This is a genomic window from Haloparvum alkalitolerans (assembly GCF_050122995.1).
GTDB lineage: Archaea > Halobacteriota > Halobacteria > Halobacteriales > Haloferacaceae > Haloparvum > Haloparvum alkalitolerans.
In genome coordinates this window covers 222,451-274,599 of record NZ_JBNLIA010000001.1, presented here as the reverse complement: position 1 = coordinate 274,599, position 52,149 = coordinate 222,451, and the positions used below count along the sequence as shown (strand labels likewise).

Here is a 52,149-nt window from a genome sequence, read left to right as displayed (position 1 = left end):
GCAGGCACTCGGCGCTGTCGACGTAGGCCCGCGCCACGTCCTTGACGTGGACGAAGTTGCGCGCCTGCGAGCCCGGCTCGTAGACGGTGAGCGGCTCGCCCGCGAGCGCGCGGTCCGCGAAGAAGTTGATGACGGTGGGCTTGCCGACCTCCGTGCCGTCCACGACGTGCTCGCCGTAGAGGTTCGACTTCAGGAACAGGTGCGCGGGGAACGCGCCGTCCGCGAACGTCTCGATCGACCGCTCGCCCAGCAGTTTCGTGCGGCCGTACCAGTTGAGGGGGTCGCGGGGCTGGTCGGCGGTGATGGGGAACGACTCGGGGTCCCCGAGCACGGCCATGCTGAACGGGAAGACGAGCGCCGCGCCGGTCTTGCGGCAGAACCACGCGACGTTGTTCGTCCCGGTGACGTTCACCTCGTAGGCCAGGTCGGGGTGCTCCTCGCAGTCGTCGACGCCGCTTATCGCCGCGAGGTGACAGACGACGTCCGCGCCCGCGAGCGCGTCCTCCAGTCGGTCGCGGTTCCTGATGTCGACGTGTGCGACCTCGACGTCGCCGACCGCGTCGACCTGTCCGCGGTACTGGTTGTCGAGCGCGGTGACGGTCCAGTCGGGGTGCCGCTCCCGCATCGCGGCCACCACGCGGCTGCCGATGTAGCCGGCCGCGCCCGTGACCGCTATCGTCGGTTCGGCTCCCGGTGCCTCGTCGTCCGTTCCGTCGTCGTTGCTCATGAGTGGTCACCTGCTTCCGCGGGCGTCCCGGCGGCCGGGTCGGTCCCCCGCAACTCCACGGCCATGTCCCGGATCCCCTCCCGGAGGGTCCACTCGGGTTCGAAGCCGGTCTCCGCGAGCCGGTCGAAGTTCACGTGGTAGGAGGGGCCGGGGTGTTCGTCCTCCAGGTACGTCACGTCGAGGTCGCGGTCCAGCTCCTCGCGGACGACCTCGGCGATCTCCGCGATCCGGTAGTTCCCCTCGTTGGAGCCGACGTTGTACACCCGCTCGGGCCACGACTCCGGCTCCAGCGCCGCGTGGGCGTACGCGCGGGCCGCGTCGCGGACGTGGATGAAGGGACGCCAGTTGCTCCCGTCGCCGTAGACGGTGAGCGGGCGGCCGGTGAGCCCGCGGAAGACGAAGTGGTTCACGACGAGGTTGAACCGGACGCCCGGCGACCAGCCGTAGTTGGTGCTCATCCGGAGCGCGGTGCCGTCGAAGCCGTGGGTCGCCATCGCGTCCGCGAGCAGTCCCTCCGCGGCGACCTTCGACTCCGCGTAGGGGTTCAGCGGGTTCTGGTCGGTCTCCTCGTCGATGTCGGTACTGGCCGCGCGGCCGTAGTTGTTACACGAGGAGGCGAGCACGACGTTGTCCACGCCGAACTTGCCGGCGGCCGTGAGGACGTTCTCGGTGCCGTCGCGGTTGACCGCGAACGTCTCCGCCTCGCGGTCGTGGGTCGAGGCCGCCCCCGTGATGGCCGCGAGGTGGACCACCGCGTCCGCGCCGCGGACCGCGCCCTCCACGTCGCCGTACTCGCGCACGTCGCCGCGCCGGAACCGGAGGTCGTCCCGGACGCTCCCCGCGAGGTTGGCCGGGGAGCCGGACGACAGCGAGTCGAGGACGACGACCTCGCCCACGCGCTCGTCGTCGAGCAACTGGGGGACGAGGACGCTTCCGATGTAGCCGCAGCCGCCCGTGACGAGGACGCGCCGGTCGGCGTCGCCGTCGGCCGCGCGATCCCCTCCGGCGTCACTCATCGGTCAGCACGCCGGGCAGGAACCGGTCCTCGTGGGCTGCGATCCGGTCCTGTTCCTCGACGAGCGTCGCCAGCACGTCGCGGATCCCCTCCTCCAGCGTCTGTCGCTGGCCGCCGACGAGCTCGAGGAACCGCTCGTTCTCCATCTCCATCTTGTGCTCCTCGTCCTCGTCGCGCGGGTTCTCGTAGTGTTCGACCGCCGCGTCGAGGCCGAACTCGTCGCCGACCTCGGCGATGGTCTCCGCGAGCTCCACGATGGCGACCGGCCGCGTCACCTGGTTGTAGATGGTGATCTCGTCGTCGGCCTCGGGGCCCTCCTCGACCAGTCGGACGAGGCTCTCGACGGCGTCCTCCAGGCTCACCATCGGCTTGCGCTGTTCGCCCTTGCCGTAGACGGTCAGGGGGTAGCCGGCCACCGCCTGCGCGCAGAAGCGGTTGACGACGGTGCCGAAGTAGTAGTCGAAGTCGAACCGCGTCGGGCTGTCGTGCGCCCGCGTCTCGGCCGTCTCCGTGCCGTAGACGATGGCGGTCCGGACCTCGCTCATCGGGAAGTCGAACTGCGACTCGGCGAGCCGCATGTTCGCGGCGTCGAACGACTTCGTCTGGTGGTACCAGCTGCCGCCCATCGCCGGGAACGGCACCTCGTCGCTGCCGCCCTTCCGCTCGACCTCCAGCCCGCCCTCCGGGATGGGGAAGTGGGGCGCGCCGTAGATGCCGGTCGTCGTCGTCTCGATGAAGTGCGTGTCCGAGAGTCCGCACTCCGCGAGCCCGTGGAGGAGGTTGAGGTTCATCGAGACGTTGTTGCGCTGCGTGTAGAGCGCGCGCTCGCCGTTGATCGAGGAGTAGGGCGCGCTCGGCTGCGCGGCCGCGTGGAGGACGGTGTCCGGCTCGTGAGTCTCCAGCAGCTGGAGCACGAAGTCGCGGTCCGCGAGGTCCCCCTCGACGAGGCTCAGGTTCTCGACGCTCTCGAACCGCTCCGCAGGGTCCTCGACGCGCGTCGCGGAGACGCTGCCCGACTCCGCGACCCACTCGCGGCGCGCGAAGTTGTCGACGCAGACGATGCGTTCGTCGAGTCGGTCCGCCAGACGGAGCGCGGTCGGCCACCCGAGGTAGCCGTCCGCACCGGTGAGCAGCACGGTCATCGTTACTCGAAACGTGAGTAACCCGGTGTTAAGTCCTTTCCCCTTCGCCAGCGCGGTCGAACCGGGGCGTCCACCTCCGCGCGACCCGGAACACCCCCGCGCGACCCGGAACACCCTGCGCGGCCCGGAACACCCTGCGCGGCCCGGAACTTTTTGAGACCGCGGGAGAAATGTAGACGTACGCCTACGTCTATGCCCACGAAGAGTCTGACCATCACGGAGGAAGCGTACGAGAGCCTCAAGAAACACAAGCGCCCGGGTGAGAGCTTCACAGACACGATCCTGCGGCTGACTGACGGGGAGCGCGACGTGCTTGACGGGTTCGGAGCGATGTCCGACGTCGAGGGGTTCCGCGAGGCCGTGGAGGGAACTCGGCGCGACCTCGACGCTGACGTGCGCGAGCGAGCGAGACGATGATCGCGCTGGACACCTCCTTTCTCGTCGACTACCTCGACGGCGAAGAGGCGACGAAACGGTTCCTCGCGGAACGAACCGGCGAGCCGATGCACTCTCCCGCGCTCTCGCTGTTCGAGGTCTATCGTGGGGCCGCTCGGACGACGAGCGGCGATCGGATCGACGACGTGGCCGACGCGCTGGACTGGGTGGACCCGCTCCCGCTCGACGGGTCAGCGGCCGACGAGGCGGCCCGCATCGAGAGCGAGCTCCTCGCCGCGGGGGAACGGATAAACCTCGGAGACGTGCTGATCGCGGGCGTCTGCCGGGATCGAGGTGCAACGATCGTCTCTCGGGACGACCACTTCGACCGTGTCGACGGACTCGACACGGTGACGTACTGACGAAGGATCCGAGGCTCCCCGTTTCTCCCGGTCGTCGTTTTTCTCCCGTCACGCCTCCGCGGCCGGGCGGCTCTCGTGGCGCCACAGCAGGTCGAAGTACTGCCAGAGCCCGGCGACGAAGGAGGGGTTCTCGGTGACGGCCGCCTGCCGGCGGTGGTTCGGCACGTCCTCCTGTTCGACCATGAACAGCCCGTGGCCCGCCTCGTAGTCGGTGTCGGGGTCGACGAACGTCCCGCGCCACGGGAGCACGCGCTCGCTGATGCGGACGGTGACCGAGGGGAAGTCGGCCGCCAGCTCCTCGCGGATCGCGGCCTGCCGCTCCGCGTTCTCCTCGGAGAGGTGTTCGGGCGCGAGCATCAGCACCTTCACGTCGACGCCGCGGTCGACCGCCTCGCGGAGCGCGGGTCTCACGGCGTCGATGTAGCCGAGGCTCTTGGTGAGCACGTACGCCTCGGCCTCCGCCTCGCGGAACAGGCGCCGCGTCTCGCGCTCGCTCGGCTCGCCCACGTCCACGACGTGGAACAGGTCCTCGGCCGGGCCGAGCTCGTCCACGTCGCGGTCACGAACTGGCGCGTACCGCTCCACGAACGCCTCGCGGGTCTCCTCGACCTCGTCCGCGAAGCGCTCGTACTCGTCCCGCCGGTTGCGGACCGCCCGGTCGACGATCTCCTCGGGGTCGTGCGGGCGGTACTCCTTCGGTCGGCCGGGGATGACGGTCACGTAGCCGGCCTCGGCCAGCTCGTCGAGCACGCCGTAGATCCGCGCCTTGGGGATCCCGGTCGCCTCCGCCAGCTCCGGCGCGGTCGACCGGCCGAGCAGCAGGAGCTCCGCCAGCGCCTGCTCCTCGTACTCGGTGAGGTCGAGCCGCGAGAGGAACTCGTCGCCGCGTTCGGACATGCCCGCCCCTCCTCGCGTCGGAGATAAGTACGTGCTGGTCGTCCCCCGAAACGTTTATGTCCCGATACCGAGTTGGCTTACTCAGAAAATGAGTAACTCCTCATCCTCCGCCGCGGACGACGACGCGCACCTCGACGAGGTCCCCGACGGCGCCGGCTGCACCGAGATCTGGGAGCACCTCTCGGACGGCCGCGACGACGACTGACGCCGGGGTCGCCGGAGCCGGCGCGCCGATCGATCTCCCGACGCCAGGAACCGTCTTGTGACACGATACCGATAGCCCCGATCGACATGACGGCTTTTTCGACGCGACGACTCTCGCTCGACGCTGCACCGGGGAGAAAAATCGGACCGGACGGCGGCCGTCAGTGCTCCTCGAACGGCTGGACGACGACGAACCCGTCGGGTCCGTCGAACCGCATCTGGTAGCGCTCGCCGGACTCCTGCCCGACCATGTCCGAGAGGCTGCGGTTCACCTCGACGTCGGGCGACGTGCCGCTCCACGCGACCGTCGCGCTGGGGTCCGTGGAGACTGGCGGCTCGACGACGACGGGGTCGCCGTGGGTCGTGATGGCGACGTAGCCGGGGCCGCTCAGGAAGACGTTGGTGAACCCGCCCGCGAGCGAGCCCGCGAGGCTGTCGATCGTGCTGATCTCGTAGGAGATCCGGTCCTCGAACGCGAGCACGTCCTCGCCGTTGACGGTGATCGCGTCGTCCGCGCCGAGCTCCAGCACCTGCACCTTCTTGCCTCCGTCCGCGAGGTAGGCGTGACCCTGCCCCTCGATGGCCATCACGGGCGTCCCCTCGCCGGAGGCCGCCTCCTTGAGGAAGCCGGTGATCCCGCCCTCGGCCGAGGCCTTCCCCTTGAACGAGAGGTCGCCGGTGTACGCCACCATCGATCCGGCCTTCGCCATCGCGGTCCCGTCGACCGCGACGTCGAGGGTGTAGCTGTTCTCGAGCTGGAAGCGCTCGTCGGACTCCACGGGGACGTGTTCGGCTTTGAATTGGTCGATGTCCATCGTGATCACGAGTTGGAGGGCAACTCGACCGAGGGATGGCCCCGCAGCGAAAAGAAGCTACTGGCTGGATCGCGGCGGTAGTCCGAGACGGTCGAAGGACCTCTCGAGGCCCCGGTATTTTGTGTTTCCGTGCGGACGTGGACCCGTGTCCGAGAGGGAGTTCGACGTGGGCGACGCCGTGCTCGTCGAGTTCGCGGACGGCGAGCGGGTCAAAGGGACGATACGCGAACGGACGAGGACGCACGCGACGATCGACGTGGAGAAACGGTTCGACAGCGAGCGCCGCCCGGCATTTCCGGCCGACGAAACGCGTGTGATCACGCTCGACCGGGTCCTGCGGGCGCTCTGAAGTGTCCCCGCTTTGGAGTTCCGGTAAGTCAGAGCGGGTGGCTTCGCTGCCGGCCGCACGCGCGAACGACCGACGACGGGACTGCTCGGACGAGGTCAGGGGAGATACGTAGCGAGGAAGTCGACGAGCCGGTCCAGACGGCGGTTGATCCGGCCGTCCGCGTCCTCGTCGGCTGCTTCGCCGTTCGCGTTCCCGGAGCGCTCCCGCTCGCCGGCTTCGGGGATCGAGTCGTCGGCCATGCCGGAATTTCGGGACGGACCTCGAAAACGGTTGTGCGGCCGACGGCGCATTCCTACCTCGATTCCGGTCCCGGGCGGCTCCCGTCACCTCGGCGCCGGCCGCTCGCCGAGCGCGAACGAGACCGTCTCCTCGCTCCCGTCCCGCAGCACGCGCGCCTCGAGGTCGTCGCCAGGCGAGGTCTCCAGCGCGAGGTGTCTGGACAGGTCCGCCCGCGTGGCGATCCCGACGCCGTCGAGTCCGACGATGGTGTCGCCGCCGGTGGGCACCGGCATCCCCTCGACCGTGGTCTCGCCGGTGCTGCCCCGAAGGGTCCCGTCAGCCGGACCGCCGTCCACGACGCTCACGACGTAGACGCCGCGCGCCTCGGGGAGGTCGTTCGCGGCCGCGATCGCCGGGTCCACGCCAGCGACGCCCACTCCCATGTACGCATGGTCGTAGCTCCCCGCCTCGACGAGTCGGGGAACGACCCGACGGGCGAGCCGCGAGGAGACGCCGAAGCCGAGGTTGTCCGCGCCGGGGACGCGCGCGGTCGCGACCGCGACGGCGCTCCCGTCGAGGTCGACGATCGGACCGCCGCTGTTGCCGGGGTTCAGCGGCGCGTCCACCTGCACCACGTCCGGGACCGAAAAGTCGTTGGGCGCCGGGATCGTTCTGTTCCGGCCGCTGACGATGCCCGCGGTCGCGCTGCCGTCGAGGCCGAACGGCGCGCCGACCACCAGCACCTCCGCGCCGACGTTCGGCAGGTCCTCGCGCAACGGGAGTTCCGGGCCGGGCGGCGGGGACTCGGCGCGGAGCACCGCCAGGTCGCTGTAGGGGTCCGCGCCGACGACCTCGGCGTCGCGCCACGCACCGTCGGCGTACTGCACGCTCACGCGGTCCGCGCCGGCGACCACGTGCTCGTTCGTGACGAGGTGGCCGCCGTCGACGCGGAACGCCGAGCCCTGCCCGCCGCCCGCGTCGGTGTACGTCCGCACGCGGGCGACCGCGCCCGAGACGGACTCGTAGGCGCGCTCGAACCGCTGGGTCCCGCCGGGGTCGCTGGCGGGGGCCATACAGCCGGCCGTCGCGGCCGCGGCGGCGCCGACGGCACCGAGGAAGCCGCGTCGGGTCTGCTCCATGCGCCCGGTTACGGCGGCCGCCGCATAAACGCCCGGACCGCGGCGGGCCGAACGCGTCGACGCCCGGGCGATGGGCCCCGACGATGGGCCTCGTCGATGGGCCTCGGCGATGGGCCCCGACCGCCCCTCCTCGGCCGACGCGTCCCGGCCGCGACGCCGCGGGCTTTTTGCCCGCCGGAGCGAAGGGCGCCCATGACCCTGCACGTCGACCCGCCGGACCCGCCGACGCTCGTCGCGGTCGACCCCAACCAGTACGAGGACACCACCGTCGGCGGCACCGGCAACGAGGACGCCGCCGACGACGTGACCGAGGACGAGTACCGCCGCGACGACCTCGAGCGGTTCCTGAACGAGGGCGCGTGGGCCGAGGCGTTCGAGGAGTGGGCCGCCACGAGCGACCTCGACGCCGAGGAGTGGCGCATCGTCGAGGAGATGGGACTCGTCGACCGCTTCGACTTCTTCTGGGACGACTTCGCCGACCGCGTGGGCTACCACGCGCCCGGCATCCCGGAGGACTGGAAGGAGCGCGACCTCCACCCCGACCTGGACTCGTGGTCGACCGTCTCCGGGATCAACGCCGGGCTGACAGAACTCGGCCAGATCGTCTGCGAGACGCTGAAGCAGGAGTACATCGACTGGGAGGCCGACTACGAGGCGCCCGACGACCTCCCCGACTTCGAGGCCTGACGTGGCGAAGGAACGCTCCGCTCCGCCGGCCGACGACTGCGCCGCGTTCGACGCGCCGACGATCCCCGCGTTCGACGACGCGGCCGCGGACGCCGCTCGTGCGCGCCAGCAGGAGTTGACGAAGCCGCCGGGGAGCCTCGGTCGACTGGAGGACCTGGCGGTCGCCCTCGCGGGCCTGACGGGCGACGCTAGGCCCGCGCTCTCGGAGCCCGCGGTCCTCGTCGCGGCCGCGGACCACGGCGTCGTCGCGGAGGGCGTCTCCGCGTACCCCGGCGACGTGACGCGGGCGATGCTGGCGAATTTCGCTGACGGCGGCGCGGCGGTCAACGCCCTCGCGGACGTGGTCGGCGCGGCGACCGTCCTCGTGGACGCGGGCGTGGACGGCGCTCCCGTCTCCGGAGTCAGAAACGAGAAGGTCGCCCGCGGGACGGCGAACCTCGTCGACGGGCCGGCGATGACGCGCGCGCAAGCCGTCGCGTCGCTAGAGGCGGGCGTCCGGGTCGCGAAGACGGACCTGGCGACCGCGGACCTCGTCGCACTCGGCGAGATGGGCATCGGGAACACCACCGTCGCGAGCGCGCTCACGGCCGCCCTCGCGGACGCGGACCCCGAGGCGGTCACGGGCCCCGGAACGGGCGTGGACGAGGAGACGCGCGCCCACAAGGTCGCGGTCGTGGAGCGCGGCCTGCGGGAGAACGACCTCCGCGATGAGGACGGTCGGCCGACCGAGACCGCGACCGACCCCGTCGAGGTGCTCCGGCGCGTCGGCGGCTTCGAGGTCGGCCTGCTCGCGGGCGCGGCGCTCGGCTGTGCGGCCGACAGGACGCCGGTGGTCGTGGACGGCGTCGTCTCCGGCGCCGCGGCGCTCGTGGCGGCCGCCGTCGACGGCGCGGTCCGCCCCTACCTGCTCCCCTCCCACGGCGGCGCGGAGCCGGGTCACGCGGTCCAACTGGACGCACTCGGGCTGGACCCCCTGTTCGACCACGACCTCAGACTCGGCGAGGGGAGCGGCGCGTGTCTGGCGCTCGCGACCTACCGCGCCGCCTGCGCGACCCACGACGGGATGGCGACGTTCGCGGAGGCGGGGATCGGGGAACGGTAGCGGCGGAAACGGCGTGACGCGACTCGCGAGCCGCCTCGGCGGGGACGGACGGAATCGCGTTCAGGCGGGCGGCGCCCGGCCGGGCGCGTGCTCGTCGTAGTACCTCACCAGCACGTGGAGGTACGCGAGCTTGCAGGCGAGGGCGACGCCCCCGCCGAGCGCCGTCACGCGGGGATCGCGTCTGTAGGCGCCGTAGAGACCGTACCCGTACGCGAGCGCGTTCGCGACGTTGAGCGCGCCCGGCACGCTGGGCTCGAACACCCCGTGACCGTCCGCCAGCCAGCGCTGCTCGCCGAGGACGGACCGACTGATCCACGCGTCCGTGGTCTCCGGCTCCGGGAACAGGATCGGGTTGACGGCGACGTAGAGAAGGGTCAGCCCGACCATTCGCCAGTCACGCCGGAACAGCCCGAGCAGGAGGACAGGCCCCATGGGAAGCCGCGTGTAGCCGCTCCACGGGTTGGTGTGCCGGGCCCAGAACTCCTCGCCGAGACCGTCGGTCAGCGCCATGGGTCCCCGTACGCGGACCGAGCCTATCAACCTGTGCCGCTCGACGCGGCGACCCCCGTGTGCCGCGTGCACGCCGGGAGGGCCGCGGGCCCCGTTCGCCGCCACACCGGAGGCCCGCGCGACTGCAACTCCGCCGTATTGAAATACGCGGGCGCTGACCCTCGGATATGGAGCAGGTAGACGACCAGTACACCCCCGAGAACGTCGAATCCGGCGTGACGGACTACTGGGAGGAACACGACGCCTACGAGGCCGCCAAGGAGGCGCACGCGGACGACCCGTCCTTCTTCTTCGTCGACGGACCGCCGTACACCTCCGGACAGATGCACCTCGGCACGGCGTGGAACAAGACGCTGAAGGACGCGATCATCCGGTACAAGCGGATGACGGGCCACCGCGTCACCGACCGTCCGGGCTACGACATGCACGGGCTCCCCATCGAGGTGAAAGTCGAGGAGGAACTCGGCTTCGACTCCAAGACGGACATCGAGGAGTACGGGATGGAGGCGTTCATCGAGGAGTGCAAGGAGTTCGCCGAGACCAACCGCGAGGCGATGGACGAGGACTTCGAGTCCATCGGCGCGTGGATGGACTGGGAGAACCCCTACAAGACCGTCTCGCCCGAGTACATGGAGTCGGCGTGGTGGGCCTTCTCGCAGGTGGCCGACCGCGGCCTCGTCGAGCGCGGCAAGCGCTCCATCTCGCAGTGTCCCCGCTGTGAGACGGGCCTCGCCAACAACGAGGTCGAGTACGAGGACGTGGAGGACCCCTCCATCTACGTGAAGTTCCCGCTCGCGGACCGCGAGGGGAGCCTCGTCATCTGGACGACGACGCCGTGGACCATCCCCGCGAACACCTTCGTCGCGGTCGACCCCGACCTCACCTACAACGCCGTCCGCGCCGAGAAGGACGGCGAGGAGGAGGTCCTGTACGTCGCCGAGGCCTGCGTCGAGGACGTGTTACAGGAGGGCCGGTACGAGGACTACGCCGTGGAGGCGGAACTCTCCGGCGAGGATCTGGTCGGCTGGCAGTACGACCACCCGCTCGCGGACCACCTCGCGGAGTACCCCGACTTCGAGGGCGCCGGCGAGGTGTATCCCGCCGACTACGTGGAGGCGGACCGCACCGGCCTCGTCCACTCCGCGCCCGGCCACGGCGAGGAGGACTTCCACCGCGGGCAGGAGCTCGGGCTGGACGTGTTCTGTCCGGTCGGTCCCGACGGCGTCTACGACGACGCCGCCGGCGACTACGCGGGCCAGTTCGTCCGCGACGCCAACGAGGAGATCATCGCGGACCTCGTCGCGGAGGGGCACATGCTCGCGCACGGCACGGTCCACCACAGCTACGGCCACTGCTGGCGGTGTGACACGGGGATCATCCAGCTGGTCACCGACCAGTGGTTCATCTCCATCACGGACGTGAAAGACGAGCTCCTCGAGAACATGGAGGAGTCGGAGTGGCACCCGCAGTGGGCGCGCGACAACCGCTTCCGGGACTTCATCGAGGACGCGCCGGACTGGAACGTCTCCCGCCAGCGCTACTGGGGCATCCCCATCCCGATCTGGGTGCCCGAGGGCGAGGACCCCGCGGAGATCGACCTCGAAGAGGAGACGGTCGTCGTGAGCACGCGCGAGGAGCTCGCGGACCGCGTCGACCAGGAGATTGACCCCGCGGAGATCGACCTCCACCGCCCCTCGGTGGACGACCTGACGATCAGCGAGGACGGGACGACCTACCGCCGCGTCGAGGACGTCTTCGACGTGTGGCTGGACTCCTCGGTCGCCTCGTGGGGCACGCTCGGCTACCCCGGCGAGACCGAGGCGCACGACGAGCTGTGGCCCGCCGACCTCATCGTCGAGGCGCACGACCAGACCCGCGGCTGGTTCTGGTCGCAGCTCGGCATGGGGACGGCCGCGGTCGGCGAGATCCCGTATAAGGAGGTGCTGATGCACGGCTTCGCCAACGACAGCGACGGCCGCAAGATGTCGAAGTCCGTCGGCAACATCGTGACGCCGGAGGAGGCCATCGACCGCGCCGGCCGCGACCCCCTGCGCACCTACCTCCTCAGCCACGACCAGCAGGGCGTCGACCTCGCGTTCGAGTGGGACGGGCTCGGCGAGATCCAGGGGAAGCTCAACATCTTCTGGAACGTCTTCCGGTTCCCGCTGGAGTACATGGACCTGGACGGCTACGACCCCGCGGAGGCCGACCTCTCCGACGGCGACCTCGAGGTCGTCGACGAGTGGGTGCTCTCACGACTCCAGTCCGTCGAGCGGGAGGTCGCCGAGGCGTGGGACGACTACCGCGTCAGCGACGCCGTCAACGCGCTGATCGAGTTCGTCACGCAGGACGTCTCGCGGTTCTACGTGAAGGCGGTCCGCGACCGCATGTGGGAGGAGGAGGACTCCGCCTCCAAGCGCGGCGCCTACGCGACGCTCGCGACCGTCCTCGACGAGACGGTCCGCATGTTCGCGCCGTTCGCGCCCTACCTCGCGGAGCGCATGTACCAGACGCTGGACGGCGAGGCCACGACGGTCCACGCGCTCGCGTACCCCGAGTACGACGCCGACCTCCACGACGAGGAACTGGAACGCGACGTGGCGGTGCTCCGGGACGTGGAGGAGGCGGCCGCGAACGCCCGCCAGCAGGCCGGCCGGAAGCTCCGGTGGCCCGTCCCGCGCGTGGTCGTGGAGACGGACGACGACGAGGTGGCCGAGGCGGTCCGGAACCTCGAGGCCCTGATCCTCGACCGCGTGAACGCCCGCGCGCTCGAGGTCACCGACGGCTTCGAGGAACTGGTGGAGCACGCCGAGCCGCAGATGGCCCAGATCGGTCCCGCCTTCGGCGGCGACGCCCAGAAGGTGATGGACGCGGTCAAGGGGGCGACCCGCGCCGAGGTCGAGAACGGCGAGGTGCTGGTCGACGGCGAGCCGGTCGAGTTGGACGACGAGATGGTCGAGTACGTCGCGGAGCCGCCCGAACACGTCTCCGGCGCGGAGTTCGACGGCGGCGTCGTCTACGTCGACACCAGCCTCACCGACGAGATCGAGGCCGAGGGGTACGCCCGCGACGTGATCCGGCGCGTGCAGGAGATGCGGAAGGACCTCGACCTCGACGTCGAGGAACCCGTCCGCCTCGGCGTCGCGGTCGACGACGACCGCGTGGCCGGCTTCGTCGACGAGCACCGCGAGCTGATCGCGGAGGAGACGCGCGCCGCCGAATGGCTCGACGACCCCGAGGCGGCCGCCGGCGCCGTCGAGGCGTGGGACGTCGAGGACGTGGTCGTCACCATCGGGCTCGAGCGCGCGAGCTGATCGCGGGCTTCACGGCCGATACTCTTCGACTTCGACGACGTTCTTCGTCTCCGAATGAGTCAGGTCGCCGTCGCTGGAGACGGCGGGCGCACCGAGTTCGCGACCGACCGCGGCAATGAGCGCGTCCGGACCGTCGAGGTACGGTCCGCCGGGGGCGATTTCGTCAGCAATGATCCCCGCGGTCACCGCAATATCGGTGTCGACGGCGTATGGCTCGGCCCATGAGAGATCGATCCGAGCCTGTGCGACGTCGCCATTCGGAAGGTTCCCTTCACCCACCAGCACCTCTGCGTACGCCGGCACGGGAATCACCCAGTCTTCCGACTCGCCCCCGTTCTCCTCGTAGTACGTCTTCGTCGCGTTGACGCCCTCGAGATAGTCGATAAGGAACGACGCGTCGAGGACCCTCATGTCGCGTTTTCTGTACGGTCGCGGGTTCGCTGCTTCCGCTCCTCCTTGGCCGCCTTCCGCTCCTCGCGGACGCGGTCGGCTTTCTCCTCGGACCATCGTCCGAATCCGCCGTCGAAGTCCGCCCCCTCGGTCTCCTCGCCGAGGACGCGTTCGAGAACGTCGTTATAACTCTCCCCGGTCTCCCTGAGTCGGTCGAGTTTCCGCTTCACCCGGTCACTGACTCGGATCTGTTCGTCGGCGGTGGCCATCTCGTGTCAACGTTGGCGTCGACATCGCTTAATCGTTGGGCACGGGTTCGAAGAGCTCGCTCCACCTCTCCCCGTCTCCGTTCTGATCTGGCCTCGTATGCCGGGGAGACTTATGCCGACTCCCGGACAACTGTCGGTATGACCAACGACGACTACGAACGCGAACTGACCGGCAGCCGCGAGGAGATCGCCACGGTGCTGAACGACGTCGCTGACGGGCTTCGGTCGGGCGCCGTACGCCTCGGCGAGGACGGCGACGCCGTCACCGTCGCGACGCCGGAGGAACTCACGCTGGAGGTCGAACTCGAAACCGAGGACGGCGAGCAGAGCCTGGAACTGGAACTCGAGTGGCCGGTGTCCGAGGCGGACGCGGCGGCCGAAACGGACGCAGTGGATGAGTCGGACGCGGCGACAGAAATGGACGCGGCCGCCGAGGGGGCGGCCGAAACGGACGCGGTCCCCGAGACCGACGCGGCCGCGGGGTCGGCCGAGTCCCCTTCGGACGTCGAGATCGAGGCACCGACGATCGCCGGCGCCGCCGACGCGACGCAGTCGCTGGCCGGCTTCGAGGTGTATCGGGACGCCGGCGGGGAGTGGCGCTGGCGGCTCCGCCACCGCAACGGGAACATTATCGCGACCGGCGGCGAGGGCTACACGCGCAAGCACAACGCGCTGAAGGGGCTTCGCAGCGTGGTGAAAAATTCGCCCGGCGCGACGGTCAGCGACGAGTTTAGCGACTGATCCGTCGGCCGCGCCGGCCGCGATCGGGTTCCTGCGATCGGTGGTCCGGAGTCAGTCGTCCGCGGTCGGCGCGTCGGCGCTCGCGGGCTCGCCGAGTTCGCCCGCGCGTTCCAACTCGGTGAGGTACTCGTCGGCGTCGAGCGCGGCCTGACACCCCATGCCGGCGGCGGTGACCGCCTGCTGGTAGTGGAAGTCGACCACGTCGCCGGCGCCGAACAGGCCCTCGACGCCGGTCGCGGTCTGGTTCGCGCCGCGGCCGCCCTCGGTGAGCAGGTAGCCCTCCTCGTCCGTCTCGACGCCGGTCCCCTCGAGGTAGCCCGTGTTCGGCGTGTGGCCGATGGCGAAGAAGACGGCGCCCACGTCGAAGTCGTACGCCTCGACCTCGTCGGCGGTCTCGGGGTCGTCGAGCTTCTCCTTCGGGTGGCCCTCGGGGTGCTCGACGAGCGAGACGTGGTCGATGCCCTCTTCCGGCGTGCCGTGGAGCTCCGTCACCTCGGTGTTCCAGAGGACCTCGACTGCCCCGTCCTCGACCTTCTCCATGATGCGGTCGATCCAGACGTCCTCGGCCCGGAACTCGTCGCGGCGGTGGGCGATGTAGACGGTGTCCGCGAACTTGGTGAGGAAGTTGGCCTCCTCCATCGCGGCGTCGCCGCCGCCGACGACGAGCATGTCCTCGCCGCGGAAGAACGCGCCGTCGCAGGTCGCACACGTCGAGAGCCCGTAGCCCATCAGCTCGTCCTCGCCGGGGATCCCCAGCGTGCGCGCGGAGGCGCCGGAGGCCGCGATGAACGCGTCGGCGGTGTAGACGTCGCCGTTGGTCAACTCGACGCGGAACGGCCGGTCGTCCGCGTCGACCGACGCGACGACGCCGTTCTTCGTCTCGGCGCCGAACTTCTCCGCCTGCGCCTTCATGTCGTTGATCAGCTCGGGGCCGGAGATGCCCTCCGGGAAGCCCGGGAAGTTCTCCACGTCGGTCGTCAGCGTGAGCTGTCCGCCGGGCTCGTCGCCCTCCAGGATCAGGGGGTCGTTGTTGGACCGGGCGGCGTAGATCCCCGCCGTCAGCCCTGCTGCACCGGTGCCGGCGATGATCAGCCGGCGGTGTTCGACGATGTCGTCGCTCATACAGGACCTTCGCCAGCGGGCCGTTTGTACGTTGCGCTGTCCGGCGGCGATGCCGCAACCGCGGTCGGTGAGAGGCCCTTCGAGGGGGTCCCCACCTGCCTCAGACGATCTTCATCATCCGGGTCTCGAACTTGCCGACGCGGACGCGGGTCCAGCCGCGCAGTCGCTCGTCGAGCTCGGGGTCGTCGGTGTCGACGCGGAGCACCGAGAGGTCGTCGAGCTTGCTCCGCGAGGCGACCACGGACACCTCGCACGCGCGGATCACCGCCGGCGAGAGCTGGGGGTTGCCGCGGCCGAAGACGAACCCCTGCCCGCCGATGGGCGTCACGACCACGACGTTGCGCTCGCCGAGGGCGTCGAGGATCTCCGCCTCGGTCGCGTCTCGGACCAGTACCTCGCCGTCGCGCCACACGTCGACGCCGATGGGCGATCCGTCGAAGCCGAGTTCGTCCTTGATCGCCCCGAGCGTCGAGCCGGGACCCAGGACGTAGGTGACGCCGTCCTCAACGTCGTCCGCGACCCCCTCGGCGAGCGCCTCGACCGTACCGCCGCCGGTCTGTTTCGAGGACTGGAGGTCCTCCGCGACCGGGACGTGCGCGACCGCCCGCAGTTCCGGGTGGACCTCCCCCTCGCGGTAGGCATCCTCGTCGATGTCCATCACCTCGCGGCGCTCCGTGCGCTCGAAGTCGGCCACGACCGCGGCGGCATCCTCCGGCGAGACCGCGAACACGGAGGAGTACACCTTCACCCCCGCGGGAACGCCGAGCATCGGCGTCTCGGTGCCCTCCAGCGCCTCGGCCACGTCCGCGGCGGTGCCGTCCCCGCCGACGAAGAGGACGATGTCGACGCCGGCGTCCGCGAGCGCGGTGACCGCCTCGCGTGTGTCCGCCGCGGTCGTCTCCGCCGCGGCGTAGGCGTCGTCGTCCGCGGGGGGCTCAGAAAAGGCGCGGGCGGGCTCCGCGACCACCTCCGGGTCGAACCCGGCCTCGCGGACCAGCGACGCACCCATCGGGTCCGCGGCCGTCGAGACCGTCGCGTCCGGCGCGCGCTCGTACAGGGACGCGAGCGCCCGGCGGGCGCGGTCGGGAGCTCGGGGCTCGGCGCCGCGCTCGCGCGCCTCCGCCACCTTCCCGTCGGTCCCCTTCAGCCCGACCCGGCCGCCCATCCCCGCGACGGGGTTCACCACGACGCCCACGTGCATGGCCGCCCCTACCGCCGCGGGCTACTTAAGCCGGGTGAGACGGAGGGCGCCCCGGAGGCGCGGTCGCGCGCTTCGCGGTGCGAGACACCGCGTTTCCGGTGAACGACGACAGCGACAGAAACGAGGATCAGCGCGGCCCCGCGCACTCGCCGGCCACCTCGACGCGGTCGGCGGCCACGCGCACCGTCCCGTCGTACAGCCGGCACCGCTCGGCGTCCCACGCCAGCGCTCCTTCCCACCCGCCGCCCGAGACGACGGCCTCGTGACGGCCGCTCGCCGCGACCGTCACCTCGAACGCCCGCGCGACGCCGGGGTCGATCCGGTCCGCCTCGTCCTCGTAGGTGGTCCCGTCCGCGCCGGTCACCACGACCCGCGCCTCGACTGGTTCGTCGCCCTCGTTCTGCACGGTGAGGTCGAGGTTCCCGTTCTCGTCGGAGCCGCCCAGACAGCCCGCGAGGCCCGTGAATCCCGCGACCGTTCCGGCCGCGCCGGCCGCGAGGAACTGGCGTCTGTGCATAGGGGACGGACGACGGGACACCACTTCAAGCCGCCGAGCGGGCGGGCCCGTCGCGCTCGGTCCGGTCAGGTGATCCACGTGAGGCGGATCCACACCCCCAATCCGACCGCGAACGCGAGGTGGTACGCGACCAGGAGACGCGCCGGCGGAACGACCGGGACGCCGCCGTCCACGCCGCCGTCCGCGCCGCCGGACCGCAGGAGCCGTCCGATCGCCAGCAGACCGAGACACAGCAGGGCGCTCCAGACGGCCGCCGCGGCGAGCGCCTCGCCGAACGACGGGGGGACGCCGAGGGCGCCCGCCACGTACAGTTCGCCCGCCACGAAGCCGAGACCGGCCAGCGCACCGTAGGCGACGCCGAGGGGGATCGAGCGCGGGCCCTCTACAGACACGCCCGCCCGGGACGTGACCGTCCGAGCGACGACCGCCCGAACCGCGATCGTCGCGACGATGCCAGCCGCGAACCCGCCGAGCAGACCGTTGAGAAGGGTCGTCACCGCGGGTCGAACGAGACGCTGATCTCGTCGACGTAGTGGGTCGCGTCCGCCTCCCAGATGACGGCGGTCCCGACCGCGACGTACAGCGTGTCGGTGGCGATCTCCGGCGTGGTCCACTCGAACGTGTACTCGCGCCAGCCGTCGGCGAGCCACAGGGGTTCCCGCAGACCGCCGTAGGGCGTCTCGCCGAGATCCGTCGTGTTCAGCCCGAGGTCCGGGAAGTCCTCCTCGGCCTCGGGTCGCTCCGCGCCGAGGCGCATGACGGCGTGGCGGATCGTGTTGAACGACTCCGAGTCGCTCCAGAACTGCGCGGTGACCGTCGCCTCGTAGCGCCGCCCGGGTTCGACCGACACGGGGTGGACCGCCCACGACACCCCGTCGTCGTAGTCGCCCTCGTTCCAGACCCGCAGCGAGCGGTCGCCGGCGGACGCTTCTTCCTCGGAGACGTCGACCTCCCACTCGAAGTCGGCGATGTCGACCTCCGGGCCGATGGCTGCGTCCGTCTCCCAGTCGCCGAGTCCGTCCTCGAACCCCTCCGTGAAGGCGGCCGCGTCCGGCGCGCCCAGACAGCCCGCCGCACCGATACCCCCGACCGCGCTCGCGGTCGCAAGCCCGCCACAACTCCGCAGCAGCTCTCGTCTGTTCATGCGTCGGGGTGTCAACGCTCGTAGATAATCTTGTGGGTCGACTGCGGAGGGAGACACCGCGGACCGACCGCGGGCGGTGAGGACCGAAACAGACCGCGGACGGCGACGTCGGGCACGGGGTTTACGTACGGCGGGCGCGACCGTCGTCACGATGGTACAGGGAGGACCGATCGTCCAGGTCGCCGTGATCGCCGCGACGATCCTCGGGCTCTGGGTCGGGGCGCGAGCGCTCGTCGACGCCGTGGTCCGGCTGGCTCGCCGGTTCGGCGTCGCGGAGCTGACTATCGGCCTCACCGTGGTCGCGATGGGCACCTCGACGCCGGAACTGGTCGTCACGACCGACGCGGCGCTCGCGGGTCTCGGCGACATCGCGGTCGGGAACGTCGTCGGATCGAACGTCTACAACCTCGCGTTCATCCTCGGCACGGTGTCGCTGCTCCGGGTGATCCCCGTCGAGCGGTCGCTGGTCCACCGGGACGGCGCGGCGCTGGTGCTGTCGACGCTGCTGGCGTTCGCGGTGCTGTTCGACCGGACGGTGACGCGCCCGGAGGGCCTGCTCCTCGCCCTCGCGTTCCTCGCCTACACGGCGTACCTGCTCTACGACGAGCGCACGGGGGCCTCGATCGAGACCGAATACCCGGCGTCGCACCGGTCCGGGGCGGACCGCACGGCGTTCCGCGGCCGCGACGCGCTCCTGCTCGTCGGCGGGCTGGCGGTCGTCCTCGTCAGCGGGCACTTCATGGTCGAGGCGGCGTCGGCGCTGGCGCGCTCGGCCGGCGTCTCCGACTGGGTTATCGGCGGGACCATCGTCGCCGCCGGCACCTCCACCCCGGAGTTCGCCGTCTCGCTCGTCGCCATGCGGCAGGGCCACGTCGGCATGTCCGTCGGCAACATCGTCGGCTCGAACGTGTTCAACGCGCTCGGCATCATGGGGCTGGCGGCCGGGCTCCGACCCCTTGCCGTCTCCGGGGCCGCCATCGAGACGACGCTCTGGCTGACCGCCGTGACGGTGCTGATGGTCGCCGCGCTCTGGTCCGGGCGCCGGCTCTCCCGGGTCGAGGGCGCGCTGTTCGCCTGCTCGGAGGCCCTCCGCTGGGTGCTCGGACTGTTCCGGGTCTTCGGCTGAGCGCGGCTGACGGCGGCGGATCGGGTGCGGACCGGAGACGGCGTCCGCGGGCGCAGGACGGCCGGCCGGGCGGAGTCCCTCACGGTCGTTCGCTTCATTTATACTCCGGGTGGACCCAGTTGCGGTATGGACTTCGACCTGCCCGCGGAGCACCGGATGATCCGGGACACCGTCCGGGAGTTCTGCGAGGAGGAGATCGCCCCGATCGCCCAGGAGGTGGAGGACGAGCACCGCTTCCCCGCGGAGGTGTTCGACGAACTCGCCGCCCTCGACATGATGGGCGTCCCCGTCTCGGAGGAGTACGGCGGCCTCGGCGGCGACCAGCTGATGTACGCGCTCGTCACCGAGGAGCTCGGCCGCGTCTCCGGCGGCATCGGGCTCTCCTACGCCGCGCACGTCTCGCTCGGCTCGAAGCCGATCGAGCTGTTCGGCACCGACGAACAGAAGGCGGAGTGGCTCCGCCCGCTCGCGGAGGGCGAGGGGATGGGTGCGTGGGCGCTCACGGAGCCCGGCAGCGGCTCGGACGCTTCCGACATGGACACGACCGCGGAGTACGACGCGGACGCCGGCGAGTACGTCCTGAACGGGACGAAGCAGTTCATCACCAACGCGACCGTCGCCAACAGCGTGCTGGTGAAGGCGGTCACGGAGCCCGAGGCGGGCTACGACGGCATCTCCACGTTTATCGTCGACCCCGAGAACGACGACGGCTTCGAGGTCACCACCGTCTGGGACAAGATGGGCCTCAACTGCTCGCCCACCTGCGAGATCCGGCTCGACGACGTGCGGATCCCCGAGGACCGCCTGCTCGGAGCAGAGGGAGAGGGGTGGACACAGACGATGAAGACGCTCGACGGCGGCCGGATCTCCATCGCGGCGCTGTCGACCGGGCTCGCGCAAGGGGCCTACGAGGCCGCCAAGGAGTACGCCGGCGAGCGCGAGCAGTTCGGCCAGCCCATCTCGAAGTTCGACGCCATCCGCGACAAGATCGTCGACATGCACCGCAAGACGGAGCGCTCCCGCCTCCTCACCCACAAGGCGGCCGTGAAGTACGACGAGGGGAACCGGGTGACCGAGGAGTCCGCGCTGGCAAAGCTCGACGCCTCCGAGTCCGCCCGCGAGGTGGCCGAGGACGCCGTGCAGGTGCTCGGCGGCTACGGCTACACCGAGGACTTCTCGCCGCAGCGCTTCTACCGCGACGCGAAGCTGATGGAGATCGGCGAGGGGACCTCCGAGATCCAGCACGTCGTGCTCGGACGCCAGCTCGGGCTCTGAAGCGCGCTCGCGCCCTTCCAGTTTTCTCGAGCAACCCGCGTCTCGCGAGCCACCGGCGCGCAGTAGCGCACCGAGAATCGGGGATCTTCGAGCCGCCGGTCGCTCCGTTCAGTCCCACCCACCGCCACGCAACTGCACCGCAGCCTCGTCCCTCCCCAGCCTCGACCGCGGGGCGGGCGCGGAACCGCATCGCACCGCATCGCGCCCGCCCCGCGACCTCCCTCGCGCGCGTTGCTCGCACGCGCCGACCGCGACAAAGTAGCTCTGTGATCGCGCTTCCCGAAACCGGCCTCAGAAGCGGCCGATCTCCCTCACGCCCTGGCGGAGGCACCGACGCGTCTTTATCCGCGCCGGCTCGAACCCGCAAGCATGGAGTATCAACCCGGCGTCTGCAACATCGGCCCCGGCGAGCGCCGCAAGCGCCTCGCGCTCGGCGGGGGGTCGCTCGCCGCGGCAGTCGCTCTGGGTGCGGTCGTCGTCCTCGGGTCGTTCCCGGCGGTCTACCTGCTCGCGACCGTCTTCCCGCTGTACGGCGCGGCGATGGGGTTCCTGCAGTACCGCGAACGCTTCTGCGTCGGCTTCGCGGCGCTGGGCGTCTTCGACGTGGGAGCGGGGAACCGCGAGGTCACCGACGACGCGGCCCGGGAAGCCGACAGAAAACGGGCAGTTCGGCTGAACACGAAGGCCCTCGCGCTCGGTGTCGCGGGCGCGGTCGTCGTCTACGTGGCGGGTCGACTGCTTCTGTGACCGCCGAACGGCCGCGATTCGAACGAATAGCAAGCTCTTAAGTCCCCGGACGGACAGGTTTTCGACGGGAACAGCACAGCCGCAAATCCGACTCGCGCGTCGATTGGCGCGCTTGGGATTGCGGCAGTGCACCGCCGGCTCCCCCGGCGACGGTCGTCGCGGCCTCTGCCGCCGACCAGCGTCGCGCGGAGCCGCGGTCACGCGTCCGCGGTTGTGCCGTTCCAACTTCGAACGATGGCACGAATGCATACCCGTCGCCGCGGCTCGTCCGGTTCGGACAAGCCCGTGGCGGCAGACGACCCCGAGTGGAGCGACGTCGACGCCGAGGACATCGAGTCCCGCGTCGTCGAACTGGCGGAACAGGGCCACGAGCCCGCCGTCATCGGTCTCAAGTTGCGCGACGAGGGCGTGAAGGGCACCCCGATCCCGGACGTGAAGCTGGCGACCGGGAAGAAGGTGACCGAGATCCTCGAGGAGAACGACGCGGCCGGCGACCTGCCGTCCGACCTCCGGAACCTGATGGAACGCGCCGTCAACCTGCGCGAGCACATGGCGGAGAACCAGCAGGACCACCAGAACAAGCGCGCGCTGCAGAACACGGAGTCGAAGATCCGCCGACTCGTCGACTACTACCGCGGCGACCAGCTCGACGAGGACTTCGTCTACGACTACGAGACCGCGGCCGAACTGCTGAACGAGTAACCCGACGCACGGCCACCGAACGGTCCACCACGGACCCGACATCCACAGTCAACTGACCCACATCCGACCCACGCCCGATCCACACCCGACCGTGACAGAAACCGCATCCGCCGACGCCGCCCCCGACGCGCTCGCCGGCGTCCTGCGCGACGCGCCGTTCGTTCGGCTCGTCGCCCGCGACGACGGCGACTCGCTGGCAGCGGCGGCGCTGCTCGCCCGCGCGCTCCGCGCCCGGAGCACTCCGTTCCAGGCGCGGGTGGCGGCCGACCCCGACCCGACCCCGTCCGAGGAGGACGTGTCGGTGACGGTCGGCGCCGACGCGGGACCGCACGCCGTCGCCGGCGAGGGGCGCCCGGCCAGCACGACCGCCTTCGCGGTCGCCCGCGAGCTGGGCGCCGACCCCGACCCGGTGCTGGCGCTCGCCGGCGTCGTCGCCGCGGGATCGGTCCCCGGCACGGACGGCTCCGGCGACGCGCTGGCGGCCGCCGAGCGGACCGGTCGCGTCGAGCGGCGCCCCGGCGTCGCGGTCCCGACCGCCGACCTGGCGGACGGGCTCTCGGCGTCCACGCTGCTCCGGCTCCCCTACTCGGGCGAGCCGGAGTCGGCGCGGGCGGCGCTCGCGGAGCTGTCGCTCCCGTCCGACCTCGACGCCGACGCCCACCGGCGGCTAGCGTCGCTGGTCGCCGTCGACGCCGCGACCGCGCCGGACGCGAGCCGACGGGCCGCGACCGCGGTCGAGCGTGCACTCCGCCCGTACGCCACGGACGGCGACGACGCGCCGTTCGCCACGGTCGGCGGCTACGCCGACGTGCTCGACGCGCTGTCGCGCGCGGCGCCCGGGACGGGGATCGCGCTCGCGCTCGCCGACGAGCCGAGCGACGGCCTCCGTACCGCCGCGCTCGACGCGTGGCGCACCCACGGGCTGGCGGCCCACCGCGCGCTGGCGGGCGCGACGACCGGCCGGTACGACGGCGCGACCGTCGTCCGGACGGACGCGTCGGCCGCGACGCTCCCGACGGTCGCCCGCCTCGCGCGGGACTACCTGTCGCCGGAGCCGATCGCGCTCGCGCTCTCCGCGGAGGCGGGCGCGCTCGCGGCCGCGGCGACGGAGCCGGTCGGCCTCGGCGAGGCCCTCCGGACCGTCGCCGCCGACTTCGGCGGGACGGGCTGGGGGACGCCGACCCGCGGCGCCGCCCGGTTCGACGGGGACGCGACCGAGGTCGCGGCGGCGGTCAGGGGGGCGCTATGAGCGAGGACGCGAGCGAGGCGGCGGTCGGCGAGGGCGCGTCCGCGGACGGCGCCGTCACCCGGACGGCGACCCTGCGGACCACTCACGCCGACGCCGACCTCGTCGCGGCCGCGCTCGGCCCCGACGACACGGCCTCGATGGACGCGCGCGTCGACGGCGACGCGATCGTCTGCGAGGTCGGGCGGGAGACGACCGGCGGACTGCTGTCCACGGTCGACGACTACGTGGTGAACCTGACGGTGGCGGACCGCGTCATCGAGCGCGGACGCGCCCACGCGGGCGAGTCCGCCACATCCAACGACAACACACACGACACATGAGCGAACGATCCGTATCCAAGCAGAAGCGAGGCAAGCGCTGGTACTCCGTGATCGCCCCCGAGCAGTTCGACCGGGAGGAGATCGGGGAGACCGTCGCCGAGGAGCCCGACATGGTGCTCGGGCGCACGATCACCACGACGCTGGGCGACCTGACGGGCGACTCCGGCGCCAACAACACGAAGCTGACGTTCAAGATCACCGACGTGGGCTCGGACGCGGCCTACACCGAGTTCATCAAGTACGAGCTGACGCGCGATTACCTGCGCTCGCTCGTGCGCCGCGGCGCCTCGAAGGTCGAGGCGTCGATCACGGTGCTGACGACGGACGACCACCGCATCCGCGTGCAGCCGGTGGCGTTCACGACGAAGAAGGCCGACCGCTCTCAGGAGAAGGCCATCCGCCGGGTCATGATCGACCAGGTGGAGGCGGCCGCCGAGGAGCGCACCTTCGCCGAGTTCGTCGACTCCATCGTCGAGGGCCGGCTCTCCTCCGCCATCTACGGCGAGGCGAAGACCATCTACCCGCTGCGCCGCGTCGAGGTCCAGAAGCTGACCCTCGAAGCGCGCCCGGAGGAGGTCGCCGCCGAGGAGGAGGCCTCCGTCGACGTGGACGAGGACGAAGTCGCCGTCGAGGAGTAGCGCCGCGCCGCTCCCGACCGACTCGACCATCCGATTTCTCCGTTTATCGCGCCTTTCAGCGGCGGCGCCGGTCCCCAGTGGAACGACCCAGCGTCGGCATCCGACCGACCGAATGCAGAACTGTGCGCTGCGAACCGACCCCGTCCGCTGCGGTCGCGGTGAGGTGCTGATGCGGTCGCGATGAGGTGCTGATGCGGTCGCGGTGAGGTGCTGATGCGGTCGCGGTGGGGTGCTGAAGTGGTCGCGGTAGGGGTGCTGATGCGGTCGCGGTGAGGTGCTGATGCGGTCGCGGTGGGGTGCTGATGCGGCCGCGATGCGGGGCGGTGGGTGGAGTTTTCGGGGTGGTGCTGGCACGATCGGCGGAGTCGCCACAAAAACGGAGGCGCGGAACTCCGGGTGAACACCGGCAGACGCGACTCGGTCTCCGTAGTGTCGAAAGTGGCAACGCTCAAAAAGGCGCGCGACCCACGTACACGAGTGAAGCGAATCAGGCTCGGGAACACCGTCTTCGAGGGGCTGAACAACGTCTACCTGTTCGACGGCGAGACGACGGCGCTCGTGGACACGGGCGTCGCGCTCCCCGAGGTGCGGGCGGAGCTGGAGGAGGGGCTCGCGACCGCGGGGCTCGCGCTCGCGGACGTGGACGAGGTGTACCTCACGCACTGGCACCCGGACCACGCCGGCCTCGCGGGCGACGTGCAGGCCGAGAGCGACTGCGAGGTGTTCGTCCACGAAGCGGACGCGCCCCTGGTCTCGGGTGCGGAGCCGTCCTTCCTCCAGGACCGGGACGCACAGGAGCGCGTCTTCGACCTGTGGGGGATGCCCGCGGACGCCCGCGAGGCGCTCCAGTCGTTCATCGGCGGGTCGATGGACGACCTCCGGGGAGCCGACGCGGACGTGACGCCCATCGTGGACGGCGACCGGTTCGACGTGAACGGGACGGAACTGGAGGCGGTTCACCTCCCCGGCCACGCGGCCGGGCTGACGGCGTTCGCGTTCGACGCGGACTCGGTCGCGGACGGGGGCGGCGCCGACGTGGGTCCCGACGAGTCCCTGCTCGGGGACCGCGGGGGCGAGCAGGCGTTCGTCGGCGACGCGATCCTGCCGCGTTACACGCCGAACGTCGGCGGCGCGGACACGCGCGTCGCGCAGCCCCTGCAGAAGTACGCCGAGAGCCTGGTTCGCGTGGTCGAGCGGGACTGGACGCGCGCGCATCCGGGACATCGTGACGCGATCACGGAGCCGAGTCGCCGCGCGGCGGTCATCCTCGAGCACCACCGCGAGCGCACGGAGCGCGTCATCGACGTGTTGGACGAGCACGGGCCCTGCGACACGTGGACCGTCTCCGCGCACCTGTTCGGCGACCTCGACCGGATCCACATCCTGCACGGGCCGGGCGAGGCGCACGCGCATCTCGACCATCTCGAGGACGCGGGCGTCGTGGATCGGGACGGGAGCCAGTATCGGCTTCTCGACGCGGACCCGGACGTGAACGCGCTGTTCCCGAACACTAGGTTCTCGGGCATGGTCGAAGCCGAGACCGAAGGGCGCTGACGCGGCTGCAGTCGCGATTTTTCTCGGCGGTAGCCCAGAGACGATTACCGTCGGAGCCGCGGCGCGGTGCTGATGCGGTGGCGGTGCGGTGCTGATGCGGTGGCGGTGCGGTGCTGTTTCTGTCGAGGTTGTGGTACCGCGGCGGCGCGAGGGCGCGAAGCGCCCGCAGCGCCGACCGCGGCCCCTTTTTGATCGACATTTTTCAAGGAGCGGTGAGCGCGGCGCTTGCGCCGCGCGAACCCGACGCAGAAAAAGGTCGGTCGAAAGGATCTTACCCCGCGCGCTCGCTCTCCCGGTATGGTCGAGAACGTCATCTATCCCGCCTACATCGACGCGGCGCTGACGCGGTCGGAGGGGCGGCGCGTGCCGGCGGATCAGGCGGTCGAGGAGCCGGCCGTCGACGAGATCGCGAAGGCGGTCCAGCAGGTGGGGTACGACGCGGTGATCGAACGCGACAAGGCGTACTCACGGGAGTTCGAGCCGCGGGGACGCGTGCTCGTTCAGGGGACGGAGGACACGGCCAAGAACGACCTCGTGCAGGCGGTCGCCGCGTACGTCAACATCCTGCGCGACGAAGCGTGAAGCGCGTCGGCAACGTGGTCCGAATCGCGCAGGGGCTCGCGATCGCGCGCGCGGACGCGGACGGTGCGGGGGAGGCGGCCGACATCGGCGACGTGGTCGTCGACGAGTCGCTCTCGACGGTCGGTCGCGTCGTGGACGTGTTCGGCCCGGTGGAGCGCCCCTACGTTGCGGTGACGCCGAACGACGGCGTCGAGTTGGCGTCGCTGGTGGGCCAGCAGCTGTACGCGCGGTGAGGCCGCGAGGGATCCTCACACGCCGGCGTAACGGTTTTGCGCCCCCCGGCGTATCCTCCGGCAGTCATGGTCCCCGAGCGAGCGACCGCAGTCGGCGGAGGAGCGGTGACGAGCGCCGAACGAGTACCGAACGACCCGGACATCGGACGAGAAGTCCGGCGGAGCGACGATGTCTGACATCGACCGCGACCGGCTCGGACTGTTCGTCGGGGCTCTGATCGCGGCCGCGGTGCTCCTCGTCGCGGCCGCCCGTGCGCTCGGCGTCTCCACCGTCGCGCTCGCGCCGGTCTACATGTTCTCGCCGCTCGTCGCGGGACTGGTCGTCTGTCTGCGTCACGATGTCGGGGTCCGGGAGGTCGGACTCCGCATCGGCCGACCGCGGTGGCTGCTCGCGGCGCCGTTTGTCGCCCTCGGGCTCGTCGGCGTGACGCTGGCGGTGGCGGTCGCCGTTCCCGGCGTCGCGTTCGGCTTGGACGGCGACCCCCTCCCCGGCGTCGGGCTTCCGGCCGGGGCGCTCGGCGTCGCGGCGGCGCTCGGGCTGGCGCTGGCGCTCGGCGCGACCGTCAACGCCGTGTTCGCGTTCGGCGAGGAGTTCGGCTGGCGGGGCTACCTGTTGTGGGAGCTCGCGCCGCTCGGGTTCTGGCGCGCGTCGCTCGGCGTCGGCGCGCTGTGGGGCGTCTGGCACGCGCCGGTGGTCGCGGCGGGCTACAACTACCCCTCGTTCCCGACGGTGGGGGTCGCCGTCATGACGCTGGCCTGCGTCGCCTTCTCGCCGGCGTACACGTTCCTCGTCGTTCGCGCGGAGTCGGCGCTCGCGGCCGCGCTGCTCCACGGGGTGTTCAACGGCTCCGCGGGGCTCGTGCTCGTCTACGCGGTCGCGGAGAACGCCCGGATCGCGGAGTTCGTCGCGAGCCCGGTCGGCGCGGCGGGGATCGCGGCGTTCGGCCTCGCGGCGGTCGCCATCGCCATCCGCGGGGCGCCGACGCTCGACCGGTCGTTCGCGGCCGGGGAGTGACGGGGCGGCCGGCCCTCGCCCGGAGGTCGGCCGCAAGCACAACTGCAAAACGCCCCCGCGTCGAACGGGCGGTAGATGATCCCCCGCGCGTATCGCGGCGTCGGCTTCGCCGTGGCGCTTTTCGTCCTCGTCCAGCTTGGCGCGCTCGCGCTCGTGCCGGAGTTCGTCGAGAGCGGCTACCAACCCGTCGAGAACCCGCAGGACCCCACAAACAGCGTGCTCTACATCGCCGCCATCCTCGTGATGACGGCGCTGATGCTCGCGGCGTTCAAGTACGAGTTCGACTGGGCCGTCCGGCTCGTCATCGTCGGGACCTCCGCGTGGCTCTCGTGGTACGTCTTCTCCGCGCTGTTCTCGCCGGTCCTCGCCGCAGTCCCCGCGCTCGCGGTCGGCGTCGCGCTGCTCGTCCATCCGGAGTGGTACGTCATCGACACCGCCGGGGTGTTGATGGGGGCCGGCGCCGCGGGGCTGTTCGGCATCTCCTTCGGCGTCCTCCCGGCGCTCGTCTTGCTGACCCTCCTGGCCGTCTACGACGCGATCTCCGTCTACGGCACCGAGCACATGCTCTCGCTCGCCGAGGGCGTGATGGACCTCAACATCCCGGTGGTGCTCGTTATTCCGCTGTCGCTGTCCTACTCGCTGCTGGCCGACCGCGAGGAAGGGTCCGCGGAGGCTGATAGAGCCGCGGATGCTGAGGAGGCCACGGATGCTGCTGAGCCCGCGGAGGCTGCTGAGCCCGCGGAGACGGAGGCCGAGGCACCCGACATCGAGGACCGCGACGCGTTCTTCATCGGACTCGGGGACGCGGTCATCCCCGCGGTGCTGGTCGCCAGCGCGGCGACGTTCCTCCCCGAGGCGGGCGCGCTCGACGTGCCCCTGATCGGGCTGAACCTGCCCGCGCTCGGCGCGATGGTCGGCACCGTCGCCGGCCTGCTCGTGCTGATGAGCTGGGTCATGAAGGGCCGGGCACACGCCGGACTCCCCCTGCTGAACGGCGGCGCCATCGCCGGTTTCCTGGTCGGCTCGATCGCGGCCGGCATCCCGCTGATCGAGGCGGTCGGGCTGGCGCGGTTCCTGTAGGTCGAGGCGTCTCCGTCGCTCGGCCAGCCTGCGTGGTTCGCGGTCGAGTTACAGGTCCTCGACGCCGTCACGAACCTTCACGGCCATCCCGGTGTCGAACGCGCGCATCTCCGCGGCGGAGAGCTCCGCGCGCCCGACCGCGAGCAGGCGGCCGTCCTCGTGGACGACCAGCAGCTCGTCTCCGGGTCGGACTGCGTCGTCGACCGCGGTGACGAACTTCGCGAAGACGTTGCTCCCGTCGCGGACGAACGGTTCGCTCTCGTCGCCGACGGTGACGCGGTACGCGGGCGGATCGAGCGCCTCGTGGAGGCGCGCGCCGCCCGCGATCCCGAGCCGGAAACGGCCGTCGGTGCCGTACGTCACGAGCCGGTCGCCCTCCGCGCTACCGGGTGTCTCGGTCACGTCGCCGGCCAGCACCTGCCGCGGGCGGCCGCCGCTGGACCGCCGAACGGTGTGCTCGTCGCTCGGCGGGAACAGCGCCGCGCCCGCGCCGGCGCCGAACTGGTAGTCGGCGGTCACCCGCAGATCCGCGAGATCCTCCGCGTCGCTCATGGGCGCACTCGCGGCGGCGCGCTCAAAGCGGTTCCGGACCGTGGGCGTCGCGGGAGGAACCGCCGGTCGGGGTGACCGCGGGAGGTCCGCCGACGGGGACTACTGTGGGAGGTTCGCCAGCCACAGCCGCAGCCAGCCGAACCCGGCCGCGAGGGCGATCCCGAGGGCGATTCCGGCCGCGAGGCTGTCCAGTTGGCCGCCGACCGCGAGCCCGAGCGCCATGCCGAGAACGGCGGGCAGCGCGAGCACGACGAGGCGGTCGTCGACCGGGTCCGGGCCGCGCTGACGAGAGCTCATGGAGAGGTCTGGAACGGCCGAGGTTAAAGCAGGAACGCGTCCTCCTCGTCCTCCATGTCGTGGAAGGAGTCGGCCGCGTCGATCAGCTCTTCGGCGGTCGACGAGCCGAGCCCGACAGCCTCGACGCGGACGCCCTCGTGTCTGAGGTGGGTGCAGAGCCGCGCGAAGTCGCCGTCGCCGGTACAGAGGACCACCGTGTCGACGTGGCTCGCCAGCGAGACGGCGTCGAGGCTCATCCCGAGGTCCCAGTCGGCCTTCTTCGTCCCGTCGGGGAACGTCTTGATGTCCTTGATCTTCGTCTCGAAGCCGATGTCCCGCAGCGCCTCGAAGAAGCTCTCCTCCTCCGGCGAGTCGGCGCGGATGACGTACGCGATGGCGCGCACGAGCGACCGGTCGCCGACCGCCCGCTCCAGCAGGCCGGCGTAGTCGACGTTCCGAGAGTACTTGCTCTGCGCGGAGTGATAGAGGTTCTGTGAGTCCGCCAGCACCGCGACGCGCTGGTCGGCGTGGGTCACGCTCATTGTCGGGTCGTTTCGCCGCCATCGTTTATCAACTTCGGGCCGCGGGCGCCGGTCGGCGCGGTCGGCCTCCCGGGTCGTCGGTCAGTCCCCAGATCAGAGGTCCCGCCACGCGCCCAGGAACCGCTGGAGCGCGGTGAGGTGGCCGACGACCGCGAAGAGGACGAGGAGGAGCCCGACGACGCCGAGTCCCGCGACCAGTTCCCGCGGGACGACCGCGGCCGCGAACCCGACGAACCCCATCAGCGCGAGCCGGTCGGCGCGGCCGAGGAGGCCGCCGTACTCGCGGCCGAGCCCGACCGCCTGGATCTGCGTGCCGAGGTAGGAGGTCATCAGGACGCCCGTCACCGCGAGCAGCCCGAGGTCGTACCGCCCGATCCCCGCGGCGAACCCGGCGATGATCGCGATGTCGGCGTAGCGGTCGAGCACGTGGTCGAGCAGGTCGCCCCCTTCCGAGGCGACCGCCTGCTCGCGCGCGAGCGCGCCGTCGACGAGGTCGAGCCAGCCGTTTAGAAACACCAGCGCCGCGCCCGCGGCGTACGCCGCCGCGGTGCCGACGTAGAACGCGCCACCGGCGGCGACGGCCGCCGCGAAGGCGATCACGCTGACCTGGTTCGGGGTCAGCCCGAGCCGGTCGGCCGCGGCGACCCACGGGCCGAGGAGGCGTTCCGCTACGGACCGATACTGATCGAGCGTCATACGCGGTCACTCTCCCGGTTCACGGTTATATGTACCCCGTGAAGTCGACCGTCCCGGCGCTCGGTTCGCGGTCGCCCTCCAGCACCGCGCGAATGGCGTCGGCCACCTCCGCCGGACTCCGGTCCGTGGTGTCGATCTCGTAGACGTTCTCGCGCCCGAACCGCTCGACGGCCTCCGCGAGCACCACGTCGAGCGCCTCCGACTCGGCGTTCTCCGCGGCCGACTCGGCGGACTCGCCGCGCTCCCGGAGGCGTTCCTCGATGACGGCCGGAGCGCACCGGAGGACGACGACCGCGTCGGCGTCGAAGTGGTGCGCGAGGTGCGACTCCAGGATCCCCTCCCAGTCGCCCAGTTCCTCACGGACGGCCTCGAGGTCGACGACGCGCGAGCCGCCGCGGTCGTCGTCGCGCTCGGTCCAGAGGTCGTCGTCGCCCTTGATCCGCTCGTTGAGGTGGATCACCTCGGGGGCGTCCTCCCATCGGTCCGCCAGCAGCTCCGTCGCGGTCGTCTTGCCCGTCCCGGGCGTGCCGGTGACTGCCAGCCGCATCAGGCGTGGACACCCTGTTCGAGGTCGGCGAGCACGTCGTTGAGGGTCGCGACGGCCCGCTCGGTCTCCTCCCGCGTGCCGGTCGAGATCCGGATGCAGGCGGGCAGCCCGAACGAGCTACAGTCCCGGACGATGACGCCCTCGTGCTGGGCGGCCTCGCAGACCGCCTCGGCGTTGCCGACCTCCGCGAGCACGAAGTTGCCCGCCGAGGGGTACGTCGGCGCGTCGAGCTCCTCGCGGATGTACGCGCGCGCCCACCGGGCGCTCTCGACCGACTTCTCGACGTGGTCGTCGTCGTCGAGCGCGGCCAGCGCGGCCCGACAGGCCAACTCGCTCGCGGCGAAGGGCGTGTTCACGCGGGCGTAGGCGTCGGCCCACGCCTCCGGGACGACCGCGTAGCCAACCCGGAGCCCGGCGAGCCCGTACGCCTTCGAGAAGGTCCTGAGGACCGCGATATCGTCCCGCGCGTCGTCGCGCGTGGCGTCGCCTCCGCCCTCCCGGATCAGCGAGACGGCGCTCTCGCTCTCGTCGAACTCGCCGTACGCCTCGTCGACGACGACGAGGGTGCTGTCGGCCGTGGCGTCCGCGAGCGCGACCACGTCGTCGAGGTCCATCGTGGAGCCGGAGGGGTTGTGCGGCGAGGTGACGTAGACGATGCGCTCGCCGGCGTACTGCTCCAGCACCGTCTCGGCGGTCTGGACGAAGTCGTCGGCCTTCTCGAGTTCGTACTCGTTGGCGTCGCCGTGGTGGTAGCGCGCGGACATGCCGTAGTAGGCGAAGCCCGGCGTCGGGACGAGGATGTCGTCGTCGGGCTCCAGCATCGCCCGCGAGAGGTAGTCGATGGAGCCGTCCGCGCCCGGCGAGAGCCACACCTGCTCGTCGGTCACGCCCCACTTCTCGGCGAGGCGGCTCGTCAGGTCCGTGTGCGAGGCCTTCGGGTAGACGCTGATTCCGTCGGCGTGCTCGCGGATCGCGGCGACGGCGTCGGGGCTAGCGCCGTGGGGGTTCTCGTTCGAGGAAAGCTTGATCAGGTCCTCGGGGTCGAGTCCCAACTCGCGGGCGACCTCCTCGACGCCGCGGCCGGGGACGTACGGGGAGTTCGCTGAGAGGTCCCGTGGTTGCATACGTCCTCGTCGGCCGTGGGCGCCCTTAAGACTGCCCGAACCGGTCGGCTACTCGCCGAGCGCCGCGGCCCGTCGGTCGGCCTCCGCGACGACGTCGGGACGGCCGGCGAACCGGACCCGCACGGCGTCGGCCTCGTACGAGACGTCGCGGACGTCCCCGTGGTCGTGTGCCCACGCCAGCAGGCGCTGTGTCGCCCCGTCGTTCGGGAGGTCGAGCGTGGTCTCGGCCGTCGGGAGCGCGGCCACGGTCCGCTCGCGCAACCGGTCGATCCCCGTCCCGTCGAGCGCACTGACCGGCACCGGGTCCAGGAGGCGGTCCGCGGCGGGCACCCCCGCGCCCGACAGCGCGGCCGCCGCCTCGTCGACCGCCGCGAGGCGGGCGTCGATCGACTCCGGCCCCGCCAGCGCGTCGACCTTCGTCAGGACCGGGAGCACCGGTCCCGAAGTCTCCTCGACCGCGCGGAGCGAGACGGCGACCTTCTCGCGCAGGCGGTCCGGCGCGTCGGTCGCGTCGACCGCCAGCAGGACGGCGTCGGCCTCGCGCGTCGCCGCTATCGTCGCCCGGAACGACCGAACCGCCTCGTGCGGGAGCGCGTCGACGAACCCGACGGTGTCGGTCACCAGCAGTCGCCGCCCGCCGACCGTCGCGCGACGCGTCGTCGTCTCCAGCGTCTCGAAGAGGCGGTCCGCGACGGTCGCGGCCGTCGCGACGTCCGCGTGACCGTCGCCCCCGGTCGCCGGCGTCGCTCCGGCTGCCGCGGTTCCGCCGGTCGCCGGGACCCCGTCAGGGTCGTCGAGGTCGTCCGCCAGCCGGCGGAGGAGCGTCGACTTGCCGGCGTTGGTGTAGCCCGCGAGCGCGACGAGGTCGAACCCCGCCTCGCGCCGTTCGCGACGGCGCTCGCGTCGGGTCTCCGTCACCGCGTCGAGCGCGCGCTCGGTCGCCTCGATGCGTCGCTCCACGTCGAGCACGCGCCGATCGTCCTCGTTGTGGAACCGCAGGTCGTCCGCGTAGTCGCGGGCGATCAGTTCACGAAGCCGGGGCTTCCAGTAGCGGAGGCGGGCCAAATCGACCTGAAGCGTCGCGGCCCGCGAGTCGGCCCCGTCCGCGAAGCGGTCGAGCACGACCCGGGTCCGGTCCAGCACGGACACCCCCGCGGGGAGCAGGTCGGTCAGCGCGGCGGTCTGTCCGGGCGTCAACTCGCCGTCGTACACCACCGCGTCGGCGTCCGTCTCGGCGGCGCGCCGCATCAACTCCTCGGCCTTCCCACGCCCGACCGCGTAGGTGGGGTCCTCGCGGCGGCGCTGTGTCACCGCGTCGACCACGGAGTAGCCGACCGCCTCGGTCAGCGCCCGTATCTCGGTCGTGTCGGGGACCGCGTCCGCGTCGCGGGCCACGACGATGGCCCGGGACCCGTCCGCCGTTTCCGTTCGCGTCGATCCGTCTCGTCGGTCCGCAGATGCGTCGTTCGTGTTCGACATTCGTCTCGGGCGCTCGCGTCGGCCCGCGGAGGGGTCGGCCGACGCGACGCGGCGGCGCGACGGGGGCCGCCACGGCGGGTCGGTCGACCGACTCGGAACGCTGTCCCACCGCGACCGGGAGGGGAGCCACACCGTCGCCGCGACGGCGGAGTTCCGCTCCCGGGCGCGTCGTCGGTGCCGACCGCGGCCGCGCCGACGCGGCGCCGCGACACCCCGGCGTCCCGGGGGGCGGCGCACGCGGCGGTCCCGTCGAGGGCCCGGTCAGCGGAAACGGGGATCGGTCTTCATTCACCACAGCGTTCCCGCGTCGCCACTTAACCGTTCGTGGGGTGTGGTGATCGGAACCAAACGGCACGTGGGTCGGAGCGCGCCCCGGTCGGAACCTCGCCGGCGACGACATTTATTACCTCTCCGCGACACGTTCCGACCGAACCATGGAACTCACCTGGCACGGCCACTCCACGTGGCACGTCACCGTCGGCGACACCGACCTGCTGATCGACCCGTTCTTCGACAACCCGAAGACGGACGTCTCGCCCGAGGAACTGGACCCCGACTATCTCCTGTTGACCCACGGCCACGCCGACCACATCGGCGACGCCGACCGCTACGAGGGCGCGACCGTCGTCGCGACTCCGGAGCTCGCGGGCTATCTCGAGGACAACATGGGTCACGAGAACGCGGTCGGCGGCATGGGGATGAACCTCGGCGGCACCGTCGCGTGCGGCGACGCGTGGGTGACGATGGTGCGCGCGGACCACTCCAACGGCATCGAGACCGGCTACGGCACCTCCGCGGGGATGCCCGCCGGCTTCGTGGTCTCGGACAAGAAGCCGACACAGGAGTCCGACGCCGACGCGACCGCGTTCTACCACGCCGGCGACACGGCGCTGATGTCCGAGATGAAGGACGTGATCGGGCTGTTCCTCGAACCCGACGCGGCCGCGCTCCCGGTCGGCGACCACTTCACCATGGGGCCGGCACAGGCCGCGATCGCCGCGGACTGGGTCGGCGCGGACGTGGTCTTCCCGATGCACTACGACTCCTTCCCGCCGATCGAGATCGACACCGACGACTTCGTGCGCGAGGTGAAGGCGACGGCCGGCGCCGCCGAGGCCGTCGTCCTCGACGGCGACGAGTCCTACGAACTGTAGACGGGCCGGGGTCCGCTCCGCCGATCGACCGACGGCGCGTCTGCGCGCGGACCGCCCACGACCGCCATCTTTAGGATGCGACCGACCGAACGTGAGCGCGTATGTCTGACATCGAGACCACCACGGTCAGCGAGGAGGGCTACGCGTCCACCAGTCACGTCGGCGACTTCGACCTGCAGATCGACGCCACCGACGAGACCGGCCCGAACCCGAACGCGACGCTCGTCGCGACGTACGCCTCCTGTTTCCTCCCCGCGTTCCGCGTCGGCGGCAGCCAGCGCGGTGAGGAAGACCTCGGCAAGCTCCAGATCGACGCCTCCGCGGAGCTGGACGACGACGACGACCTGGCCGCGATCAGCTTCGACCTCCACGTCGAGGCCGACCTGAGCGAGGGCGAACTCGACGAGATCGTCGACCGCGCCGAGGACATCTGCCACGTCCACTCCGCCCTCCGCGAGGAGCTCCACGCCGACATCTCCGCGTACGGCGACGCCTTCTGAACCCCGGCACGACCCGCCCTTTCGACTTTTCCGCAGCCGCTCCGCGCCTCCGAGCGAGCGATTCGCGTTCCGTCCCGCTGAGCGACGAGGCCGGCCACGGAGCGGCGCCGCTCGGAGCGCCGTCACTCCCGGTCCGCGTCCGAGGAGCGCCAGATGGGCCCGCCTCCGTCGACCGCCGACCGCGAGTCAGTAGCGGTACTCGTTGAACTGTACGGCGTGGCCTTCGACGACGACCACGCGGTCGTCCTCGGGGTCTTCCTCGCGGTTGGCCTCGGTTTCGCCGTCCCACACGTGCGGCGAGTCGTGGTCCATGTGCGTCCGATTGCGATTCGCCGGCTTAAATCTTTGGCACGTGGTGGCACGCACCTCGGCGGAGGTCGACCCGCGGCGACCGCGGCCGTCGCGGCGAGCGGACCGGCCGCTCAGCCGAGAACGCGGTCGATGTCGCCCAGCGAGTCGAGCACGTAGTCGGGGTCGTGGTCGCTCGCGGCGAGCGTCGCGTCGTCGGTGACGCCCGTGCGCACGAGCACCGTGGTCATCCCGGCGCGCTCGCCGAGGGCGATGTCCGTGTTCAGGCGGTCGCCGACGAGCAGGCACCGCTCCGGCGGGTGCGGCAGGCGCTCGCGCACGAGTTCGACCGCGGCGTCGGAGGGTTTGCCGAGCACCGCGTCGGGGTCGCGCTCCGCGACGCCCGCCACGGCGTTGATGATCGCGCCGGAGCCCGGCACGTCCCGATCGGGCGCGGGGATCACCACGTCGGGATCGGTACCGATGAAGGGGACGTCCCGCTCCAGCACCCACAGCGCCTCGCAGAGGTCCTCGTAGTCGAACCCGTGGTCGATGGAGGCCACCAGCGCGTCCGCGGCTTCGACCGCGTCGGTCGTCGAAAGGTCCGCGGCCGCGAGCTGCTCACGCAGTCCGGGCGCGCCGATCAGGAAGAGGTCGTCGTCCGCGTGGTGCTCCCGGAGGTACCGCGTCGCGACCGTTCCCGCGGTCACCACCTGCTCCGCGGTCACCTCGAAGCCGGCGTCGCCGAGCCGATCCACGTACGCGGGCGGCGCCTTCGTCGGGTTGTTCGAGACGAACAGCGTCTCCAGCCCGGCCGCCCGGAGCCGACGGTACCCCTCCGGCGCGCCGGGGATGGGGTCGTTGCCGCGCACCACGGTGCCGTCGACGTCGAGGACGGCGCCTCGGTAGTCCATGGGGGTCACAGGGGCCGGCGAACCGTATCGGTTCCGTCCGCGCACCCGGTCGGACGGTGGGGCGGACCGTCGACAATCATCCTCTCGTCCCAGTATCGGGATGGGTCACGGCTTGTGGATAACGGAAGGGTAAAGCGGGCGCCGGTCCGAACACCGGGTACCCGTGACGACCACCCAGTTGACTCTCGTCCAGATCGACAACTACGGGCCGTGGACCGTGACGCCGGAGCCGCGCCGGGAGATGGACCTCCAGACGCTCCAGTCGCGGCTGTTCGCGGACCTCGCGCAGTTCGTCGGCTCGCGGAACGGCTACGTCTTCTTCACGCGGTTCGACAACATGATCGCCGTGACGAACGGCCTCGACGGCGAGGACCACGCCGCACTCCAGGAGACGGTCCGCAACCGCTACCCGGTGACGGTGAGCCTCGGCGTCGACGTGGCGACCCGACCCATCGACGCGCTGGAGTCCGCGACCGAGCGCCTGCAGGTCCGCGGCAGCGCGCAGGACGAGGCCCGGACCGAGGTGCTCGACGGCGAGTTCCTCGCCGACCGCGCGGACGACGACCTCGCGTTGGCGCACTTCGACGTGGTCGACGCCACCGGCACCTACACCGACCGGCTCAACGCCTTCGACACGTTCATCGAGATCGAGCAGGCGTACGCCGCGCTGATGCGATACATGCGGGCGGAACACGGCGCGCTCTCCTTCTTCGTCGGCGGCGACAACGTCATCGCGGTCTGCCCGGACGTGACCGAGACAGGCTACCGCGACGCGATCGACCACGTCCGCCGCGAGACCGGCGTCGAGGTCCGCGTCGGGGTGGGACGCGGCCGACACGCCCACGAGGCCGGCTTCGCGGCCAAGCACGCGCTCGAGGTCGGCCGCGAGCGCGAAACGGCGGTCGAGTTCGCCGGCGTGCCCCTGCCGGAATAGGCCCTCGCCGGTACGCCCTCCCGGAACCGGTCCGACCTCGGAACGGGGAGTCGCGTCCCCGGCGCTTCGGACCGCCCGATGATTTCGAGGCGATCGACGGGCGCGATGTCAAGAATTATTATGTTTTTCGGTCCGTTCACACAGATTTTTATATGCGTATTCTGTTCGACCTAACTGGAATGCCGGGCGATATCGTATTCATTTGCACGTCGGACGACTGCACGGCGGGACCGTGGGAGGGAGCCCACGATGCGATGGCCCACTGCGCCGAGAAGTCGGGCCACGCGTACACCGGACGCCCGCGGGGCGAGGTCGACGCCGAGCCGATTCCGGCGACGAACGTCGAGTCGCAGGACAACAGGAACCTCCAGCACAAGGGGAACCCGGAGGGCGCACGCGCCGAAGACGAGTCGTAACGCACCGCGAGGCCCGCGGGGTACCGATCCGGCCATCCTGACCAGCGTGTCCGTCGTTTCACGAGGGGTCGAAGAGGACCCGCGAGACGAGACGGGCGTCTCCGGCCGTTTCGTTCCGATCCGGCAGCGGGAAGGAACTGGACCGCCTTTTCGGCGATTCTAGGCCGCCGATCGGCACAAACTCAACCGTGCGTGGGTAGGTAACAAACGGCAACCGGTTTGGTAGCGTAGGGTCTGTATGCCACATGCGAGTAGCCGGAGGCAAGCGACGGGCCCTCCTGACGGTCTGTCTCGTTCTCCTCGCGGGCTGTGCGGGCGGGGTTCCGGGCGATCAGACGCCGTCACAGCCGGTTCCGAGCCAGGGCTCGCCGGCCGATGCGGCGGCCGGCACCCTCGAGGTCCACTACATCAACGTCGGGCAGTCGGTCAGTACGCTCATCGTGGGTCCAGAGGGGGAGACGATGCTCGTCGACACCGGTCACTACAACGACGACGGCGAGTACGTGTTACAGTACCTCCGCCGGCACGGCGTCACCCGGATCGACCACCTCGTCACCTCGCACAACGACGCGGACCACATCGGCGGCAACGCGGCGGTCATCGAGTATTACGAGACGGAGGCGGAGGGGATCGGCGCGGTCTACGACCCGGGGATCGCGTCGAGTAGCCAGACGTACGCCGAGTACCTGGACGCCGTCGAGGAGCACGACGTGACGCTGTACGAGACGCGGGAGGGAGACGCCATCCCGTTCGGGGACGTCGACGTGGACGTTCTCGGACCGCCGGACCCGTACCTCGAGAACGAAGCGCGCAACGAGAACAGCATCGTTCTCGCGGTTGCACACGGAGAGACGAGCTTCCTGCTCACCGGCGACGCCGAGGACGACCAGGAGGCGTACCTGATCGACACCTACGGCACGGAACTCCGGTCGACCGTGCTGAAGGCCGGCCACCACGGCTCCGCGAGCTCCTCGAGCGAGTCGTTCATCGACGCGGTACGGCCGCGGGCGGTCGTCGTCTCGAGCGCGTACGACTCGCAGTACGGACACCCGCACGAGGAGGTCCTCGAGCGGCTGTCCGAGCGGTCCCTCCCGACGTACTGGACGGCGACGCACGGCGATATCGTGCTCGTCAGCGACGGGAGCGGCGTCTCCGTGCGCACGCAACGCGACGCGCCGACGGACGCGCTCGCGATCCGCGACGCGGACCCGATAGCCCCGGGCACGACCGAGGAGGTCGTCGAGCGCGCTCGGATCGGCGGCGACCCGGTCGACGGCGGGTCCGGAAGCGACGGCGACGCGACCGACGACACCGGCGAGGAGACCGAGACGACGGACAACGAGCCGGACGCGGCGCTCGAGGTCGCCGCGATCAACGCGGACGCCGCGGGCGACGACCGCGAGAACCTCAACGACGAGTACGTCGTCTTCGAGAACACCGGCGACGAGGCGATCGACCTCTCCGGCTGGACGGTCGAAGACGAGGCGGGTCACAGCTACGCGTTCCCGGACGGCTTCACGCTCGAAGCCGGTGCGAGGGTGACGCTGCGAACCGGGAGCGGAACGGACACCGACACCGACCTGTACTGGGGGGCGGGATCGCCGGTCTGGAACAACGACGGCGACACGGTGATACTCTCCGACGACGATGGAGAACGCGTCCTGGCGGTGAGCTACGAATGACCGACATCGAACTCCCGGACGGCGAGTACACCGCGGTCGTCGACAGCGTCGAGGACGGGCTCGCGACCGTGTTCTTCGAACGCGGCAGTGAGGAAGTCGGGAACGCGGTCCTGGAGGCCGCACGGCTCCCCGCGGACGCACGCCACGCGGACGCCGTCCTCTCGGTGACCGTCCGCGACGGCGCCCTCGCGGCCGCGTCCTACGACCCCGAGTCGACCGAAACCCGCGCGAACGCGGCACAGGACCGGTTCGACCGTTTATCGAAGCGGCCACCCTCCGAGGACGACTCGTGACAGGGAGGTCCTCGGAATCCCTCTCCGTGGTGAACGGTCCGGCGCATCCGACGCTCACGCGGCGGCCCTTCTTGGGACAGAAGTGCTTTTAGTCGGAGACGTATCTCTAAGAAGTGATAAGTTAACCTTAGAACCGCCATGGGGCCGGAGGGATTTGAACCCCCGATCGACTGATATCTCCGGTTGCGCCTCGGAACTCCAGAGGGTCGTCAACGCGGCCGATGATCAGTCGGCCGCTCGGAATACCAGTCTGGAGTGTCGTCCCCGGCGCGGCCTCTGGAGTCAGTCGCCATCCCTGGCTTGGCCACAGCCCCGAGCGATCTTGCGAATGTGGGTTGTCCGGAGGTACGTAAAGGGGTTTCGATACGCCGTGATCGGGGCAGGGCGGGGCCGTCCGCGGAGTGTCTTCCGGGGGCGACCAGCGGCGAGAGCGCGGGCTCGCGCACCGCCGACGCTACTCGTCGCGGTCGGTGTCGCTCCAGTCGCACTCCTGGCATTTGTAGCCGGTGACGAACTCGGTGACGGTCGGCATGTAGCCGACCCGGATCACGTCGCTGCCGCAGTCCGGGCAGTCGCGGTCGGCGTCCTCGATCGACTCCGCCTCCAGCGGGGCCTCGCCCTCGATAAGTTCGGCCAACTTCTCCGGCGTCACCATCCGCCCTTGCACGACGCGGTTGCTCATGCGTGGTGAGAGCGCGGCGGCGACCTAAAGCCCGACGGTCGGGAGGGGCGGGGGACCGGCTACAGCCACGGCGCGCGCGACTCGCCCGTGTCGTCGCCGTCGTGGTCCGACGCGTCCGGTTCCTCGACCGAGTCGGCCGGTTCGCCGTCGTCGTCGACCGCGGTCGACGAGTCGGGAGACTCGGCGTCGCCGTCGGCCACGACCGCCGGTGAGCCGGCCGGGGGGTTCGATCCGGCCCCGTCGGCGGCCGGTTCGGTCGCGGCCGGCGCGTCGCCGCGAACCGGGTCGGGGGTCGGCTCGGCCCCGGGGAGGGAGTCGTCCTCCGCGGCGGGAGCGTCCGGGTCCGCCGGCTCCGCGCCGCGGTCGTCCGGGCTGTCGTCGTCCCGTTCGCTGCCGACTCCCTCGGCCTCGGGGTCGTACGCGAACAGGCCGGTGACGGCGAGCACCGCCAGCGCGACCGGCGCGTCCGTCTGCATCACGCCGAAGGGGCCGAGCAGGATGGGAAGCGCGAGGACGCCCAGCGCGACCGCGGAGCCGAACCGGAAGCGGTCGATGTCGACGCGCCCGCGCAGCTGGGGCGACAGGGTCGCGACGCCCAACGCGAAGGCGACGCCGACGCCCGCGGCCGCGGCGCCGCGCAGCACCGTCTCCGGGTCGTTCAGAAGCGCCAGCTCCGCGCCGGCGGGCTCGAAGCTCGCCACCAGCCCGAGCGCGATGATGACGGCCGGGCTCGGGAGGCTCTCGCCGACCTTCGAGGAGGCGGTCTTGGCGGCGATGGTCAGGATGACCAGCCCCGCGAACCGCTCGAAGACGGCCATGTTCAGCAGCCCTTCGATGGTAGGCGCCAGCGCGGCCTGTATCCCGGCGACCGGGACGATGAGCGCGCCGATGAGCAGCACCGACGTCGCCTGCTGGCGGCGGGTGCCGTCCATCTCCGCGAGGATGACCGCGACGGTCGCGGAGCCGCCGAAGATCAGCAGCCCGGTCTCGAGGATGCCGAACGCGCTGTCGAGCACCCCGGCCAGCACCAGGGCGGGGAAGATGCCGTCGACGAGCGGCAGCGCCATCACGGTCGCCAGCAGCTTCGTCGCGCCCCCGACCTGCCGCTCTAAGCGGAGCGCGATCGGGTGTTGGGAAACGCTCATTCAGGCGGCGTGGCCCTCACCGGCGGGCCGACGGTGGTGTGCGGACTCCCCACGATAGCCGAGCGCGTCGTCGTGAGTGCGTCCGAACGGAGCCGTCCAGTCCCGTGTGAATGTGAGAATATTGCCGGTTTTAAAGAGGGCGCCGAGACGGCGGATCGGCTGGCCGGCAACACTCGTCACAGCGGGACTGTCGGAGTCCATACTTCATCATCCGAACGGCGGGGGTTAAACGTTGCGTGAGGGTTGTCCGCATACGCCAGAATATTCGTACAGTTCTTTTTAAATAGCGCTTGTGAGTCGTAGACGATCGTCCGATTTCGCCGAGAGTTCCACGGTTTCGGGCGCCGGGATCCGGTCCCTCACGAACGACCGTTCGCGTCGATCGGCTCGCGCGCGGTCACCGTCCGCCGGACCCGAGACGCGAGACGGAGCGCCGGCCGCCGGATCGATCCACGGGTTCGCATATATCCCGAATTCGGATGCGTCCGACCCGCACGTCGGTGCTGACTCGCAACGCTTTTCCCGGATCCGCCGCGACCCTTGACATGGCGAAGGACGCTCCCACCGACGAGCCCTTTTCGGAGAAACTCCGCGAACCGGAAGCGCTGACCTTCGACGACGTGCTGCTCCGACCCAAGGAGAGCCGCGTCGAACCCGACGACGCGGACCTGTCGACGCGCGTGTCGCGGAACGTCGAACTCACCCTGCCCGTCCTCTCGGCGGCGATGGACACCGTCACCGAGAGCCGGATGGCGATCGCGATGGCGCGTGAGGGGGGACTCGGCGTGCTCCACCGCAACATGACCGTCGAGGAGACGGCCGCCGAGATAGAGCGGGTCAAGCGCGCACACGAACTGGTGATCCGCCGCGAGAACGTCGTCACCGTCTCGCCCGAGATGACCGTCCGCGAGGCCGACTCGACGATGGAGCGCGAGGGCGTCTCCGGCGCCCCAGTCGTCGACGAGGACGACACCGTGCTCGGCATCATCTCCGGGACCGACATCCGCCCGTATCTGGAGGTCGGCGAGGAGGACGCCGTCCGCGAGGCGATGACCGACGAGGTCATCACCGTCGACGAGGACGTGGACGCCCGCGCGGCGCTGGAGCTGATGTACGACCACAAGATCGAGCGCGTCCCGGTCGTCGACGACGACGAGCGACTCGTCGGGCTGGTGACGATGCAGGGGATCCTCCAGCGCCGCGAGCACGAGGACGCCGCTCGCGACGACGACGGCCGCCTGATCGCCGGCGTCGCGGTCGGCCCCTTCGAGGAGGAGCGCGCGGTCGCCGCCGACGAGGCGGGCGCCGACGTGCTGTTCATCGACTGCGCGCACGCGCACAACCTCAACGTACTGGAGTCCGCGCGCGCCATCAAGGAAACGGTCGACGCGGACGTGGTCGTCGGCAACGTCGGCACGCGGGAGGCCGCCGAGGCCGCGGTCGACTTCGCGGACGGCCTGAAGGTCGGCATCGGGCCGGGGTCGATCTGTACCACGCGGGTCGTCTCCGGCGCGGGGATGCCGCAGATAACCGCCGTCGCCGAGGTCGCGGACGTGGCCAGCCAGCACGACGTGCCGGTCATCGCGGACGGCGGCATCCGGTACTCCGGCGACGCGATCAAGGCCATCGCGGCGGGCGCGGACGCGGTGATGCTCGGCTCCTACTTCGCGGGCACCGAGGAGGCGCCGGGTCGCGTCATCACGATGAACGGCAAGAAGTACAAGCAGTACCGCGGGATGGGGTCGGTCGGCGCCATGAAGTCCGGCGGCGGCGACCGCTACCTGAAGGACGCCGACGAGGACGAGGAGTTCGTCCCCGAGGGCGTCGAGGCGGCGACCCCCTACAAGGGGACGCTCTCCTCGGAGCTGTACCAGCTCGTCGGCGGCATGCGCTCGGGGATGGGCTACGTCGGCGCCGAGACGGTCCCCGGCGTGAAGGAGCGCGCGGAGTTCGTCCGCGTCTCCGCGGCCGGCCAGACGGAGGGCCACCCCCACGACGTGATGATCACGGACGAGGCGCCCAACTACTCCCCCGACGAGTAGGCGGAGCGACGCCTTCCCGGGCGGCGGTTCTCGTTTTCTCGACCCGTCACGCGAGGCAGCTTCCGACAGCACAGGGGTTAAGACGAGCGTATCCGTGTGGTTACACATGGATATCGCGGAGGTGCGCCGTACTCTGGAAGACGCCGGGCTCTCCCAGTACCAGGCGGACGCGTACGTGAGCCTGCTGGAGCTCGGCTCCGCGTCGGCCACGGCGCTGGCGGACGCCAGCGGGGTCCCGAGCGCACGTATCTACGACGTGTTGCGGGACCTCGAGGAGCGGGGATACGTCGAGACGTACGAGGGCGACGCGCTGCGGGCCCGCGCTCGCGACCCGCGGAAGGCCCTCGACGACCTGCGTGACCGCGCCGACAGGCTCGTCTCGGCGGCCGAGGAGGCGGAGTCCCGCTGGGAGGCGCCCGCGCCGGACCGCCACCGCGTCGACATCGTCAAGCGGTTCGAGACGGTGACGGACCGCGCGGTAGAGGCGGTCGCGAACGCGGAAAACGAGGTCGCGCTCGCGGTGAGCCCGGAGGGGTTCGACCGCTTTCACGACGCCCTCGCGGCGGCCCACGAGAACGGCGCGGTGGTGAAGCTGACGCTGGTCGGCGAGGACGACGACGGGGTCGTGGACGCGGCGGCGTTCGAGGCGGTCGCGACCGAGGTGCGACACCGGCCGCTCCCCGCGCCGTTCCTCGCGGTGGTCGACCGGACGGTGACCTGCTTCGCTCCGCACCGGGATTCGCTCAACGAGTACGGCGTGCTCGTCGACGACTTCTCGCTCACGTACGTCTTCCACTGGTACTTCAGCACGTGTCTGTGGGAGGTGTGGGACGAGGTGTACGACGAGCGCGCGGGGCGGCTCGCGGCCGACTACGTCGACATCCGGCGCTTCCTACGCGAGGTGCAGCCCATCGTGAGCGCCGGCGGCACCGTGGAGGTCCGCGTCCGCGGGACGGCCCGCGCGAACGGCGAGCCGGTCACGATCGACGGCACCGTGACCGAGTTCGTCTACGCGGGCGAGTCCGGCGACGAGGCGAACGAGGGAGCCACGCACGACGAGACCGGGAGCCGGGGGTCGAACGAGGGGGGCGAGGGGGACGATCCGGTCCCGCTCCCGAAACTCGCCGGCCGCGTGACCGCCTACGTCGACGACGGCGACCGCGAGTGGTCCGTCGGCGGGTGGGGCGCCAACCTCGAGGACATCGAGCTGACGCGGATCTCCGTCACCGCGGTCGAGCGTCCGGACGGCGAGCGCATCGAGGAGGCGAACCCGGCGTGACCGATCTCCGACCCCGGCGACACAAGGGACATTTTGATATAGCGGGGCGTGCGATGAATCGTGTGAGCGGACGTTGCAGGACCGAGGACCAATGAGCGATGAACCCCCACTCGTGCTCGTCGTCGAGGACGAACCCGACCTGGCGGACCTCTATGCAGCGTGGCTCGGCAGCGACTACCGGGTTCGAACCGCCTACGGCGGCCGAGAGGCGCTGGAACAGCTCAACGACGAGGTTGACGTTGTCCTTCTGGACCGGCGGATGCCCGGGCTGTCCGGCGACGAGGTGCTCGTCACCGTCCGCGACCGCGACATCGACTGTCGCGTCGCGATGGTGACCGCGGTCGAGCCCGACTTCGACATCGTCGCGATGGGCTTCGACGACTACCTCGTCAAGCCGGTGACGAAGGAGACGCTCCGGGAGACCGTCGACGACCTGCTGGAGCGCAGCCAGTACGACGCCGGCGTCCAGGAGCTGTTCGCGCTCAGCTCCAAGAAGGCCCTGCTGGAGACCGAGAAGGGACAGAGCGCGCTCGCGGACAGCGAGGAGTACCAGGAGCTGTCCGACCGGCTCGCGGAGCTGCAGTCGGAACTCGACACGACCGTGAGCTCCCTCGAGGAGCACGAGGACTTCGAGCGGATGTTTAAGGAGTTCGAGGACGGCGAGGCGCCCGACGCGAACGACGCCGCGGACGCCGACAACGGCGGCGAAGCCGACGCGGACGAGTAGCCGTCCACGGGGCTGTACCTTCCTCGGCCTCGCTCCCCAACTGTCGGACTGGCGAGTGTTTTTATGTACCACCACTGAGAACTGTCAGAACGCATGTCATCGACCGAAGTCGAGTTACGAAGCACGATCGGGGGATTCACCGCGACGGGGAAGCTCCACACCCTGAGCGTCTGGTTCATCCTCGCGCTGCGGCTGATGATGGGGATCGCCTTCTTCCAGAGCGGGTTCGGGAAGGTGCTCTCGGGAAGCTTCAGCGCCGCGGGCTACCTCCAGAACGCGCCGCCGAGCAACGGGAGTCCGGTCGCGGGCCTGTTCGTGGCCATGGGCGAGACGCCCTGGTTCGTCAGCTTCGTGGACATCGCCGTCCCGTGGGGTGAGGTCCTGATCGGCCTCGGCCTCCTCGTCGGCGCGTTCACCCGGCTGGCCGCCTTCTGGGGGGCGTTCATGATGCTGCTGTTCTACCTCGGCAACTGGGACATCTCCCACGGCTACATCAACGGCGACTTCGCGTACATGCTGGTGTTCCTCTCCGTCGCGGCGTTCGGCGCCGGGCGGATCCTCGGGCTCGACGCCTACATCGAGGCGTACGAGATCGACGGCCAGCCGCTCGTGGAGCGGTACCCCTGGGCGCGGTACTTCCTCGGGTGAGAGAACGGAGATCGAGCCGGGATCGCGGCCGACTGCGGCTACTCCGCGGCTACTCCGCGGCCGCCGCGTCGGCGCCGTCCGCGACCAGTTTCCTGACCTTCTCGATCTTCGGGTCGGCGTGGAACGTGCAGTAGGCGTCGCCGGGGTTCTTCTCGTAGTAGTTCTGGTGTTTCTCCTCGGCCTCGTAGAACGTCTCCAGCGGCTCGATCTCCGTGACGATCTCGTCGTCGTAGACGTCCTCGGCCTCCAGCCCGCGGACGTACTCTGCGGCCGCGCGCGCCTGCTCGTCGTCGTGCGTGAGGATTATCGACCGGTACTGGCTCCCCACGTCGGGCCCCTGCCGGTTGAGCTGCGTCGGGTCGTGGACGGTGAAGAACACCTTCAGCACGTCGGCGTAGGAGAGCTCGTCGGGGTCGTACTCGACCTGCACGACCTCCGCGTGGCCCGTCTCGCCGGTACAGACCGCCCGATAGCTCGGGTCCTCGACGCGCCCGCCCGCGTAGCCGGAGGTGACCGACTCGACGCCGGGGACCTCCTCGAAGGCCGCCTCGACGCACCAGAAGCACCCGCCGCCGAGCGTCGCGGTTTCTGTCTCGCTCATGCCCCACGATAGGTGCTCCCGGCGTATAGACGCATCGGCGGCGGCGAGGCCGCCGGTGGCCGGCACCGACGCGTCGAACTCTCACCGCCGATGTCGGCCTGCAACATCGCGCGCGAACGGTAGACATTAGGCCGCGCCGAGGTATCTCCGGAGTATGGTTACGCTGGGACTGGTCGTGGCGCAGTTCAACGACTCCGTGACGGGACCGATGGCCGAGACGGCCCGCGAGGCGGCCGCCGCCCGCGGCGCCGAGGTCGCCGAGGAGGTGCCCGTGCCGGGGGCGTACGACGCGCCGCTCGCCGCGGACCGACTGGCGCGCCGCGACGACGTCGACGCCGTCGCGGTCGTCGGCGCCATCGTGACGGGCGACACCGACCACGACCGCGTGATCGCGGAGGCGACGGCGGAGGCGCTCACGGAGGTGAGCCTCGACCGCGACACCCCCGTCACGTTCGGCGTGAGCGGGCCGGGGATGTCCGGCGCGGAGGCGCGCGAACGCACCGACAAGGGCGCTGAGGCCGTCGACGCCGCACTCGACCTAGTGGAGGAACTCCCATGAGCTACGACTTCTCCGAGCGCATTCAACGAGTCGAACCGAGCGCGACGCTTGCCATCTCCAACCTCGCCGCCGAGAAGGAGGCCGAGGGCGCGGACGTCGTCGACCTGTCGGTCGGCGCGCCCGACTTCCCGACCCCCGAGAACGTCACCGAGGCGGGCAAGGCGGCGATGGACGCCGGCCACACCGGCTACACGTCGACGAACGGCGTCCCCGGTCTCAAAGAAGCGATCGCCGACAAGCTCCGCGACGGCGGCGTCGACGCCGAGGCGGACGAGGTGATCGTCACGCCGGGCGCCAAGCAGGCGCTCTACGAGGTCGTCCAGACGCTCGTCGACGAGGGCGACGAGGTCGTCCTGCTGGACCCCGCGTGGGTCTCCTACGAGGCGCAGGTCAAGCTCGCGGGCGGCGACCTCAACCGCGTCGACCTGGCGCCCCACGGCTTCCAACTCGAACCCGCCCTCGACGACCTGGCGGCCGCGGTCTCCGAGGACACCGAACTGCTGATCGTCAACTCGCCGTCGAACCCCACGGGCGCGGTCTACACCGACGCCGCGCTGGAGGGCGTCCGCGACCTCGCGGTCGAGCACGACGTGGCCGTCATCTCGGACGAGATCTACGAGCGCATCAGCTACGGCGTGGAGCCGACCTCGCTGGCGTCGCTCGACGGCATGGCCGACCGCACGGTCACCGTCAACGGCTTCTCGAAGGCCTACTCGATGACGGGCTGGCGGCTCGGCTACCTCCACGCGACCGAGGAGTTCGTGAGCGAGGCGGGCAAGCTCCACTCCCACTCCGTCTCCTGTGCGACGAACTTCGTCCAGCGAGCCGGGATCGAGGCGCTGGAGAACACCGAGGAGGCGGTCGTGGAGATGCGGGAGGCGTTCCGGGGCCGGCGGGACCTCCTGATCGACCTGTTCGAGGAGCACGGCGTCGACGTGGCGGTCCCCGACGGCGCGTTCTACATGATGCTCCCCGTCGACGCGGACGACGAGGCGTGGTGCGAGGCAGCCATCGAGCAAGCGAACGTCGCGACGGTTCCCGGCAGCGCGTTCAACGCGCCCGGCTACGCCCGCATCTCCTACGCCGCGAGCGAGGACCGCCTGCGTGAAGCGGTCGAGCGACTGGCCGACGCGGACCTGATCTAGGTCTCGGGCGGCTCTCTGTACGGCGTTTTTGAAACGGCTGTCTCAGTTGCTACTTCTGCTGATCTGGACCGCATCACCCAGAAAGCCCCAACCGGCTCTCCCAATTACTGATCTGGTTCTGCTGCAGATGCTGCTGCTTTGGACAGCACCACCCAGAAAGCCCCAGTCGGCTCGACCGGCCGCGCCTCGCTGCGCTCCTCGCTCTCCGCAACGCCCGCTGCGGTGCTTACGTCGTCGGGGCCGGATCGAGCCGACTGCCCCTTTCAGTCCCACCCCGCACCGCAACCGCCCCGCAGCCTCACACCTCCCCAGCCTCGGCGCCGGCGCGGCCGCGAAACCGCACAGCAGGCGGCCGCGCCGCCGCCTCCCTCGCGCGGTCGCGGCGACACGCTTCGCGGTCGCCGCGGCGCGCGCCGACAGCACAGCACTACACAGACCACCACACAACAGCACGCCTCAGCGCTACTGTCGCACCGACCAGCCTCACCACGGGGGCAGATCAGGAGTCGTCCGTTTCCCTTGCGGCCTCGTGTGCGTTTTCGACCATCTCGTGGAGTTTTTCGAGCGTTGTCTCGTGCGCGAGGTGCGACGGACAGTCGCAGTCCGAGGCGCCGAAGCCGGGGACCGGCCCCTCGTTCAGGCGTTCTGCGACCGCGCACTCCGCGTCCGCGCCGGGCGAGGTGACGACCTCGCGGAGGGTCGCCTCGGGGTGCCCGATCAGGTAGTCGACGTGCCAGTGGCGCGCGTCGGACTCGCCGCGCGCGAGGCGCCGATGTCTGTCCACCCGGGCGAAGCCGCCGCTGCCGAGCGCGCTGCCGGTGTAGGCGTACGCGCCCGCGGGGAACGCGTGGTCGCCGAGCGCGCCGACCCCGATCCGAGTCGCCTCGGGGAGCGTGACCAGCAGGGTGTACGTGCCGCCCTCGTCCATGCGCGATGGGTCGAGCCGCGTGCCGAAAGGCCCGTCGGGACGAGGCGGGCCGGTAGGGCCGGCCCGGCCGCCTCGGCGCGGTCGGGGACCGACAGGTTCCTGTCGCCGGGCCCACGAGTGGGGACCATGAACGACGGATGGTTCGCCGGCCTCGACCCCGGCGACGGCGACGCCGCGGCCCGGCGGATCCGGGAGGGGTCCGCGCCGGAACCGGCCGACTGGCCCGGACTGGCGGTCGAGTCCGGCTTCGCCGACGACGAGGCGGACTACTACGACCGGCTCCGCGAGGCGACGCTGGCGGCGACCCGCGCCGCGGTGACGGAGCGCGAGCGCGCCGACGACCAGCAGCTCGTCCACGCGGTCCGCGCGATGGACGACTGCGAGCGCACCGCCAACGAGCTCGCGGAGCGCGCCGCCGAGTGGGCGGGCGCGCTGTTCGACGAAGCGGGAAGCGGCGTCGACGGCGCCCGAACGGTCGCCGAGCGCGAGCCCGACACCGCCGCGGAGCGCCGCGCCGTCTCGCTGGCCGAACGCGTCGCGGACCTGGCCGACGAGGCCGACGAGCTGGAGCGGTTCATCGAGGAGACCGCGCCCGCGGTCGCGCCGAACCTCGCCGAGATGGCCGGACCGGTCCTCGCGTCGCGGCTCATGGCCCTCGCGGGCGGGCTCAAACCCCTCGCGCGGAAGCCCTCGGGGACGGTGCAGGTGCTCGGCGCCGAGGACGCCCTGTTCGCGCACCTCGCCGGGCGCGCCCCCTCGCCGAAGCACGGCATCATCTACACGCACGACTACGTCCGCGGGACGCGGCCGGAGGACCGCGGCTCCGCCGCGCGGGCGTTCGCCGGCAAGCTCGCCATCGCGGCCCGGATCGACCACTACTCGGGCGACTACCGGCCGGACCTCCACGAGGAGCTCCGCGAGCGCATGGCGACCATCCGCGCTCGCGCGGAAGGGGACGGCGGCGCGGACGACGACGCGCCCGAGGAGGCGGACGATGAGTGAGGACGCCGCGGACGCGACCCTCCCCGCCGGCGTCGAGCGGCGGACGTTCGACGGCGAGCGCCGACTGGCCACGCGCGGGGAGCCGGTGTACGGCGAGCCGACCGACGGCGCGTGGCGCGCGTGGGACGCCGGGCGGTCGAAGCTCGGCGCGATGTTCGCCGCCGGGATGGACGTGGGACTCGCGGGCGGCGAGACGGTGCTGTACCTCGGCGCGGCGTCGGGGACGACCGTCAGCCACGTCGCCGACTTCGCGGGGCCGACGTACGCGGTGGAGTTCGCGCCGCGTCCGGTCCGGGACCTGCTGGACGCGGCCGCGGACCGCGACCGCCTGTTCCCGCTGCTGAAGGACGCTCGCAAGCCCGACACCTACGCGCACGTCGTCGAGTCGGACGTGGACGCGCTCGTGCAGGACGTGGCGACGCGCGGGCAGGCCGACGTGGCGGTGCGGAACGCCCGGTTCCTGGCGGACGACGGCCGCCTCCTGCTCGCGGTGAAGGCCCGCAGCGAGGACGTGACCGCCGACCCGGCGGACGTGTTCGAGGACGTGCTCGCGACCCTCTCGGAAGCCTACGAGGTGCTGGAGACGGCGCGGCTGGAGCCGTACCACGAGGACCACCTCGGCGTGGTCGCGACGCCCGACCGGAGCGAGTAGTCGACCGCGCGAGCCAATCGCCCGATCCGGCCACCGATCCATTCGCCCGCTCCGACTGCCGATCCGACCGCCGATCCGACCGTCCGCGGTACCCGGATTTTTAACCCCCCGGAGCATTTCTCGACCCGATGGACGCTCGCCTCCTCGCGTGCGCCGCGCTGTTTTGCGTCGGCATCGTCGCGGACATGGCGACGACGTACGTCGCGCTCACCGCGGGCCCGTACGTCGAGGCGTCGCCGGTCGGCCGCCGGCTCATCACTCGGTTCGGGCTCGTTCCCGGCATGCTGCTCACCAAGGCGGTCGGGATGGCGGTCGTGGCGGTGCCGGTCGCGGCCGCCCGGTTCGACCGCCGGACGGCGCTCGCGGTCATGCTGGCGGGCGTCGGCCTGCTGTCGCTGGGGGCCGCCGGTCACAACCTCCTCGTGTTCTCGGGCGTGCTCTGAGGCCACTCACGACTCCGCCGGGGCCGGGTCGGGCGGGCCGTCCCGCACCGCGGCCGCCCGGCGCGCCTGCCACCAGA

64 protein-coding genes and 1 tRNA gene (2 of these 65 cut by a window edge) are annotated in these 52,149 nt (G+C 71.0%); 34 read left to right on the top strand and 31 right to left on the bottom strand.

The features are described 5' to 3' along the window. The 3 genes in view from ACQE3L_RS01360 to ACQE3L_RS01350 are tightly spaced (each overlapping or abutting the next) and all read right to left on the bottom strand, a layout consistent with a single transcriptional unit that may run on beyond the window. Positions 1-727, bottom strand: partial view of an NAD-dependent epimerase/dehydratase family protein gene (locus ACQE3L_RS01360; protein WP_426962008.1) — the 5' portion only. The gene continues 278 nt to the left of window position 1, outside the view; only the first 727 of its 1,005 coding nucleotides appear in the window; the start codon lies at positions 725-727; its stop codon lies off the left edge, out of view. After that, positions 724-1,743 carry an NAD-dependent epimerase/dehydratase family protein gene (locus tag ACQE3L_RS01355; protein WP_426962007.1) on the bottom strand — a complete coding sequence of 340 codons (1,020 nt, stop codon included), beginning with the start codon at positions 1,741-1,743 and terminating at the stop codon, positions 724-726. The genes ACQE3L_RS01360 and ACQE3L_RS01355 overlap by 4 nt, the downstream gene beginning before the upstream one ends. Further along, positions 1,736-2,884 carry an NAD-dependent epimerase/dehydratase family protein gene (locus ACQE3L_RS01350; protein WP_426962006.1) on the bottom strand — a complete coding sequence of 383 codons (1,149 nt, stop codon included), beginning with the start codon at positions 2,882-2,884 and terminating at the stop codon, positions 1,736-1,738. The genes ACQE3L_RS01355 and ACQE3L_RS01350 overlap by 8 nt, the downstream gene beginning before the upstream one ends. Before the next feature lie 192 nt (positions 2,885-3,076). On the opposite strand from ACQE3L_RS01350, the gene ACQE3L_RS01345 reads away from it, so the two are divergent. Continuing rightward, positions 3,077-3,301, top strand: a complete 225-nt coding sequence (locus tag ACQE3L_RS01345; RefSeq protein WP_426962005.1) for an antitoxin VapB family protein — start codon at positions 3,077-3,079, stop codon at positions 3,299-3,301. Continuing rightward, complete coding sequence (locus tag ACQE3L_RS01340) at positions 3,298-3,681, top strand: PIN domain-containing protein (protein ID WP_426962004.1); 384 nt, start codon at positions 3,298-3,300, stop codon at positions 3,679-3,681. The genes ACQE3L_RS01345 and ACQE3L_RS01340 overlap by 4 nt, the downstream gene beginning before the upstream one ends. Positions 3,682-3,729: 48 nt before the next feature. On the opposite strand, the gene ACQE3L_RS01335 is transcribed toward ACQE3L_RS01340, so the two are convergent. Together ACQE3L_RS01335 and ACQE3L_RS01330 are read right to left on the bottom strand one after the other, a co-directional pair. Next, positions 3,730-4,578 (bottom strand): TrmB family transcriptional regulator, encoded by an 849-nt coding sequence (locus ACQE3L_RS01335; RefSeq protein ID WP_426962003.1) that lies wholly within the window; start codon positions 4,576-4,578, stop codon positions 3,730-3,732. A 365-nt stretch (positions 4,579-4,943) separates the two neighbouring features. Continuing rightward, positions 4,944-5,597, bottom strand: coding sequence for an AIM24 family protein (locus tag ACQE3L_RS01330; protein WP_426962002.1), 654 nt, complete (start codon positions 5,595-5,597; stop codon positions 4,944-4,946). 166 nt (positions 5,598-5,763) lie between these two features. Here ACQE3L_RS01330 and ACQE3L_RS01325 point away from each other — a divergent pair, with 166 nt between their 5' ends. Further along, entirely contained in the window at positions 5,764-5,946 is a 183-nt protein-coding gene (locus ACQE3L_RS01325; protein ID WP_426962001.1) for a hypothetical protein, read from the top strand. A gap of 95 nt (positions 5,947-6,041) precedes the next feature. On the opposite strand, the gene ACQE3L_RS01320 is transcribed toward ACQE3L_RS01325, so the two are convergent. Then, a complete protein-coding gene (locus ACQE3L_RS01320) occupies positions 6,042-6,185 on the bottom strand; it encodes a hypothetical protein (protein ID WP_426962000.1) in 144 nt (47 codons plus the stop codon). Between the two features lie 84 nt (positions 6,186-6,269). Beyond that, the gene (locus ACQE3L_RS01315) at positions 6,270-7,304 is read right to left on the bottom strand and encodes a S1C family serine protease (RefSeq protein ID WP_426961999.1); all 1,035 of its coding nucleotides are present in this window, start codon (positions 7,302-7,304) and stop codon (positions 6,270-6,272) included. Between the two features lie 192 nt (positions 7,305-7,496). On the opposite strand from ACQE3L_RS01315, the gene ACQE3L_RS01310 reads away from it, so the two are divergent. After that, complete coding sequence (locus ACQE3L_RS01310; RefSeq protein ID WP_426961998.1) at positions 7,497-7,991, top strand: DUF7992 family protein; 495 nt, start codon at positions 7,497-7,499, stop codon at positions 7,989-7,991. 1 nt (position 7,992) lies between these two features. Continuing rightward, a complete protein-coding gene (gene cobT, locus ACQE3L_RS01305) occupies positions 7,993-9,093 on the top strand; it encodes a nicotinate-nucleotide--dimethylbenzimidazole phosphoribosyltransferase (RefSeq protein WP_426961997.1) in 1,101 nt (366 codons plus the stop codon). Positions 9,094-9,153: 60 nt separating this feature from the next. On the opposite strand, the gene ACQE3L_RS01300 is transcribed toward cobT, so the two are convergent. Beyond that, positions 9,154-9,603, bottom strand: a complete 450-nt coding sequence (locus tag ACQE3L_RS01300; protein WP_426961996.1) for a DUF6653 family protein — start codon at positions 9,601-9,603, stop codon at positions 9,154-9,156. Between the two features lie 167 nt (positions 9,604-9,770). On the opposite strand from ACQE3L_RS01300, the gene ileS reads away from it, so the two are divergent. Beyond that, positions 9,771-12,917 (top strand): isoleucine--tRNA ligase, encoded by a 3,147-nt coding sequence (gene ileS / locus ACQE3L_RS01295; RefSeq protein ID WP_426961995.1) that lies wholly within the window; start codon positions 9,771-9,773, stop codon positions 12,915-12,917. A 9-nt stretch (positions 12,918-12,926) separates the two neighbouring features. Here the strand turns inward: ileS and ACQE3L_RS01290 are convergent, their stop codons facing one another. Together ACQE3L_RS01290 and ACQE3L_RS01285 are read right to left on the bottom strand one after the other, a co-directional pair. After that, positions 12,927-13,328: a PIN domain-containing protein gene (locus ACQE3L_RS01290; RefSeq protein ID WP_426961994.1), complete on the bottom strand. Its 402-nt coding sequence runs from the start codon at positions 13,326-13,328 to the stop codon at positions 12,927-12,929. Next, positions 13,325-13,576 (bottom strand): DUF7557 family protein, encoded by a 252-nt coding sequence (locus ACQE3L_RS01285; RefSeq protein ID WP_426961993.1) that lies wholly within the window; start codon positions 13,574-13,576, stop codon positions 13,325-13,327. Before ACQE3L_RS01285 ends, ACQE3L_RS01290 begins: the two co-directional genes overlap by 4 nt. Before the next feature lie 138 nt (positions 13,577-13,714). On the opposite strand from ACQE3L_RS01285, the gene ACQE3L_RS01280 reads away from it, so the two are divergent. Beyond that, the gene (locus tag ACQE3L_RS01280; RefSeq protein WP_426961992.1) at positions 13,715-14,317 is read left to right on the top strand and encodes an amphi-Trp domain-containing protein; all 603 of its coding nucleotides are present in this window, start codon (positions 13,715-13,717) and stop codon (positions 14,315-14,317) included. Between the two features lie 51 nt (positions 14,318-14,368). Here ACQE3L_RS01280 and ACQE3L_RS01275 read toward each other — a convergent pair whose 3' ends face one another. The 5 genes from ACQE3L_RS01275 to ACQE3L_RS01255 form a co-directional block, all read right to left on the bottom strand. Beyond that, positions 14,369-15,439 (bottom strand): NAD(P)/FAD-dependent oxidoreductase, encoded by a 1,071-nt coding sequence (locus ACQE3L_RS01275; protein ID WP_426961991.1) that lies wholly within the window; start codon positions 15,437-15,439, stop codon positions 14,369-14,371. A 100-nt stretch (positions 15,440-15,539) separates the two neighbouring features. Then, on the bottom strand, positions 15,540-16,640 hold the full coding sequence (locus tag ACQE3L_RS01270; RefSeq protein ID WP_426961990.1) for an ATP-NAD kinase family protein: 1,101 nt from the start codon (positions 16,638-16,640) through the stop codon (positions 15,540-15,542). Between the two features lie 127 nt (positions 16,641-16,767). Then, on the bottom strand, positions 16,768-17,157 hold the full coding sequence (locus ACQE3L_RS01265) for a hypothetical protein (RefSeq protein ID WP_426961989.1): 390 nt from the start codon (positions 17,155-17,157) through the stop codon (positions 16,768-16,770). Positions 17,158-17,222: 65 nt separating this feature from the next. Next, entirely contained in the window at positions 17,223-17,654 is a 432-nt protein-coding gene (locus ACQE3L_RS01260; protein WP_426961988.1) for a hypothetical protein, read from the bottom strand. Beyond that, complete coding sequence (locus ACQE3L_RS01255; protein ID WP_426961987.1) at positions 17,651-18,301, bottom strand: hypothetical protein; 651 nt, start codon at positions 18,299-18,301, stop codon at positions 17,651-17,653. The genes ACQE3L_RS01260 and ACQE3L_RS01255 overlap by 4 nt, the downstream gene beginning before the upstream one ends. A gap of 151 nt (positions 18,302-18,452) precedes the next feature. Here ACQE3L_RS01255 and ACQE3L_RS01250 point away from each other — a divergent pair, with 151 nt between their 5' ends. From ACQE3L_RS01250 to ACQE3L_RS01195, 12 genes are all read left to right on the top strand, one after another. After that, positions 18,453-19,427: a calcium/sodium antiporter gene (locus ACQE3L_RS01250; RefSeq protein WP_426961986.1), complete on the top strand. Its 975-nt coding sequence runs from the start codon at positions 18,453-18,455 to the stop codon at positions 19,425-19,427. Between the two features lie 126 nt (positions 19,428-19,553). Beyond that, positions 19,554-20,702 carry an acyl-CoA dehydrogenase family protein gene (locus tag ACQE3L_RS01245; protein WP_426961985.1) on the top strand — a complete coding sequence of 383 codons (1,149 nt, stop codon included), beginning with the start codon at positions 19,554-19,556 and terminating at the stop codon, positions 20,700-20,702. A gap of 369 nt (positions 20,703-21,071) precedes the next feature. Continuing rightward, a complete protein-coding gene (locus ACQE3L_RS01240) occupies positions 21,072-21,449 on the top strand; it encodes a hypothetical protein (RefSeq protein WP_426961984.1) in 378 nt (125 codons plus the stop codon). Positions 21,450-21,683: 234 nt separating this feature from the next. Next, the gene (locus ACQE3L_RS01235) at positions 21,684-22,151 is read left to right on the top strand and encodes a 30S ribosomal protein S15 (protein ID WP_058364939.1); all 468 of its coding nucleotides are present in this window, start codon (positions 21,684-21,686) and stop codon (positions 22,149-22,151) included. A gap of 91 nt (positions 22,152-22,242) precedes the next feature. Beyond that, entirely contained in the window at positions 22,243-23,400 is a 1,158-nt protein-coding gene (locus tag ACQE3L_RS01230) for an exonuclease RecJ (RefSeq protein WP_426961983.1), read from the top strand. After that, the gene (locus tag ACQE3L_RS01225) at positions 23,397-23,720 is read left to right on the top strand and encodes a KEOPS complex subunit Pcc1 (protein WP_426961982.1); all 324 of its coding nucleotides are present in this window, start codon (positions 23,397-23,399) and stop codon (positions 23,718-23,720) included. The genes ACQE3L_RS01230 and ACQE3L_RS01225 overlap by 4 nt, the downstream gene beginning before the upstream one ends. Continuing rightward, positions 23,717-24,358, top strand: coding sequence for a 30S ribosomal protein S3ae (locus ACQE3L_RS01220; RefSeq protein WP_426961981.1), 642 nt, complete (start codon positions 23,717-23,719; stop codon positions 24,356-24,358). Before ACQE3L_RS01225 ends, ACQE3L_RS01220 begins: the two co-directional genes overlap by 4 nt. A gap of 477 nt (positions 24,359-24,835) precedes the next feature. Continuing rightward, positions 24,836-25,912, top strand: coding sequence for an MBL fold metallo-hydrolase (locus ACQE3L_RS01215; RefSeq protein WP_426961980.1), 1,077 nt, complete (start codon positions 24,836-24,838; stop codon positions 25,910-25,912). 297 nt (positions 25,913-26,209) lie between these two features. After that, positions 26,210-26,494, top strand: a complete 285-nt coding sequence (gene srp19 / locus ACQE3L_RS01210; protein ID WP_426961979.1) for a signal recognition particle subunit SRP19 — start codon at positions 26,210-26,212, stop codon at positions 26,492-26,494. Beyond that, positions 26,491-26,727: an H/ACA ribonucleoprotein complex subunit GAR1 gene (locus tag ACQE3L_RS01205; RefSeq protein ID WP_426961978.1), complete on the top strand. Its 237-nt coding sequence runs from the start codon at positions 26,491-26,493 to the stop codon at positions 26,725-26,727. Before srp19 ends, ACQE3L_RS01205 begins: the two co-directional genes overlap by 4 nt. A 169-nt stretch (positions 26,728-26,896) precedes the next feature. Then, positions 26,897-27,742 (top strand): CPBP family glutamic-type intramembrane protease, encoded by an 846-nt coding sequence (locus tag ACQE3L_RS01200; RefSeq protein ID WP_426961977.1) that lies wholly within the window; start codon positions 26,897-26,899, stop codon positions 27,740-27,742. Positions 27,743-27,817: 75 nt separating this feature from the next. Continuing rightward, on the top strand, positions 27,818-28,822 hold the full coding sequence (locus tag ACQE3L_RS01195; protein ID WP_426961976.1) for a presenilin family intramembrane aspartyl protease PSH: 1,005 nt from the start codon (positions 27,818-27,820) through the stop codon (positions 28,820-28,822). Positions 28,823-28,870: 48 nt separating this feature from the next. Here the strand turns inward: ACQE3L_RS01195 and ACQE3L_RS01190 are convergent, their stop codons facing one another. From ACQE3L_RS01190 to hflX, 7 genes are all read right to left on the bottom strand, one after another. After that, positions 28,871-29,374 carry a PUA domain-containing protein gene (locus ACQE3L_RS01190; protein ID WP_426961975.1) on the bottom strand — a complete coding sequence of 168 codons (504 nt, stop codon included), beginning with the start codon at positions 29,372-29,374 and terminating at the stop codon, positions 28,871-28,873. A 99-nt stretch (positions 29,375-29,473) separates the two neighbouring features. Continuing rightward, positions 29,474-29,671: a hypothetical protein gene (locus ACQE3L_RS01185; protein WP_426961974.1), complete on the bottom strand. Its 198-nt coding sequence runs from the start codon at positions 29,669-29,671 to the stop codon at positions 29,474-29,476. 23 nt (positions 29,672-29,694) lie between these two features. Further along, entirely contained in the window at positions 29,695-30,192 is a 498-nt protein-coding gene (locus tag ACQE3L_RS01180) for a LabA-like NYN domain-containing protein (protein ID WP_426961973.1), read from the bottom strand. Positions 30,193-30,285: 93 nt separating this feature from the next. Next, positions 30,286-30,888, bottom strand: coding sequence for a CDP-alcohol phosphatidyltransferase family protein (locus ACQE3L_RS01175; RefSeq protein WP_426961972.1), 603 nt, complete (start codon positions 30,886-30,888; stop codon positions 30,286-30,288). A gap of 25 nt (positions 30,889-30,913) precedes the next feature. Continuing rightward, a complete protein-coding gene (locus ACQE3L_RS01170; RefSeq protein ID WP_426961971.1) occupies positions 30,914-31,435 on the bottom strand; it encodes an adenylate kinase family protein in 522 nt (173 codons plus the stop codon). Beyond that, positions 31,435-32,559: a histidinol-phosphate transaminase gene (gene hisC / locus ACQE3L_RS01165; RefSeq protein WP_426961970.1), complete on the bottom strand. Its 1,125-nt coding sequence runs from the start codon at positions 32,557-32,559 to the stop codon at positions 31,435-31,437. The genes ACQE3L_RS01170 and hisC overlap by 1 nt, the downstream gene beginning before the upstream one ends. Positions 32,560-32,607: 48 nt before the next feature. Then, complete coding sequence (gene hflX / locus ACQE3L_RS01160) at positions 32,608-34,038, bottom strand: GTPase HflX (protein ID WP_426961969.1); 1,431 nt, start codon at positions 34,036-34,038, stop codon at positions 32,608-32,610. Between the two features lie 434 nt (positions 34,039-34,472). On the opposite strand from hflX, the gene ACQE3L_RS01155 reads away from it, so the two are divergent. After that, entirely contained in the window at positions 34,473-35,192 is a 720-nt protein-coding gene (locus ACQE3L_RS01155; RefSeq protein ID WP_426961968.1) for a metal-dependent hydrolase, read from the top strand. Positions 35,193-35,293: 101 nt separating this feature from the next. Beyond that, positions 35,294-35,692 (top strand): OsmC family protein, encoded by a 399-nt coding sequence (locus tag ACQE3L_RS01150; protein WP_058364954.1) that lies wholly within the window; start codon positions 35,294-35,296, stop codon positions 35,690-35,692. Positions 35,693-35,878: 186 nt separating this feature from the next. Here the strand turns inward: ACQE3L_RS01150 and ACQE3L_RS01145 are convergent, their stop codons facing one another. Together ACQE3L_RS01145 and ACQE3L_RS01140 are read right to left on the bottom strand one after the other, a co-directional pair. Beyond that, positions 35,879-36,004 carry a hypothetical protein gene (locus ACQE3L_RS01145; RefSeq protein WP_426961967.1) on the bottom strand — a complete coding sequence of 42 codons (126 nt, stop codon included), beginning with the start codon at positions 36,002-36,004 and terminating at the stop codon, positions 35,879-35,881. Positions 36,005-36,114: 110 nt separating this feature from the next. Beyond that, positions 36,115-36,894, bottom strand: coding sequence for an HAD-IIA family hydrolase (locus ACQE3L_RS01140; RefSeq protein WP_426961966.1), 780 nt, complete (start codon positions 36,892-36,894; stop codon positions 36,115-36,117). Between the two features lie 163 nt (positions 36,895-37,057). Between ACQE3L_RS01140 and ACQE3L_RS01135 the strand changes: the two genes are divergently transcribed. The 4 genes from ACQE3L_RS01135 to ACQE3L_RS01120 all read left to right on the top strand — a co-directional run bounded on the left by ACQE3L_RS01135 (position 37,058) and on the right by ACQE3L_RS01120 (position 40,219). After that, positions 37,058-37,828, top strand: a complete 771-nt coding sequence (locus ACQE3L_RS01135) for a GTP cyclohydrolase III (protein ID WP_426961965.1) — start codon at positions 37,058-37,060, stop codon at positions 37,826-37,828. Between the two features lie 179 nt (positions 37,829-38,007). Beyond that, on the top strand, positions 38,008-38,244 hold the full coding sequence (locus ACQE3L_RS01130) for a hypothetical protein (RefSeq protein ID WP_426961964.1): 237 nt from the start codon (positions 38,008-38,010) through the stop codon (positions 38,242-38,244). 245 nt (positions 38,245-38,489) lie between these two features. Then, on the top strand, positions 38,490-39,926 hold the full coding sequence (locus tag ACQE3L_RS01125) for a lamin tail domain-containing protein (protein ID WP_426961963.1): 1,437 nt from the start codon (positions 38,490-38,492) through the stop codon (positions 39,924-39,926). Next, positions 39,923-40,219 (top strand): DUF3006 family protein, encoded by a 297-nt coding sequence (locus tag ACQE3L_RS01120; RefSeq protein ID WP_426961962.1) that lies wholly within the window; start codon positions 39,923-39,925, stop codon positions 40,217-40,219. The genes ACQE3L_RS01125 and ACQE3L_RS01120 overlap by 4 nt, the downstream gene beginning before the upstream one ends. A 139-nt stretch (positions 40,220-40,358) precedes the next feature. Here the strand turns inward: ACQE3L_RS01120 and ACQE3L_RS01115 are convergent. The 4 genes from ACQE3L_RS01115 to ACQE3L_RS01100 all read right to left on the bottom strand — a co-directional run bounded on the left by ACQE3L_RS01115 (position 40,359) and on the right by ACQE3L_RS01100 (position 42,247). Further along, positions 40,359-40,533 (bottom strand) — tRNA-Trp (locus ACQE3L_RS01115). A gap of 140 nt (positions 40,534-40,673) precedes the next feature. Further along, the gene (locus tag ACQE3L_RS01110) at positions 40,674-40,901 is read right to left on the bottom strand and encodes a DUF5795 family protein (RefSeq protein WP_058364960.1); all 228 of its coding nucleotides are present in this window, start codon (positions 40,899-40,901) and stop codon (positions 40,674-40,676) included. A gap of 59 nt (positions 40,902-40,960) precedes the next feature. Continuing rightward, positions 40,961-42,046 (bottom strand): DUF5794 domain-containing protein, encoded by a 1,086-nt coding sequence (locus ACQE3L_RS01105; RefSeq protein WP_426961961.1) that lies wholly within the window; start codon positions 42,044-42,046, stop codon positions 40,961-40,963. Beyond that, positions 42,047-42,247 (bottom strand): DUF8099 family protein, encoded by a 201-nt coding sequence (locus ACQE3L_RS01100; RefSeq protein ID WP_426961960.1) that lies wholly within the window; start codon positions 42,245-42,247, stop codon positions 42,047-42,049. Between the two features lie 344 nt (positions 42,248-42,591). Here ACQE3L_RS01100 and guaB point away from each other — a divergent pair, with 344 nt between their 5' ends. The 4 genes from guaB to ACQE3L_RS01080 all read left to right on the top strand — a co-directional run bounded on the left by guaB (position 42,592) and on the right by ACQE3L_RS01080 (position 46,742). Further along, entirely contained in the window at positions 42,592-44,088 is a 1,497-nt protein-coding gene (gene guaB / locus ACQE3L_RS01095; protein ID WP_426961959.1) for an IMP dehydrogenase, read from the top strand. A 106-nt stretch (positions 44,089-44,194) separates the two neighbouring features. Further along, positions 44,195-45,367 (top strand): TrmB family transcriptional regulator sugar-binding domain-containing protein, encoded by a 1,173-nt coding sequence (locus ACQE3L_RS01090; protein ID WP_426961958.1) that lies wholly within the window; start codon positions 44,195-44,197, stop codon positions 45,365-45,367. A gap of 91 nt (positions 45,368-45,458) precedes the next feature. Next, positions 45,459-46,094 carry a HalX domain-containing protein gene (locus tag ACQE3L_RS01085; RefSeq protein ID WP_426961957.1) on the top strand — a complete coding sequence of 212 codons (636 nt, stop codon included), beginning with the start codon at positions 45,459-45,461 and terminating at the stop codon, positions 46,092-46,094. A 93-nt stretch (positions 46,095-46,187) separates the two neighbouring features. Continuing rightward, positions 46,188-46,742, top strand: a complete 555-nt coding sequence (locus ACQE3L_RS01080; RefSeq protein WP_426961956.1) for a DoxX family protein — start codon at positions 46,188-46,190, stop codon at positions 46,740-46,742. A 49-nt stretch (positions 46,743-46,791) separates the two neighbouring features. On the opposite strand, the gene msrA is transcribed toward ACQE3L_RS01080, so the two are convergent. Further along, positions 46,792-47,343 carry a peptide-methionine (S)-S-oxide reductase MsrA gene (gene msrA / locus ACQE3L_RS01075; RefSeq protein ID WP_426961955.1) on the bottom strand — a complete coding sequence of 184 codons (552 nt, stop codon included), beginning with the start codon at positions 47,341-47,343 and terminating at the stop codon, positions 46,792-46,794. 154 nt (positions 47,344-47,497) lie between these two features. Between msrA and ribH the strand changes: the two genes are divergently transcribed. Then, entirely contained in the window at positions 47,498-47,902 is a 405-nt protein-coding gene (gene ribH, locus ACQE3L_RS01070; protein ID WP_426961954.1) for a 6,7-dimethyl-8-ribityllumazine synthase, read from the top strand. Next, complete coding sequence (locus ACQE3L_RS01065) at positions 47,899-49,047, top strand: pyridoxal phosphate-dependent aminotransferase (RefSeq protein ID WP_426961953.1); 1,149 nt, start codon at positions 47,899-47,901, stop codon at positions 49,045-49,047. Before ribH ends, ACQE3L_RS01065 begins: the two co-directional genes overlap by 4 nt. A 499-nt stretch (positions 49,048-49,546) precedes the next feature. Here ACQE3L_RS01065 and ACQE3L_RS01060 read toward each other — a convergent pair whose 3' ends face one another. After that, positions 49,547-49,975, bottom strand: coding sequence for a GIY-YIG nuclease family protein (locus tag ACQE3L_RS01060; protein WP_426961952.1), 429 nt, complete (start codon positions 49,973-49,975; stop codon positions 49,547-49,549). A gap of 126 nt (positions 49,976-50,101) precedes the next feature. Between ACQE3L_RS01060 and ACQE3L_RS01055 the strand changes: the two genes are divergently transcribed. From ACQE3L_RS01055 to ACQE3L_RS01045, 3 genes are all read left to right on the top strand, one after another. Beyond that, the gene (locus tag ACQE3L_RS01055; protein WP_426961951.1) at positions 50,102-50,977 is read left to right on the top strand and encodes an NOP5/NOP56 family protein; all 876 of its coding nucleotides are present in this window, start codon (positions 50,102-50,104) and stop codon (positions 50,975-50,977) included. Continuing rightward, positions 50,970-51,629: a fibrillarin-like rRNA/tRNA 2'-O-methyltransferase gene (locus ACQE3L_RS01050; RefSeq protein WP_426961950.1), complete on the top strand. Its 660-nt coding sequence runs from the start codon at positions 50,970-50,972 to the stop codon at positions 51,627-51,629. The genes ACQE3L_RS01055 and ACQE3L_RS01050 overlap by 8 nt, the downstream gene beginning before the upstream one ends. Positions 51,630-51,757: 128 nt before the next feature. Beyond that, entirely contained in the window at positions 51,758-52,072 is a 315-nt protein-coding gene (locus ACQE3L_RS01045) for a hypothetical protein (protein WP_426961949.1), read from the top strand. A gap of 6 nt (positions 52,073-52,078) precedes the next feature. Here the strand turns inward: ACQE3L_RS01045 and ACQE3L_RS01040 are convergent, their stop codons facing one another. Beyond that, a protein-coding gene (locus tag ACQE3L_RS01040; protein WP_426961948.1) for an MFS transporter crosses the window boundary here: on the bottom strand, positions 52,079-52,149 show its 3' end. 1,231 nt of this gene lie beyond the right edge of the window; 71 of the gene's 1,302 nt are visible here — the last part of the coding sequence; its start codon lies beyond the right edge, outside the window; the stop codon is at positions 52,079-52,081.

Bases quoted from the DNA above. Each gene is read 5' to 3' on its own strand.
- ACQE3L_RS01285 (WP_426961993.1), bottom strand. From the start codon at position 13,576: ATGGCCACCGCCGACGAACAGATCCGAGTCAGTGACCGGGTGAAGCGG.
- ACQE3L_RS01105 (WP_426961961.1), bottom strand. From the start codon at position 42,046: ATGAGCGTTTCCCAACACCCGATCGCGCTCCGCTTAGAGCGGCAGGTC.
- ACQE3L_RS01055 (WP_426961951.1), top strand. From the start codon at position 50,102: ATGAACGACGGATGGTTCGCCGGCCTCGACCCCGGCGACGGCGACGCC.
- hflX (WP_426961969.1), bottom strand. From the start codon at position 34,038: ATGTCGAACACGAACGACGCATCTGCGGACCGACGAGACGGATCGACG.
- ACQE3L_RS01155 (WP_426961968.1), top strand. From the start codon at position 34,473: ATGGAACTCACCTGGCACGGCCACTCCACGTGGCACGTCACCGTCGGC.
- ACQE3L_RS01145 (WP_426961967.1), bottom strand. From the start codon at position 36,004: ATGGACCACGACTCGCCGCACGTGTGGGACGGCGAAACCGAGGCCAAC.
- ACQE3L_RS01065 (WP_426961953.1), top strand. From the start codon at position 47,899: ATGAGCTACGACTTCTCCGAGCGCATTCAACGAGTCGAACCGAGCGCG.
- hisC (WP_426961970.1), bottom strand. From the start codon at position 32,559: ATGCAACCACGGGACCTCTCAGCGAACTCCCCGTACGTCCCCGGCCGC.
- ACQE3L_RS01085 (WP_426961957.1), top strand. From the start codon at position 45,459: ATGAGCGATGAACCCCCACTCGTGCTCGTCGTCGAGGACGAACCCGAC.
- guaB (WP_426961959.1), top strand. From the start codon at position 42,592: ATGGCGAAGGACGCTCCCACCGACGAGCCCTTTTCGGAGAAACTCCGC.
- msrA (WP_426961955.1), bottom strand. From the start codon at position 47,343: ATGAGCGAGACAGAAACCGCGACGCTCGGCGGCGGGTGCTTCTGGTGC.
- ACQE3L_RS01270 (WP_426961990.1), bottom strand. From the start codon at position 16,640: ATGCACGTGGGCGTCGTGGTGAACCCCGTCGCGGGGATGGGCGGCCGG.
- ACQE3L_RS01150 (WP_058364954.1), top strand. From the start codon at position 35,294: ATGTCTGACATCGAGACCACCACGGTCAGCGAGGAGGGCTACGCGTCC.
- ACQE3L_RS01200 (WP_426961977.1), top strand. From the start codon at position 26,897: ATGTCTGACATCGACCGCGACCGGCTCGGACTGTTCGTCGGGGCTCTG.
- ACQE3L_RS01235 (WP_058364939.1), top strand. From the start codon at position 21,684: ATGGCACGAATGCATACCCGTCGCCGCGGCTCGTCCGGTTCGGACAAG.
- ACQE3L_RS01290 (WP_426961994.1), bottom strand. From the start codon at position 13,328: ATGAGGGTCCTCGACGCGTCGTTCCTTATCGACTATCTCGAGGGCGTC.
- ACQE3L_RS01275 (WP_426961991.1), bottom strand. From the start codon at position 15,439: ATGAGCGACGACATCGTCGAACACCGCCGGCTGATCATCGCCGGCACC.
- ACQE3L_RS01060 (WP_426961952.1), bottom strand. From the start codon at position 49,975: ATGGACGAGGGCGGCACGTACACCCTGCTGGTCACGCTCCCCGAGGCG.
- ACQE3L_RS01310 (WP_426961998.1), top strand. From the start codon at position 7,497: ATGACCCTGCACGTCGACCCGCCGGACCCGCCGACGCTCGTCGCGGTC.
- ACQE3L_RS01250 (WP_426961986.1), top strand. From the start codon at position 18,453: ATGGTACAGGGAGGACCGATCGTCCAGGTCGCCGTGATCGCCGCGACG.
- ACQE3L_RS01180 (WP_426961973.1), bottom strand. From the start codon at position 30,192: ATGAGCGTGACCCACGCCGACCAGCGCGTCGCGGTGCTGGCGGACTCA.
- ACQE3L_RS01140 (WP_426961966.1), bottom strand. From the start codon at position 36,894: ATGGACTACCGAGGCGCCGTCCTCGACGTCGACGGCACCGTGGTGCGC.
- ACQE3L_RS01090 (WP_426961958.1), top strand. From the start codon at position 44,195: ATGGATATCGCGGAGGTGCGCCGTACTCTGGAAGACGCCGGGCTCTCC.
- ribH (WP_426961954.1), top strand. From the start codon at position 47,498: ATGGTTACGCTGGGACTGGTCGTGGCGCAGTTCAACGACTCCGTGACG.
- srp19 (WP_426961979.1), top strand. From the start codon at position 26,210: ATGGTCGAGAACGTCATCTATCCCGCCTACATCGACGCGGCGCTGACG.
- ACQE3L_RS01185 (WP_426961974.1), bottom strand. From the start codon at position 29,671: ATGAGCTCTCGTCAGCGCGGCCCGGACCCGGTCGACGACCGCCTCGTC.
- ACQE3L_RS01190 (WP_426961975.1), bottom strand. From the start codon at position 29,374: ATGAGCGACGCGGAGGATCTCGCGGATCTGCGGGTGACCGCCGACTAC.
- ACQE3L_RS01255 (WP_426961987.1), bottom strand. From the start codon at position 18,301: ATGAACAGACGAGAGCTGCTGCGGAGTTGTGGCGGGCTTGCGACCGCG.
- ACQE3L_RS01335 (WP_426962003.1), bottom strand. From the start codon at position 4,578: ATGTCCGAACGCGGCGACGAGTTCCTCTCGCGGCTCGACCTCACCGAG.
- ACQE3L_RS01120 (WP_426961962.1), top strand. From the start codon at position 39,923: ATGACCGACATCGAACTCCCGGACGGCGAGTACACCGCGGTCGTCGAC.
- ACQE3L_RS01350 (WP_426962006.1), bottom strand. From the start codon at position 2,884: ATGACCGTGCTGCTCACCGGTGCGGACGGCTACCTCGGGTGGCCGACC.
- ACQE3L_RS01220 (WP_426961981.1), top strand. From the start codon at position 23,717: ATGAGCGAACGATCCGTATCCAAGCAGAAGCGAGGCAAGCGCTGGTAC.
- ACQE3L_RS01340 (WP_426962004.1), top strand. From the start codon at position 3,298: ATGATCGCGCTGGACACCTCCTTTCTCGTCGACTACCTCGACGGCGAA.
- ACQE3L_RS01080 (WP_426961956.1), top strand. From the start codon at position 46,188: ATGTCATCGACCGAAGTCGAGTTACGAAGCACGATCGGGGGATTCACC.
- ACQE3L_RS01110 (WP_058364960.1), bottom strand. From the start codon at position 40,901: ATGAGCAACCGCGTCGTGCAAGGGCGGATGGTGACGCCGGAGAAGTTG.
- ACQE3L_RS01175 (WP_426961972.1), bottom strand. From the start codon at position 30,888: ATGACGCTCGATCAGTATCGGTCCGTAGCGGAACGCCTCCTCGGCCCG.
- ACQE3L_RS01225 (WP_426961982.1), top strand. From the start codon at position 23,397: ATGAGCGAGGACGCGAGCGAGGCGGCGGTCGGCGAGGGCGCGTCCGCG.
- ACQE3L_RS01330 (WP_426962002.1), bottom strand. From the start codon at position 5,597: ATGGACATCGACCAATTCAAAGCCGAACACGTCCCCGTGGAGTCCGAC.
- ACQE3L_RS01280 (WP_426961992.1), top strand. From the start codon at position 13,715: ATGACCAACGACGACTACGAACGCGAACTGACCGGCAGCCGCGAGGAG.
- ACQE3L_RS01300 (WP_426961996.1), bottom strand. From the start codon at position 9,603: ATGGCGCTGACCGACGGTCTCGGCGAGGAGTTCTGGGCCCGGCACACC.
- ACQE3L_RS01320 (WP_426962000.1), bottom strand. From the start codon at position 6,185: ATGGCCGACGACTCGATCCCCGAAGCCGGCGAGCGGGAGCGCTCCGGG.
- ACQE3L_RS01315 (WP_426961999.1), bottom strand. From the start codon at position 7,304: ATGGAGCAGACCCGACGCGGCTTCCTCGGTGCCGTCGGCGCCGCCGCG.
- ACQE3L_RS01100 (WP_426961960.1), bottom strand. From the start codon at position 42,247: ATGGACTCCGACAGTCCCGCTGTGACGAGTGTTGCCGGCCAGCCGATC.
- ACQE3L_RS01130 (WP_426961964.1), top strand. From the start codon at position 38,008: ATGCCGGGCGATATCGTATTCATTTGCACGTCGGACGACTGCACGGCG.
- ACQE3L_RS01045 (WP_426961949.1), top strand. From the start codon at position 51,758: ATGGACGCTCGCCTCCTCGCGTGCGCCGCGCTGTTTTGCGTCGGCATC.
- ACQE3L_RS01265 (WP_426961989.1), bottom strand. From the start codon at position 17,157: ATGCACAGACGCCAGTTCCTCGCGGCCGGCGCGGCCGGAACGGTCGCG.
- ACQE3L_RS01125 (WP_426961963.1), top strand. From the start codon at position 38,490: ATGCGAGTAGCCGGAGGCAAGCGACGGGCCCTCCTGACGGTCTGTCTC.
- ACQE3L_RS01170 (WP_426961971.1), bottom strand. From the start codon at position 31,435: ATGCGGCTGGCAGTCACCGGCACGCCCGGGACGGGCAAGACGACCGCG.
- ACQE3L_RS01245 (WP_426961985.1), top strand. From the start codon at position 19,554: ATGGACTTCGACCTGCCCGCGGAGCACCGGATGATCCGGGACACCGTC.
- ACQE3L_RS01240 (WP_426961984.1), top strand. From the start codon at position 21,072: ATGGAGTATCAACCCGGCGTCTGCAACATCGGCCCCGGCGAGCGCCGC.
- ACQE3L_RS01050 (WP_426961950.1), top strand. From the start codon at position 50,970: ATGAGTGAGGACGCCGCGGACGCGACCCTCCCCGCCGGCGTCGAGCGG.
- ACQE3L_RS01355 (WP_426962007.1), bottom strand. From the start codon at position 1,743: ATGAGTGACGCCGGAGGGGATCGCGCGGCCGACGGCGACGCCGACCGG.
- ACQE3L_RS01345 (WP_426962005.1), top strand. From the start codon at position 3,077: ATGCCCACGAAGAGTCTGACCATCACGGAGGAAGCGTACGAGAGCCTC.
- ACQE3L_RS01195 (WP_426961976.1), top strand. From the start codon at position 27,818: ATGATCCCCCGCGCGTATCGCGGCGTCGGCTTCGCCGTGGCGCTTTTC.
- ileS (WP_426961995.1), top strand. From the start codon at position 9,771: ATGGAGCAGGTAGACGACCAGTACACCCCCGAGAACGTCGAATCCGGC.